This is a genomic window from Ruegeria sp. AB5, from assembly GCF_056542645.1.
In genome coordinates, this window is sequence record NZ_JBQGAE010000015.1 from 57672 (window position 1) to 115342 (window position 57671).

Below are 57671 nucleotides of genomic sequence, written 5' to 3' on the forward strand. Positions count from 1 at the left end.
GATCCCCCGAAGGGTCTGCGTTTGCTGTTATATCGTGGTCGATAAACTGCCCAAGGTATGTAAACACCGGGGGAATATTACTGTCTGCGTGCGGTGGGTCATTGTCGGCTTCGACCATGGAATCCGCCAGCGCGTCCAATTTGGCAATTGTTGTACTATCGGTCTGAGTTTCGGGCGAGTTGGGAAACATATATGCAAAGGGACCGCCTGGCGTTGTGCCATCCTGCGGCATGGCCATGGCCCCTGCGGGGACTGTTGCCGGCACGTTTGCCGTAGCTTGGGCATAGGATACGGCATCGGTACGCACCGACGGTGCCAGACCTGCCATTGCTCCGGGAGCAGCTTGTGTAGAAAGAATTATTTTTTGGCCGTGACCGAGAGTGAAAAGCATTTCAGATTACCTCGCTAAGCGGCGAAGCCATCCGATTGCTTCAAAGATTTCATCTCAAAATAGAAGCGGATATCTGCGACGAAATTACTTAAACCGAACGACTTCCTTGTATGAAAACAGACCGAGCTGGGTTCTTTCGGTCCGCATAAATACTAGCAGAATATCGGTAAAACTGAAAGCTGACAGGGAAAAATAGGCAGTTTCCCGCTTTGGAGCAGTCCATCCCATTTGAGTGGACTGTTTACAGATTTTGGTGCAAATGAAACCGGTTGTGCCCGCGTTTACTTAAATTGCCAACGGTGAAATGCCCCCAGCAAACGAAGCAAGGATCGGAGCGACCAGGGCAAACCCGGCACGCAGAACCTCGCCCGTGCCTTCCTTGAGGCCATGAGTGGTTTTCCAATCAGCGATATCAAACGTGTCTTCGGTTTTCGCGCACCCTCGTGCTTGCTCTGCCAGCCTTTTGACGCGGCTGTCGAGAACCAAAGCGACCGGAAGAAAGAAGCTGAGCATCAGCAGGCAGAAATATGTTCCTGTGAACAAAGCAGACGCCTTGACCAACGAACCGTAGGCAGCCTTTCCGCTGTCCGCAATCAAGGGCATGGGCCAATACATCCAGCTTGTGGCGAAGAACATGCCGAATGTCAGAATGAGGCTGGAAAGATACAACTGCTGGCGCATCTGGTGCATGTTGGCGGCCAGCTCTTCGGCCCTCTCTTCGATATCATTGCTGTCGCTGGAGGCAAGACACAGGATCATGCCGGCAATCAACGCCCCGACGGACAGCCCCGCAAGTGCGTTGACGATATCCAGCACCCGTTGGAACATTGAAAATACGGGACTTTCACCACAAGTGCCCAACAGCCAGGTTTCATTCGCGTTCAGGCAGCCCGGCAGCGACCCTTTAGCCAGAGCCGTTTCGAATACCGTTTTGCCGACCTGATAATATATCCGGGGCGTGGTGGATGATGCGAACTGCTGGATTGTCGGTGTCAGCGCCACCAAAAAGACGGCCATAGTCGTGACGATGGTGGCCACCCTGGTTTGCCTTTCCATCGGTCGGGCCAAACTGCGGGCCAGAACGGCAACTGCGAGAACGGCAAGTGCCGCAAAAAACCACGAGGCGGCCAGAAACCTGTACCGCCCGACAGCCTCAAGCCATGCGTTCTGATCGCTCAGGATCTCAATCGGGATATCCAGTTCTGATGCGATCAGGTGATCTTGGATCAGCTTGTGAATTCCGAAAATCAGAACGGGAAGTAAAACAATTGAAAAATATCGCAGTTTGACTCGACGGTTAGACATGTTCGACCTCGTAAATTGCCGAAAACCCCGCTGAAATCCTTAGCACATTTTCTGAATTCCGACACCGCACGCCGACCAGCCCCGCCGGAAAACGTAGTTTTCATAGTTCGGTCCGCCCGCGTCGCTCAGGCATCCGAAGTGCCTGGAATGAGTTGAGATCAGGCAGAATTCTTCTGAATTTTGATTTGTTGTGATAGGATTGGCTAAGTCTCAGGATCGCAATGTCTGACCAACGGATGGCTGATAACGGAGCCAACAATCAGGAAAATGCTTCTGAAAAGTCAGAAGCCCTCATTCTCTACACCCGCAGCGGAGGGAATGCCAAGCAGGCTGCCCCCGCCGAATCCAGCGGCGGAGGGTTTGGCGCCTGGTTTACCGAACTTTTTTCGTCGCTTATTAAGACTTCGGTCGCTTTTTTCTTGGCCTATCTGCTGGTTCAAAGCGTCGAACTTGATCTGAAACGAGCGCAGTTTACAGCGGACGCTGCCGACAAGCTGAAGACTTATATCATCGAACTTAACAGTGCTGAGTTCGAGAATGACGCGGAAAAGTCTAAGGCAACTGCGCTGGCGCTAGGAGGGTTCGGCAGTGTTGCTGCCTTTCCACTGGTCCAGTTCATTGATCACGGTAACGAGTTTCAGGTCAGTTGGGGAAAGCTGGGGCTGGAACAGGCTGGACTGATTACGAACGTCGAAACATGCGAGGTCATCGTTCGCGTGATTGATGACCCGACCGAAACTTTCAAGTGGGGAACGCGCAAGGCCATCTCCGAAATCGCCGGCAGCGTCGGCTGCCGAGATGCCGCCGCACCGTTGGAACGTCTGAGCGCGGATTTGACGGATGCAGGGGTGCCAGCCGATGCGCAGCCGGATTTTCAAAAGGCAATTAAGGCGGCATTGGCGCAAATCGAAAGAGCAAACCAAAGGGCGCAAAAATGGTGGATGTTCTGGTGACTCGCAAATTGGCGACAAAAAGCCTTTCGAAGATGTGCATGGCTGTTATGGCTGGCTTTGTTGCAGTTTTTCTTTTCGGTCAGGATGCGCATGCTGGGCTTCAGGGGTGCCCGGATGACACGGCAAGAAACGATAAGTTGCTGATTGGTTCGATGGATATGGTCAGCCCGATCAGTGAACGCAAAAGGCGCGCCTTGCTTGCGGCGTTCGAAATGCATTTTGTCAAGGCCGACGCGTCGCTTGGATCGCTTGCAAAAGTGATCTACTGCCCACAGCGTCAGTTGCGGGATCGAAACACCTATGATGCCGACGTTACAGGTGTTTTGAACGACGAGCGGGTACTGCTTGAGGTCGGTGCCAGAGTCAGCGGGGGTGACATCATCGTGGCCTATGTGGTCATTCCTCTGCGGCACTATGGGTTCCACAATGTCCAGCCGCCCCGCATGCAGGGCTATCACGAAGCGCTTTACGAGCAGGCCCAGATCGATGCGGGGCTGGATCAGCTGTTTAGGGGTAATGCCGAGTTGCGGCTGTTCTCTGCGCTGGCGCTGGGACTGCGGCATGAACGGGCAGCTGAGTCCACCGTGCAACTGCACGAACAAAAGACGATGCTGTTGCGATCTCGAGCGTTCTACTGCGATGCGATCGGAACACTTGAGGCGGCGCGACCAAGACCTGATTACCTTGGACTGGAGCCAGATGAATGGAAGGCTTTGGGCAATTTCGCCCGCGAAAGGACGGACCATGTCTATCAGCAGACGCTGAACAATTTTAGCGACCAGAGCACGCTTCCAATTCTTCAGGAAATCCGTAGAACCGACAATGAAGACAGCGGTATCTGCGTCGACCCGCTTCCGTCGCAAGCCGATGGAGGAGGTCAATAATGGATAAGGCAATCAAGTCGCCCACAACGCGTGCAGGGTTGGCCCTTTCCGTTGCCCTTATGTCTCTGGCGAGCATTGTGTCGGATATTCGACCCGTCCAAGCCGGCGGGTTTACCGCCTGTGAGCACCCATTCATCTTTGACGATTCCGCAGCCAACATCGTTCCACTGGAGTATCTAGCAACCTCGGCCGATGCGTCGTCTGGCGATGGGAACAGAATAGAAAAACTGCAGGAGACGGCGCGGCGGTTCAGCTGGCTTTTCAAACTGGATAGCTGGCATCAGCCCACCTATGGCAGCCTTGGGGTTGTCGCGCATATGTTCCTGGAAGGCGTGTGCGACCCGGACGAAGTTCTAGGCCGGTTACTTACCGGGGAGGCATCTCAGCCATTGCACAAGGGCCAGATCTTGGTGTTCCTGCAGGGCCGCATCTTTCTGGAAGAAGACCAGATTTTCGTTCAGTCCAGGCTCAGGGGATTTCGCCGTCTGACGGATCAATACGAAGCTGTGCAGCCGCTTTCTGATAACTTCGCCGATGAATACCTGCCAGCTCAGCTCGGCTTGCCTCGCTACCCGATGTCGATTTCGATACCTGCGCTGGACGTGACTTTCGCGCCGCGCGTAGTATCCGAGGAGTTGTTCAATCGCATCGACACGATATTTATCGAAGCCAGCAAGGTTTATAGGAGCCCTGATCTTGGGGCTAGTAGCGACGAGCTGCTGTTTGAACCCAGCCAACCCAGAGCATTCAGCGTTGAAATCGGGGTCCAGCCAGGTTGGATCAAAGTTGACGATATGTTCGGGGGACACCCCAGCCAAGGGTACATCCGCGTGAACCCCGGTGCCTCGCGCGTGTTCCACTCCAGCTTGCCCGAGCTTGATTTTCTGAATGGCGCGCTTGGATTTCTGCGATTGCAGCAAACCCGGATGTCCGATGAGTTTCCACCTGTGTCCGACGGGACAGTGCAATTGGCACAGGCCGCGTTTGAGCGCTATCTGAACAACGATTTGACCCTCAATGAACCTGAAATCAGAGCTCTGGCCCATGCGTTAGTAGGGTTTATTCAGGCCTCTGAAGAAGAAGATTGGATGGCCGCGCGTGTGTCGTTTCTTGAGGCGGCCGAACTGTCCCCGACCGACACCCACTACCGCAATGCGTTGGGCGTGACGGATGCCATTCTTTGCTGTTCGCAGGATGTTTCCTCTCCGTACCGCGATCCGGCAAGATGGTTCGCAGATGCCTTGTCGGTGAACCCGGAAAACGGAGAGTCGCTGAGCAATCTGCTTCATTTCCTAGAATATCTGAGCGAGACCGATCAAAAGCCGGAAGGGATCGATACCACCAATTTGCCTAAGGTGTTGGACGTGGTTCGAAGCGTTGCCGACCAAAACCCGGACCTTATGTCAAAAGGCCTGCGCTAAGGCCCAACCGTGAACCGAATTTGCACATGGAATTCGATTGCGCAGCTGGAATTTCCAGCCTGCCTGCAATCTATGCGAGAGATTTTGTCCTCTCTGTTTCTTAGAATGGCAATTTCTGCTATGTTCGCAGCATATTGTTGAAAAATTGTTGGGTGGTATTGAATGCGTGTTTACGAAGCGGTTGTTGCCGCGCTCGAAACTATTGAGGTAGACGCTGCCTATGGCGGTGCTGGCGAAAATGCAGCCGGTCTGATGCTTGCGCTTGACGCATCGGAAAAGATCAGGCCCGTAATTGCAAAAAACGAGCAGGGCGCGTCGTTCATGGCCTGCGGTCACGCGATGTTCGCCGGTAAACTGGGTGTGTGTTTCGCCACCGCTGGTCCAGGTGCCTTCAACCTTATTTCGGGCATGTGTGTGGCTTTGACCGACAGTTATCCCTTGTTGGCGATCAGCGGGTATTCGACGGTCGCGTGGCAGGGGCGGGGTGGTCTGAACGAAACCTCTGGTCTGGCCCGCACGCCGGATTCGCGGATGATGTTTCGTGCGGCCACAAAAAAAGACCCGCAGACGGATGAACCGGCAGATTTTCTTGTGACTGACCCGGATGATCTAATCGACACGCTGCAAAAGGCCATCGACATCGCCTATGAAGGTCGCCCTGGCCCGGTGCATGTTGCCATTGCAGAGGATATTACTGACCCCAAGATCAAAGTGTCCAATTTCAGACCTCTGCGCATGCCGCAGACTGATGTAAGCCCTGATCCGGCTTCGCTGGATCGGGTTGCGGGCGTACTGGAACAGGCGATCAAAGCCGACAAAACGGTTGTGATGCTTGCCGGGTTTGGCGCGATCCTGTCCGGAGCCAATGATGTTACCAAGGTTTTCATCGAACGGTTCCAGATCCCGCTGCTGACGACAATGGACGGAAAAGGGATAGTCGCAGAGGAAAACCCATTGGCCATTGGCCTATACTGCGATTCAGGGCACAAGGCGGCGTGGGACCTTTTCGACAATGCGGATGTGGTGCTGGCGGTCGGAAACTCCTTTGCCCAACATGCGACATTCGACTTTTTCGACGGATTGTTCGACGATAAGACCCTGATCCACCTCAACGTAGACGCGGGTGAATTTGACAAGTTCTACAAGGCAGATCACGTCGTTTTGGGGGACGCCAAGCAGAGTCTGCAAGGGCTCTTTGATCGTCTGGACGCCTCTATCGGCCCAGTACCGGAAAGGGATTACCGCCCCAAGGACTATGACGAGCGCTTCATCATTTCTCCGCAAAAGCAGCTGCATCCGGGCGAAATGGTTCAAAAGATATCGAAAATGCTGCCGCCGGGCGGGGTTGTTTTGGCAGACGCTGGGGCACATGCGGCCTGGGCCGGTTACTATCTGGAGCTGAAAGAAGGTCAGAATTTCCGAAAACCAGGAACCTATGGCCCCATGGGGATCGGGGTGTGCGGAGCGATAGGTGTAAAGTATGCGGAGATGCATCGCCCGGTCGTTGCTGCCGTTGGCGATGGTTCTTACCTGATGACCGGGTTCGAATTAATGACGGCCGTGCAATACAACATTCCAGTGGTCTGGGTCATTTTCAACGACAGCGAATTCAAGCTGATCAAGCTGTATCAGCTGTCTGCTTTCTTCAAAACAGGGCTCGTCGAATTCGACAATCCGGACTACGCCGCCTACGCCCGATCCTGTGGCGCAGATGGATATGTGGTCAATAAGCTCGACGAGTTCGAGAAGGCGTTTGCGGCGGCTCTGGCAAGCGGCAAACCGACCCTCATTGACGCGCGGATTACACGTCTGGCGCTGCCAAATTATTCACCCCATCCCGAAGGTGTGCTGGCCGCGATCTGGCAAGGCATTCGTTCAAGGTTCGGATTGTAGACAGGAGGCCACACCATGGACGGTAGCTCGGATTCCCTACGGAAATGGCGCGAAGTGTATGTTGGAGGCTCGCCCGAGGCAGAGTTGAAAGAGACCAAAAAGCTTGCCGAACTGATGATGGCGGCACAGCAGAAGTCTGCAAAGGCTGGCAAAGCGCCCAAGGTCGAGCGCGCCTTTCACAAAAAGGCAATCGCCGCATTTGAAGGCGCTGAATTGCGGTTTGTCGACGACCTGCCAGAGGATCTTGAGGTGGGGTTCGCGATACCCGGCAAACGGTATCCCGCGATGGTGCGGATTTCCAACGCATCGTCGCAAACCCAATCCGATGAAGAAAAAGACCTGCGTGGATTGGCAGTACGCGTTCGCGATGCTGACGGCGTTGACCACGACTTACTGGCCACGAATTTTCCTGTTCCCCACGCGCGTAATGCCCGCCAGTTCGTGGTCTTCGCACATGCGGTGTCCGGAGGGAGGTTGTCAAAGCTAGTGGGGTTGGTGCGCCTGTGCTTTGTTCTGGGCTTCTCTGAAACACGCCGGATGCTTGACAACGTGCGGACCGCACTCAGGGAATGTGACAGCGCAGCGTTGGAAAGCTACTGGAGCCGCGGGGCCATTGCCTGGGGAAACGAAGCGGTGCGGTACGTTTTCAAACCGGCACCGGATGCGCCGGGGGTGAAGGGTGCCCACTCTGGCGCGTCACGTCTGTCTTCAGAATACGCCACACGTCAGGCAGATGGTGATGTGGTGTTTGACCTGTTCGTTCAGCGGTTTGTTTCGGAGGATCAAACACCTATCGAAGACGCGGCGCATGAATGGGACGAACGGGTCAGCCCACCCGCAAAGGTGGCGGAATTGGTAATGCCTCAGCGTGATCTGTCGTCACCGCAGGCGCTAGCCGAGGCGCTGAAAATCGAGCAACTTGGGTTCAATCCGTGGAATACAGCGGAAGAATTCCGTCCTTTGGGAAACTTGAACCGCGCGCGCAAAGCCGCTTATGATGCATCCGCCTCGCACCGACAGGGCAAACGGTTCAAGGCCGCACCGCCTCCGATTCAGAATAGAATCTTCGGAACGGCCGCGCGATCCGTACTGCGCGCCGTTAACCGCAGGATTCCGTGGCACAAAATTCCGTTTCTTTTGGTTCAGCTGCTCAACCTCGACGCGCTCAGGTATGATCTGAGGCAAGAGAATCTCATTGACACCGATCCGGAAGAAACCGTGCCAAGCGTGCGCGCGGTACCGCCTGAACCTGCCCCCGAACATCGCGTTTACCGTACTCATGACGGCACATATAACGATCTGTCGGATCCGACGATGGGTGCGGCGGGCGCAACCTTTGGCAGAAACATGCCACCGCAGGCCCAGCCAGACGGCAGCCCCAACCCAATTGAGGTAGCCCGGAAACTGATGGACAGACAGGCCTTTATCCCTGCCAAAATCCTGAACATCCTGGCGGCCTCGTGGATTCAGTTTCAAGTCCATGACTGGGTATCGCACGAGCGGCGCAAACTGGGCGAAGATGATGACGTCGTTCCTCTCCCAGATGGCTACCCCGATTGGAAGAACCGCCCGGACGGAGAGCCGGAACGTAATATGCGCATCGCCGGAAATATCCCGAAAGAAGGGGCAGATGATCCGATCCTGTTTGCAAACGAGAACTCTCATTGGTGGGATGGCTCGCAGGTCTATGGCGTCAATTCCGAGGCCGCGAAAAAACTTCGTGACGGACCCAAGCTAAAGCTGACCAAAGACGGCTACCTGCCTTTGAATGTGAAGGGATTTGAGCTGACCGGCTTTAACGAAAGTTGGTGGCTGGGGCTGTCGACCCTGCACACGTTGTTTGCCCGAGAGCACAATGTTCTTTGTGACGAGTTGCAGCGCGAATACCCCAACATGGACGAAGAACGGGTGTATCAGACCGCCCGCCTCATCGTGTCGGCCCTGATCGCGAAGATCCACACGGTCGAATGGACACCAGCCATTCTTGGCACCGAAGCGCTGGATATTGGAATGAACACCAACTGGTACGGGCCGCCTAAGTCGTGGTTGACGCGCCTGGGCATCTGGTTGACTGACGTTCACGCGCTTAAAGGTATCCCGGAAACTGAGCCTGATCACCACACCGGGCGCTACGCCCTTACGGAAGAATTTGCGACGGTTTACCGAATGCATCCATTAATCCCGGACGATTACATTTTCTATGATTTTCAATCCGGCAAGGAAAAAGCCCGCCGTGGCTTTCTGGAGATTCAGGGCGAAGAGACTGACGAGCAATTGCGAGAGCTTGGCCTGCGCGATTGTCTTTATTCTCAGGGTATTGCCCATCCCGGTGCGATCACATTGCACAACTTTCCGAAATCCCTACAAAACCTCGAACGTTTTGATGAGCTGATCGATCTGTCGGTGGTGGATATTGTCCGCACCCGTGCTCGCCATGTTCCGCGATACAATGCGTTCCGCGAGGGCTTGCATATGCCGCCGGTGACCGACTGGGATGATCTAACAGCCAACCCCGAGACCAATAAAATTCTGAAGGATCTTTATGGCGACATCAACAAGGTTGATACGGTGATTGGCCTTTTGGGAGAGACCCCGCCTGACGGATTTGGATTCTCGGACACGGCGTTTCGTGTCTTTATTCTTATGGCATCACGCAGGTTGCAGTCCGACCGCTTTTTGACCACTGACTTCCGTCCGGAAATCTATACACCGCTCGGGATGGAGTGGGTGGCGAAAAACGGTATGAAGTCCGTTTTACTGCGGCATTTCCCCGAGTTTGCAACGGTTCTGCCAAAGACTGCGACGGCCTTTGCGCCATGGAACATGGTTGAGGGTAAATGAAATGACGCAGGACAAAGTTCAAAATGGGCTGAACGCCTTTCTGAATGCCCCGTTGGCGCAGACGTTGTGGGACCGCAGAACTAAGCGTGTCAGCCGCGGTTCGAATGTAGTCGCCGGTTCGCTCAGCTGGGAATCTCAGAATGAACGCTCGCCACTTTCACCGCTGCAAGAGGCGATCCTGATTGCCGCAACCGGCGTTACAGGCCTGACCATGCCTGACCGGCCGTTTTTCGACGACGAAAGCGGCGATCCGATCATGTCGAAGCCGAACCTTGTGATGGAGGGACGCACCGCTGGTAGCCCGGACAATGCACAAGGTACGCATTTCTTTATGATTAATGATAGTGGTACCTACTTTCTGCGCAGGCTTGAACCTCTTGAAGGTGGGACCGAAAGCTGGACGCCCGAGGTATTGGTCGAGCGTGCAGAACAGGCAAAAGTGCAAATTCTAGACCGGCGTGTCGACGTGCCCGAAGGGATGCGTGATTTTCCGGCTTACCTCGATTCGAACCGCTTTTTGTCAAACACTCCGGGTTCGACCATTTTCTTCCCGGTGGTGGATCTGTCGCACCAGTACATTAACGCGTTGATGTACATTCTGACGCAGCCTGACAAGGCGCGGCCGGTCATCGTGGATGATCGAAATTTTTATCGGCCCGCTGGTGTCAAAAAGTGGATCGACAAGGGGTTTCTGAACCCGGATATCAAGATTCCGTTGGGGGTCCTGGGCCAAATGCGCACACAGATCGAGGCTGACCTTCTGGTGCAAAACTTGTTTCTTGTGACCGAGGCTCTGGGTCTGGGCGGCTGGATTCATGCCGCGATATCTCCACCGGTTCTGATGGGCGATCCGAAGTTCAGCGACAGATTCGGTACGATGTTGGGGTTTGACTATGTCACACCCAAATGGCGGCTGATGGATCTGCTGCGCTGGCATACTTTACCGGTTGCGGCGATGAAGCATGTCCGTGCCCATGCGGTGGGATTGCGCCGTCACGGAGAGCATCTGATCAAGGGTAAATGTCCGCCTTATTACTCGTCTATGTCCGAGGCCGTTGATGCCGTTGTCGCAGGCAAGTTCGGTCCCGGCGGTATTTACAAGAACGACGCGCTGTTCAGCCAAATCTACAAGGGTGATTTTGGTGCCAAGTATCTGGAAGAAGCGGGTGAATACGAGCAGGACATCATCGAATGCGCCCGCGACATCTGTACGTACATTTACGAAACACACGGGCGATTCCCGGCCCATTGCGAAGCGGTTCACGCACCGGGCGTTTGGCTTCAGACGCATCGGGTCGAGAACGAATACTACGACGCCTACTTCCGAAACGGCCTGACATCCGCCCAACGAGCGCATGACTTGAATTGGCCGAGCTGACTTAGCAAACCAGACTTGAGTTTGGCTTGACGGGGGTGTTTTCCACCCATCTTGCTCATGAAAACAAATTGAGCCTGTCAGTCATCAAACAAAGTGGTCCGAATGAGCTGACGGCGTTTAGGACGGTCTGGCCAATCGATTGTGATTTTTTACCGCGCGACCGACATCGAGCAAGAGTTGCCGTTTCAATGTTCCTTTCTTGATTGTTTCCTTTCCAGCAGAATGCTGCCGCTGGGATCGAAATAGATATCGGTCGGTGATAGATTGCCGATACCTTCGTGGTGGCGACGATGATAGTAGTGGTAACTGAAGGCTCTGATCTCTTGCTCCAGTGCTCCAGGTAGGTAATACCTCTCCAAACCCACGCCCCTTAACTTTGATGTAAGTTTCGTCCATTCTCCACGAACGGTCGCATGGCCCATTGCGGTTACATGCGGCTTCAGCGATTGCACTAGCATACCTTTGTCACGGTCCTTTGGTTGCTGGTCGCTCGTCTAAAAAAGTTCAGAAAAATCAGCGCTAGATTGTGCCTTTAATTAATGACTTTATCGTTAGTTGCCGGACTTTGCCCTTTGTTCGCGAACGATGTTTCCGGTGGATAAGCTGGATTGCGGTCGCACGTTAATAGGGCAGGTGCCCCTATCGTCATTGCCGTTGGAAGAGGCGACCACTTCTCGGCAACCTGTGGATTTCCAGGCACTAAAGGCGCAAACCCTGAGGTTCCGTTTGTAACACGTCTGTGTCGGGGAATTGTCTGATGTCAGCGCCAATGGGACAGTCTAGGTCGATTTGATAAGAGAGGGTTTCTGGCTCATCGTAACTGCCAAGCAGCAGAGATGAGAAAGAAGCCCGGAACCAAGCAGAGCCACGGTGAGAAGGTCGTAAAAGACATTCGCCGTGCGACCCGCAAACAGTATTTCGCAGAAGAGAATACCAGGAGCGTGCTTTAACGCAGCATGGTACATCCTGACTTTTGTTGTCCGGGTTCTGCTGGTCTTACACGCGATGATGATTCGACTGATCCCCTATGCAATGGGTTGTCGATTAACCGCTGACCAGCGGCGACAAAGGCACGTATCGGTGAAAACAGGAAATAGACGTGCATCCGGAAGGATGCGAGTTCCCATCCGGACAGCTTCATACGATAGCCAGAACATACCCTGATGAAACGTGCCCACCTTGGTACTGTTGGTTAGGACGCACAGGTGGCTGCCGAATATATCGTTCCGTCGATCCAGCACGGTTCAACACGAATGCAGCAGCGAGTAGGTGCAGTCACTTCTATCCCTGAAGCTCCTCAACAAGAAAGTCGAGAAACACCCGGACCTTCGGCATCACGTAGCGTCGGGAGGGATAAACGGCGTAGAGTCCGGTTTCGTTCGGCGTCCAGCCGTCCAAGGCCGTGCACAGCCTTCCTGAGGCCAGATCTTCAGCGACATATAGACGAGGGACGAGACTGATACCAAACCCTGAGCACAACGCGTCTCGGATCGCGAGGCTGGAGGAGACCTTGTAACGACCGCGGACCGGGACCTTGATGGTTCGGCTGCCTTGTCCGAAGGTCCATTGGGTGGCGTGGTCCGAATGAGTGAATTGAATGCAATTGTGCTGTGCCAGATCCTCGGGCCGGGTTGGACGACCGTACTGTTCGAAATAGGACGGTGCCGCGCAGATGACGTGATCCATGATCATCAGCTTTCGCGCAATCAATCCCGAGTCTTCGAGATTGTCACTCCCACGCAGTGCGACATCAAATCCTTCTTCCACGAGGTTGACCCGCCGGTCGTCCAACCTCAGATCCAGCGTCAGATCGGGATAACGGGCAAGAAACTTCGGGATTTTTTCCGACAGGCTGACCAACGTTACTGTAACCGGCGCGCTGACCCGCAACATTCCCGAAGGCTTATCCTGTATAGCCTGCAAGGTCGCATCCGCCTCTTCCAGATCGTCGAGCAATTGGGCGACACGCTCGAAATACAACGTTCCGGCCTCTGTCAGGCTCATCCGTCGAGTTGTGCGATTGATAAGACGCGCCGAAAGATGCGCCTCCAACTCGCCAACATTCTTACTGATCGCAGCAGGAGACAAGTTCAGCTTGCGCGCCGCAGCTGCGAAACTGCCAAGCTCGACCACGGTTCGAAACACGGTAAGGGCGGTCATACGGTCCATAATTGTTTACTAACAGTGAAGTATGAGTTCATCAATAGGCGTATTCTCCACCTTCGTGCATCACTGTATCTCATGAGGCATCAAGCTGCGTAGGTGACTTTGGCCACGCATCCACGGCAGGACAGAACGTCCCAGTAGATGACTAGGAGCCCCGAAATGCAAACTCTCAGAACTGCCCACCATCCCATCGAACCGCTCTTCCTGGATCGCTGGTCCCCACGTTCCTATGACGCAGAACCCATTCCCAAAGCGGACCTTCTGACCATTCTCGAAGCAGGCCGTTGGGCACCCTCGGCATTCAATGTCCAGCCTTGGCGGTTTTTGTATGCCCATCGCACCGATGACCATTGGTCAGATTTCCTGTCGGTGCTGGACACAGAAAACCGGCAATGGGCCGGATCAGCTTCGGCTTTGATCTTTCTGATCTCGGACAAGGTGATGCCAGCCGATGAAGACCGGCCCGAGATGATCTCGAAATATAACAGCTTTGATTCTGGGTCTGCCTGGATGCAAATCGCGCTGCAGGCGACCGCGCTCGGATATGCCGCGCATGCCATGGCGGGCCTGGATTTCGAACACGCGACCAGAGTTCTGGGATTTCCAGACCGGTTCCGCCTAGAGGTGGGGATTACCATCGGTCGCGCGGCCGAGGCCAGTTGCCTACCCGACGATCTGCGTGCACGCGAGGCGCCGAGCAACCGGTACCCGCTTGAACAGATCTCTTACCCCGGACCCTTTCCGGCGCGCTTCACCGCACTTGCCGCAGAATAGGAGGTTCCTATGTCACGCCACCCAAACCCAACCGTCAAACCTCGGGAAGTCGGAGCCGATCTTCATGTCCACGGCTTGATGCTGTTGGCGACTTTCCTGGTCGCAACGTCATTTCCGGTGGTTGCAGCCATCACAGACAGTCTCGATAGTGTTGTGCTGACCTTTGTGCGGTTTGCCCTTGCGACCATTCTTTTTGCACCACTGGTGGGCTGGAGATACGGTATCGCCCGCCCCCGGCTGAGCGACCTGTTGCGCTACAGTCTGCTCAGTCTTTTGCTGGTCACGTTCTTCTGGTGTATGTTTGCGTCCCTGAGAATGACCACACCGCTGAACACCGCGGCAATCTTTTCGGTAAGCCCCGTCATTACCGCAGGCATCGCGGCGATCCTGTTGCGCGAACGGATGACGCGAAGCGCACGAATTGCGCTTCCCCTCGGCGCGATTGGCGCGATTTGGGTGGTATTCCGGGGCGATCCCACCGCACTTCTGGCTCTTCAAATTGGCATGGGTGATCTTTTGTTTCTTGCAGGCACCGTGGCGCTGGCCGGCTACACCACATTGGTCAAACTCCTGCACAACGGAGAGCCGATGGCCCGGATGACCTTCTGGATATTGGCCACCGGATCGATCTGGCTTTTGCTGGTGTCGTTGCCCAGCCTTGGTAGTGTGTCCTGGACCGCAATACCGATACGCACTTGGGCAGGCATCACCTATTTGTCCGTCTTTACCACCATAGTCACATTTTTCCTGTTTCAGTGGAGTACAACCCGGATCGGCCCGACCCGTGTGATGTCCTACACGTTCCTGAACCCGACTCTGGTGCTTGTGATCGGATTGTTTGCGGGAAACACCCTGCCGCCATTGGCAACCTGGCCTGGCATGGTGATGGCGATCGCAGCGACAGTCATTCTGCAATCGGACGTCACCCAATGGTTCGGGTATATGAGACGGGGCGTTTGGCCTGCCGCTACAAGTTAAGTCAATCAAGATCAACTGCTGTCTTGGGAAACGAAAGGATCGCGAAATGCCAAGTGTTCAAAATCGTCTTCTTGCCACGATCCAAAGGTCTGCCCGCCAGAGTGTGACCCGTCCTGACCACAAGAAACCAATACTCCCAAAATTTGGCTTCGTTGGGTTGGCGGGCCTGCTGATGGCCCCGATGGCTGCACAAGCGCATGTCCGTTGGTTTGTCGATCCCAACAGCCCTCAGGTCGCAACGTTCGAGCCCTATACTCTGTTCGACCCCGCTGTTTTGATCTGGATTGCGATTGCAGCCGTCCTGATTGGAACTGCGATCTTCCTCGACACCCGGTTACCGACGATTCCGGTCGCCAACACCAAAATTCGCCATGACGTCATGGAGCTGATGCGAATTCTCACCGGTGTATCCTTTCTGTTGACCGCGTATGACGGCGCGCTGGTCGCCCCTCACCTGCAGGCTCAGGGCGGGTTTGGGATGTTTTTGGTGTTCTTGCAGGCCGGAATCGGGATTCTCTTGCTCAGCAACCACTTCCTGCACCATGCCGCGATCCTGATGCTAATCCTGTTCATAGGTATGATGATCCAGTTCGGCATCATTCGGTCGTTCGAATATGTCAACGTCGTTGGTATCGCACTCTTCCTGCTTTTCAATTACTTTCCGACGGATGAATTGCGCGCAAAATTGAAGCCATACTCTGTAGACATGCTGCGGATTTTCACCGGGCTCTCACTAATTATGCTTGGCATTTTTGAGAAACTGCATGGTGCCGCGCTCGGCCAGGCATATCTCTCTGAGTATCAGTGGAATTTCATGCAACTGCTTGGCTTCGGCTGGTTCACTGACCGGCTCTTCGTTCTTTCTGCCGGGGTCATGGAAGTTGTATTCGGGGTTATCCTGGTGCTGGGCGTTGTCACCCGGTTGAACATTCTGGTTGTTGCCGGGCTGATGCTGCTCTCTAACGCCGTTTTTATCCTGCAAAACGAACAGGACGAGGCGCTGAAGGAATTGATCGGCCACCTGCCCATCATTGCCACCGCACTGATCCTGCTGCTGTTGGGATATGGGCAACGGCTGAAGATTACGGCGCGAAGATCAACCAAGATCGCAGCGGCCTGATCTACGGGTCGGGTCCGTCAGCCGCACATCTGTTTCGGAGGCTACGATGAAACTACCCAGAAAACTTGAAATCCAGTTGATGTACGTCCTCTATTGGACCCTCGGTTGCTTGTTTCTCGGTATACTGTTCGCACCTGCGGTTAGAACCTTTGACGCTGATCCATCTGTCGACGATGCGCATAGCCACGCCCATCTTCACAGCCAAGTCGAGGTTGATCCGGACAACGCACCGGCAGTGTCGATCAAAGTTGAGAAGGACGCGCTCGCCGGTTGGAATGTATACGTAGCTGTCGAGAATTTCCGTTTTGCACCTGAATTGGTCAACCAAGTCAACACACCGAACGAAGGACATGCCCATCTATACCTCAATGGACGCAAAATCACTCGACTCTATGGAACAGCGTTCCACATCGACGGGATGAAGCCGGGGGAAAACGTGGTTTCGGTCAGTTTAAACGCAAACGACCATTCTGATCTGGTGTTGGGTGGCGAGCCAATTCAAGCCGAAGCGTTGATCTTCGTCCGTGACGAATGAGCGACTCTGATGATGTAGACGCCCCCGCTGGTTTCGGTACGCCATTGTGGGTTTGCCAACAACCTGAACGGAGGCGTCTAAGTAAGAAACTAGCATGGTTGGCTTGGATCTGGCGAAGAGTGTATTCATATTCATGGTTCGGATGCAATTAGCCACGCGATTTTGCGCAACAGGCTACGTCGTAGTCAGGGATTCGAGTTTGTTTTAACCAACTGTTTCGTTGCGTGGTTGCGATGGTGGCATGCTCTAGCGCGCGCTACTGGGGCTTGGAGATTGGTCGCCAGGGCCACGAAATCAGGCTTATTCCACCAGCGTATGTGAAACCGTTTGTGAATCGACAGAAAAACGATACCTCTGATGCAGAGGCCATCTGTGAGGCTGCGAACCGCCCCACCATGCGTTTCGGCCCATTCGAAAGCGAGGAAACCCAGCGCGCAGCAATGGTATTCCAGGCCCGGGATCTTTTGGTTCGGCAACGCATGCAGCTGATTAATGCGCTTCGAGGTCACCTGGGAGAGCAGTGTCAAGTGGCTCCGCAGGGGCCCCGAAACACTCGCAAGCCGGTCGAGACAGTAGAAGATCGTGAGACCGTGACACCGGAAGCGGCGTAGAGTTGCCTGTATAGGATGATTGGAATGCTGATCCGGTTAAACAACCAGATACGAGAACCGGATGCGGAGATAGCTGCCTCGCCCCGAGCGATGGATCCTGTGTTTGTGGGTTTCCACGACTTGGCGTTTTTTGTTCGGTGTTATAACGGCATGAGTACCGCGCGCGGCAATTGGGGCTTGGCGTTTGCAAGTGTCATGGGCACCATCGGCAGTGACTGAACCAATGTCTTGATCGACTGGGATCTGGCCAAGCAACTCCGACAGCATGGGCGCGTCGAATTCGCCAACATGATCCGCAAGGGACAGCTTGGGCCTTTGAAAAACGGATTCCGTCAATTTGTAGAGCTCGCCGGAAAATTACTCGCAATCAAAGCGTTGGCATTGAACCACGCCAAAGTTTGCGACAGAACCGCGCCTTCGTGCTCGCGTACTTGATTAGTCAAGAGCCCGAAGTCTTCTAAGTAACGACGAAGTATCCCAGCGACCGCCACCAAGTTTCTGAACATCCTTGTAGAATTGATCGACCAGTGCAGTCACCGGAAGGCTTGCCCCGGTTTCATTTGCAGTATCAAGACAAATCCCCAGATCTTTGCGCATCCAGTCCACGGCAAACCCGTGGTCAAAATGGTCGTCCAGCATCGTCTCGTACCTGTTGGCCATCTGCCAGCTTCCGGCTGCGCCCTGGCTGATAACCTCGACAACCGCACGCCCGTCCAGACCCGCTTTCTCGGCGAAATGCAGAGCTTCGCTCAAACCCTGAACCAGACCGGCGATCGCAATCTGGTTGCTCATTTTCGTCATTTGACCTGCGCCACTTTCGCCAATCCGGCGGCAGATTTTCGAATAGACCTGCATGATCGGCTCGGCTGCATCGTATACAGACTGATCCCCGCCGCACATGATCGAAAGGACACCGTTTTCGGCCCCCGCCTGACCGCCCGAAATCGGCGCGTCCACAAAGCCCAAGCCCTGATCCTTCGCCGCCGCGTACAACTCCCGTGTGACTTTCGCCGAAACGGTCGTGTGGTCCACAAGCGTGGTGCTTTGCGACATCCCGGAGAACGCTCCGTCTGCACCGGTGCAAACGCTGCGCAGATCATCATCGTTTCCCACACAGGTCATGACAAATTCTGCCCCCTCGGCCACCTCGCGCGGGGTTGCCGCCATCGAGCCACCATGTTCGGCAACCCAGGCATCGGCTTTGGCTGCCGTCCGGTTGAAAACCGTTACGTCGTGGCCTGCGGCCTGCAAGTGGCCCGCCATCGGATAGCCCATCACCCCCAGGCCAAGAAAAGCAAGTTTAGCCATTAGTTAAATCCTCTACTACAAACGGTCTCGCGGTGTTTGACCCGCAAAAAAGGCGTCCAGATTGTCCAAAGCGCGAAAGCCCATCGCGTCTCGGGTTTTGGTTGTGGCGCTGCCGATATGCGGCAACATAAAGATGTTTTCATGCGCGGCGAATTTTGGGTTTCCACCCGGTTCGGTCTTGAAACAATCAAGCCCGGCGGCAGCCAGCTTTCCGCTTTCAATTGCGCCCAGCAAAGCGTCTTCGTCAACAAGCGCACCCCTCGCCGAATTCACGAGTATTGCGCCGTCAGGCAGCTTTGCCAGATTTTCGGCATCAATCAGGTTCATAGTATCCGGTGTTGCAGGACAATGCAGCGACAGGAATTCCGCGACCGTCAACAACGTGTCGATGCTGTCGTGGTATGTCGCGCCTTGCTCTTGTTCAGGCGGCAGGCGGGTGCGGTTGAAATAGTGAACCTCCATATCAAAACCGCGCGCCTTTTCTGCGAACGCGCGGCCCACACGGCCCATACCGACAATCCCAAGCCGAGCGCCGGTGAGCTGTTTGCCGACCATGAAAGACGGGCTCCAGCTGTCCCAGGCTCCGGTGCGCATCAGGCGGTCCCCTCGGACCGCATGCCGCGCGGCACCCAGCATCAGCAACATCGCAAGCTCGGCCGTGGCGTCCGACAGGACGTCGGGCGTGTTTGTCACAACAATCCCCTTCGCCGCCAGCGCCGAAAGGTCACAATGATCTATACCCACTGAATGGTTCGCCACGATCTTCAACCGTGGATCAAGCTTTGAGACGACCTCGGCCGAGAAATGTTCCGAGTGACACGGCATCATCGCGTCGACCTTCGCGCTCATGGCGATGATCTCGTCCGCCGTGCCTGGCGTGTCGGACTCGTTCAGGATCACGTCATAGCCTTGCCGCGCGCGCGCAATCGTGGCATCGGACACCCGGCGCGGTAGCCAGAGAACGGGTCTATCGCTCATGGAGTCAGTCCTTTTTGATCGCGTCTTCCCAGAAATTGTACAGCGCAAGGGCTATGACGAAGACCGCAATACACAAGAATGGAAATCCGCCCCAGAACCCGGCGAAACCGGTGGAGATACTGTGGGCAAGGCCGAGAACGAACACCATCATCAGGCCGATGCCGATGAGGCCCATGAGAATATTTGTCAGTCGTGACATAGGATTACTCTCCCTTTTATTCTTGCGTTCTGAGGGTTCTTTGAACCCATGAAGCTGTCCGAAGAAGCCGGTCGTCTTCTTCGATCGCGCCGATCAGCTGGACACCAATGGGCAAGTCGTTCCGTCCCACCAACAATGGCAGCGTGAGGCAGGGTAAACCCGCCAGCGTCCAGGTGAGGCAGAAAACGGAATCTCCGGTGTGGCCCGCGCTTAGCGGAACGGCTTCGCCGGTTGCTGCCGGGGCCAGGATTGCGTCGAATTCATTGAAATATTCGGCAAAGAAGCCCTGAGCGGACGCCATGACGGACAAGGCGTCTTCATATTGGGCTTCGCTGATATCTCCTCCACGGGTTATTGCGGATTGCATCTCGGGGCTGAGTTCCGGCCAATGCGCGTTCGAGATTTCGGCCATGTTCTGGCGAATCTCAAAGTCATAGATCGTTTTGTGAACGGTGATCAGATCGGCCAGTTGCGGCGATACTGAAAAACGCTCGACCCGGCCGCCAAGCCCCTCAATAACGGCGTTCAGCCCCTCAAGCGCATCTTCATCAAGGCGGTCGTTGAACGGAAAATCGAGCCAGGCAATGCTCGGTTCAACAGGAACAACTGCCTGCGCGCCGGACAGCATATCCGCTCGCGGCCGGGCAAAGCTGGCGGGATCGCGCTGGTCATACCCGGTCACCACATCTGTCAACAAAGCGATATCTTCCAGCGTGTTTGCGAACCCCCCAACGTGGTCCAAAGAAACCGAGGTCCTGAAAACCCCGTGCCGCGAGATCATTCCCCGGGTGGGTTTGAAACCATAGACGCCGCAGTATGAGGCCGGGCGGATGACCGAGCCACCAGTCTGTGTGCCGATGGCCAGAGGCACATGTCTTGCCGCAACAGCCGCAGCCGATCCGCTGGACGACCCCCCCGGTGTTCTGGTCGCGTCGAAAGGGTTGGTGGTGTCGGTCGGATGCATGAAGGCAAGCTCGGTCGTCTTGGTCTTGCCCATGATGACGGCGCCGGCCTCGCGCAGGCATTCAACCAGCCTTGCATCTGCCTCCGGCTGTCGACCCGAAAAGATCGGTGTGCCCCGCTGTGTGGGCATGTCTTTTGTGTCGACAATGTCCTTCAGCCCAATGGGAACCCCATGCAAGGGGCCTGTCGCCCGTCCTGCCTTGCGAATGCGATCCAGCTCACGCGCCTGATCCAGCGCTACGCCTGCATCCAGATAAGCCCAGGCGCGGATGGTGCCGTCAGTCTCTTCGATGCGTTTGAGACAGTCCTCAACCAGCGCTTCGGACAAGATACGCCCGTCCCGAATGCCCTCGGCGGATTGAACCGCCGAGAACAATGACAGATCGTGCTTGGTCATGGCACCCAGACCCCGAACAGATAGTCAGGAAGCCACAGCGCGATCCCCGGGAACTGGTACATCAGCACCATGCAGAGGATCACGATGGCCAGATAGGGCATCAGACCTCGGAAGATCTCCATCAGCTGGATCTGGTTCTTGAGGACCCCCTTCAAATAGTAGGCCGACATGGCCATCGGCGGTGTCAGGAAAGAGGTCTGCAAGTTCAGAGCCACCAGCATCGCGAAGAAATACGGGTTGACGCCAAACGTCTCGAGCATGGGCAGGAAGATCGGCACGAAGATGATCAGAATCTCGGACCATTCTAGCGGCCAGCCCAGCAGGAAAATGATCAACTGCGCAAGCACCAGGAACTGCCAGGGCTGAAGGTTCATACCAACAACCCAATGCTCAATCACGTCATGCCCGCCGAGATACGAAAAGATCGACGCAAAGGTCCACGAGCCCACGAACAACCAGCACACCATCGCGGTGGCCTTGGCCGTGAGGAAGACGCTTTGCTTGACCTTGTCCCAGGTGAGCGACCGGTAAAGCACCGCCAAAACAAGCCCGCCCAACGCGCCCATCGCGGCCGCTTCGGCCGGCGTTGCAAGGCCACCGAGAATAGAACCAAGCACCAGCAGGATCAAAACAGTCAACGGCACGAACGAGATCAGGAGATCCATATAGATCTGCCGTTTTGGCGGAACATCATCACCTTGCGGCTTGGGGGCCAGCGACGGGTTCAGCCAGACGCGCACCATGACGTAGACAATGTAGAGACCCGCCAGCATGAGGCCGGGAAAGACCGCGGCTGCATAAAGGCGCAGCGGGGAAAGCTCGGCTATGGCGGCGTAGACGATCAACATGATAGACGGTGGGATCAGGATGCCCAACGTGCCACCCGCACAAATCACGCCCGAGGCAAAACTGCGCTGATACCCAGCGTTGGCCATTGCCGGATAGGCCAGCAATCCCATCAGGGTGACAACTGCGCCCACAATCCCAGACGCCGTCGAGAATACCGCGCAGGTCAGCAGCGCCGCAATCGCCAGCGATCCGGGCAGGTTGCGGGCCGCCATGTAGAGCGAAAAGAACAGCCGGTCGACGATATTCGCCCTTTCGACCACGTAGCCCATGAACAGGAACAAGGGGATGGCAACAAGCGTGTCATTCTCCATCACCGAATAGGTGTTCTGGTTCAGCAGGTAGAAGATGTTGTTGTTGAAGATGTCCGCAATGCTCTCGGGCGCGGACTGGTAATAGGCATAGTACCCGAACGCGACGCCCATGGCGAGCAGCGTGAACGCAATCGGAAAGCCCAGCAGCACCAGCACAATAAAGAGGCTGAGCATCAGGATGGCGACTTGTGGATCAGTCATCGCTGCGACCTCCTTGCTTGGTGCCTGTTGTCTGAATCCGGTCGACGGTTGATTCCATCAGCATGTCTTCGGTCTCGCGCACGTCATCCAGACGGTCGAGCCAGACGCCATTTCGCATCGCCAACCAGCATCTTGCCATCTCGGCAAGTCCTTGCAGCATCAGCAAAACGCCGGCGACCGGGATCAGGGTTTTGAAGAAATATATCTGAATTCTGGCGGGGCTGTTCCAGCTGACTTCTTCATACCGCCAGCTGTCCTTGGCGATTTCCCAGCCGTACCAGAACAGGGCAAACATGCCGGGAAAGAAAAAGATAATATACAGAACGAAATCGACCCGCGCCTGCCAGCGGACCGAGAACAGGCGGTACAGCACGTCTCCGCGCACATGCGCGTCTTGCGCCAGCGCATAGGCCCCGGCCATCAAGAACAGGGCGCCATACATCTGAACCATCATATCGAACGCCCAGACGGTCGGCTTGTTCAGCACGTACCGGACGAACACTTCATAGGACACCGAAAGTGTCAGTATTAGGATGCACCAACCGAAGGCTTTGCCGACCCATTGGCTTAGCCCTTCGATGGCGTGGATTGTCTTGATCAAGGTCAGTTCCTCGCCTGTTCCGCCCGCAGTTCAGAAAGCCGCGCACCGGCGCGACCTTCCGTTTTCAAAGAGTTGTCAGGCCTCAGCCGAAGTAGTGCTTATACGCCAGCTTGTAGTCCGGCTGGTTGAGGTTGAGGTAGTTCATGACAGTCTTCGCATAGGCCTTCTGGCTGTCGACGACCTTGGCAAAGAACGGATCTTCGTTCGAGATCCTTTCGACCACAACATCCCAAGCCTCGAGCTGGGCCTGCATAACGCTGTCCGGCGTGCGATACACATTGACACCCTGCTCTTCAGCCAGTGTTACCAGATCATCGGCGTAGCGCTTGGTGTTGTTCCAGTAGAAATTCGAGTTCTCGGCCTCGGACGCGTATTTCAGGATCGCCTGAAGCTCGGGCGCAAGCGCGTTGAACTTGTCTTTGTTGAACGTGACCTCGAAGAACTCCTGGCTCTGGTGGAACGATGCCAGATGATAGTGTTTGGACACATCTTGCATCCCAAAGTCGCGATCGGATGTCGGGTTGTTGAATTCCGCCGCATCAATCAGGCCCGATTTCATCGCGGGCTGAATCTCGCCGCCTGGCAGCTGCACAACGGACATGCCCATCTCAAGCAGAACATCTGCCGCAAGACCAACTGTACGGTACTTCAGACCGTTCATCTGATCCGAGCTTGTGATTTCCTCCTTGAACCAACCCAGCGGCTGCGCGGGCATTGGCGAGTTGAAGAACGAAACAACGTTGAGGCCCAGGATGCCCATCAACTCATCGAACAGTTCCTGACCACCGCCATAGTTCACCCAGCCCAGAACTTCTTGACTGGACCAGCCAAAGCAGGGACCGGTGCCAAATAGTGACGCAGATTTGGATTTAGAGTACCAATAAGCCGGAACGTAGTGCGCCGCGTCCAGAACGCCGCGGTGAACCGCGTCCTGCATCTGGCTGGTTTTCACGACCGAGTTTACAGGCAGTAGTTCGATCGTCAGTTTGCCACCGGACATTTCATTTACGCGGTCGACATATGATTGCGCGTTTTCAAGAAAGATGCCGCCGCCCCAGGCCGCCTGCATCTTCAGGGTTGTTCCTTCCTGCGCATGAACTGCCGGAGCAGCAAGCGCGCCAGCACCTACAACAGCGGAGCCACGCAGAAAACTTCTGCGGTTCAAAGATTTTGTCATGTTTCCTCCCTAGACTGGGCCGCCGCCGATATCCCTTTGGCATTGGCACCAAACCCGCCCTCCAGCGGATAAAATCTACGATAAGCCAGATTCGCGAATTTTCAAAATATTTTGAAAACTCTTTCACTCTGGGCGGCAAAAGACACGTAACACCATGTTTTATATAAACTTAATATTTTCATTTTTTTGCGCCTGCGAACAAGCTAGAATCTTTGCACTAAATGCTAGACGACAATTGCGCCAAAAATGAACGAACCAAAGACTGCTGTCCGCCGAGGACGACCACGCCTGAAAGCGAATGAGGACAAGCCCGCAGGTTCACTTGTCGGGGCGCTTGATCGTGGGGTGCGCGTCCTGATCGCTGTCGCGGATGCGCGAGGCGCAACACTTGTGGACATCGCAAGAACCACCGGAATTCCGACGGCGACAGCGCACCGGCTTCTGACCACGCTTCAGCAACGAGGCATGGTCGTCAACGATGCGGAACAGGGCAAATGGCGCATCGGACCTCAGGCCTATCGGATCGGCAGTACGTTTGAAGAAGCGTCGAATTTGCTGGAGGTCGCACCAGCTGCGATGCGTAAGTTGTCAAAGGCAACTGGTGAGACCGTAAATCTCGCAATCGAAGAGGGCGGGCAATTGCTCTACCTTATTCAGGTGGAATCCGAAAACCCGATCCGAGCTTCGATCAAAAATGGAACTGCCGCTTATTTTCACACATCAGGTGTCGGTAAGGCCATAATGGCGTTTATGGACGAGGCCACGCTTGAAAAGCTGCTGGCCCCTCTCACACTGGTTCGGCAGACGCCCAATTCGATTACGGACAAACAAGCGCTTAAAGACGAATTGCTCAAGTCCAGACAACGTGGATGGGCAATAGACGATGAAGAGCGATTTCCCGGCCTGCGCTGTATCGCTGCGCCTGTCTTTGACTCGCTGGAAAATGTCGTAGCGGGGGTTTCGGTCTCTGGACCCATTGCCAGATTTCCTGACAACAAGCTTGAAACCTTGGCCGCTTCGGTCGTTGAAACCGCGGCAAGTGTATCAGAAAAGCTACGGAATTCATCATCAGGAGATTAATACGTTAATCTTTCGGTACGTTAGAAACTCATAGCGTCATTTGTACGGTCCTCAATAGGACACTGCGCTCCGTTTCTTTTTTGTGAAATGGTATTTCGAAAAATCGTCGCGGAAGGCCAAAAAAACCGTTGTGTCGCAGATTTTGGGTTTGGATTGACGAGCGTGCAAATTTTGACGTTTGTTGTCCGCGTATTGTTTTCCAAAAGGTTTCAGTATGATTTCCTTGAAAGGCTGCCACTACCCCAAAGGTGCCGATTTGTACGCTGTGTACTTCTTTCTGCGGTACACGGTTTCCTATCGTGATTTGGAAGATATCATGGCTGAACGTGGTGTACGAATTGACCACATCACATTGAATAGGAAGGTCGTGAAATACTCACTGCTGGTGCACAATCAATAAAACGTCCAACTCAGAATTCCTGGCGCATGGACGAAACCTATCTCCGTATGCGCGGCTAGTGGGCGTATCTATTTCAAGCAGTCGACAAAGCGGGTAACACCTTTGATTTCATGCTGTCCGAGCGACGAAATCGTCCAGCAGCGATCAGGTTCTTTGCCCAAGCACGATCGTTAAACTGGATCTCAAACAAAATCGTCTTAGAAAGAGCGGCGCCAATGCAGCGGGCATTCGAGAAGTGAACAGAGTCCTGAAGCGGTTCGGTTGGCCAACCATAGTACACACGATCAGGTCCAAAAAACCTGAACAACATGATCACAGATTTATCAAACGACGCGTGCGGCACATTTGTGGGTTCAAGTCGTTCAGACCGGCTTCGGCCACGCTTAATGGGATCGAGGTCGCCAACATGATCCGGAAAAAACAATTCTCTAGTGGTACGGCTTCCGGCTTTCGGATGTTTGCTGAGGTCGCAAGACAACTGCGTTTAGCACAACACTGGCCCTCGTCGTTCGAAAAGTTTGCGGCACAAGCATTTTCATTCAAAAGCTGCTCTCGTTGTAAAGCGGAACTTCGGCAAGTTTATTGGCCTAGGGTAAACAACCTAGTATGAGCCACAAAAAACGTCTCAACTTGACACCTTTAGATGCCTCACTTCACCGGGCCCGGTACTTAGCAAGCTCGCTCCAGCACAATTCAAGCGCATCCGACGTGTTCTGCGACTTACGCGCCGCGCAAATGTTCCACGCAAGGTTCTGTTTCATCGACACGGGTTTGACTTTCTTTGCACGGACCAGCTCTGCGAATGTGTCCGGCATCCCTCCCACGATGAAGTCAGGCTCTGCCAACAATCCCGTCAAGAGGTTGTAGTCGTCGCATTCGATATGCGGCTGGGCATTAACCTTTTCGACAGCTCCGGCATCGCCACCAAGTGACTTTATCAAAGTGGCTTTCCAGTGTTTGTGAAGATGCGGTGATGCAAAGGGAAATTCGAATATGCCTGCCATGGTTTGCGGGCCGCGCTGGTGAATCTCATGATCTCGATGCGCCAAGAACTGGATGGGTTGTTTCTCCATCACCATGATCTCGACATCTTCGGCTTCAGGTGTGTAGGTCAGATCACCAAGGAATACATCGAAATCCCCTGCCTGCAATAAATCGAGCGGGCGCGCGTAGGCGCTCACTAGAATTCGGAAGCGTAGGTTAGGCATTGTTCTTCGGACGGCTCGCAAGACGGGCAGGATCAGGGTCCTCGTGGTGAGCGGCCCGCAACCGATCAGCAAAGTGCCCGGCCCGGTTTCGCGCAATCCAGAAACACGGGTCGCATAGCGGTCCAGGTCTTCACGCAACGCCTGGGCGATTGGCAAAAACTCCTGCCCCGCGCGTGTCAACGTGCTGCTGTTTCGGCTGCGATGGAACAAAACAAGTCCCGTGTGGTCCTCAGCCTGCCCGACATAGCGGGACAACGACGCGTTGGAGACACCCATCGCACGGGCTGCGTTTTGGAAACTGCCGGTTTCAGCCAATGCGAGAAAGGCGGTCAAAGCGTTTTCGTTCATCATGTGGTCAAGTTCATTTCAGGTTTCGTGGTTTAGTTTTCACAATATGAAATCATGGTAAAGCTCTGTTGCGGCGAGAAAGTCTCAATCGCTATCCCTGATGGATCCTTCGAAATCGTCTTCCACGTCCACAGAGGTAACAATGTTCATTCTTCGATCCATTGCGGTTTCCGCCACGCTGGCCACAGCTTCGGTCTGTGCCCTGCCGGTTTTGGCCGAAACCGACCAGCCCAATATTCTTGTCATCATGGCCGATGATGTTGGTTGGGCCAGCCTTGGCAGCTATCATCAGGGCGTGAAGAGCATCAAAACCCCCAATCTTGATCAACTGGCTGCCGACGGTATGCGTTTGACGGATTACTATGCTCAGCCAAGCTGCACTGCTGGGCGATCAGCATTTATCACCGGACAATTCCCGGTTCGAACCGGAATGCACACAGTCGGCTTGCCCGGAGATCCTGAAAAGGGGCTGAATGAAAATGACCCGACGCTGGCCAATATGCTAAAGTCTCTGGGCTATACAACCGGGCAGTTCGGCAAGAACCATCTGGGCGATATGAACAAATTCCTGCCGACGGTGAAGGGGTTTGATGAATATTGGGGCTGGCTCTATCATCTGAACGCGATGGAATACACATCCGACCCGGACTGGCCAAAAGATCAGAAATTCAACGACACGTTTGGCCCTCGGAACATCATTCACGCCTATGCCACGGATACAGTCGATGAAACTGTGGACCCACGCTGGGGTCTGGTCGGCAAGCAACGCATCATTGACGATGGTCCGGCTCCACCCGAGCGGCAAAAGACGCTGGACGACGAGGTGACAGCCCACACGCTGGACTTCATCAACCGCGCGGTCGATAGCGATACACCGTTCTTTGTCTGGATGGCCCCGGCGCGCGCGCATGTCTGGACCCATCTGAGCCCCGAATACGAAGCCATGTTGGGTGACGGGCGCGGTTTGCAGGATGTGGTCATGAAAGAGCTTGATGACAACGTGGGCAAAGTCATGGCTCGGTTGGACGAACTGGGCGTCTCAGACAACACTATTGTTGTCTTCACCTCGGATAATGGCCCCGAAACCATGACTTGGCCCGACGGGGGAACAACGCCATTCCATGGCGAAAAGGGGACAACCTGGGAAGGTGGTTTCCGCGTCCCCGCCATCATTCGTTGGCCCGGAAAAGTCCCAGCCGGAACCGTGAGCAATGGTATCTTTGCCGGTCTTGACTGGATGCCCACCCTTGTTGCCGCCGCTGGTGGCCCGGACGATCTGCCCGGATCCTTGCTCCAAGGCTACGAGGGCTATCAGGTGCATCTGGATGGGTTTAACCAAATGTCGTTTTTAACTGGTGACAGCGACAGCAACCGGGATGAGATTATCTACTACGAAGGTCCGGACTTGCAAGCGGTACGTCATGGTGACTGGAAAGCGCACTTCACGATACAAACCGAAGGTTGGGCGGGGCCCAAAGAAGAATTGAACGCACCCCTGCTGTTCAACCTGCGCCGCGATCCCTACGAAAAAGCGGCCGAGGAATCGGGGATGTATACACGGTGGATGGGCAACAAGATGTGGGCATTTGGTCCTGCTGCCAAAATCGTCCAAAATCACTTGTCTACGTTCAAGGAATATCCTCCACGGGGATCAGACATAACCAACCAGGGCCATGTCGAAGAGCAAATTTCGACCGAAGGCGGGATGTCGCAGTAGAAATCAAGACTCGGGAGGCATCAATCGTTGCCTCCCGATCCATACAAGAATTTGCGGGAAACACCTGCTTGAGAGGTTCCGATTTTTCATTCAACTTGTCATTTGGACGTGGCGCAGCATCAGTCAATTTGGCCTCTCTGCTGCCACCAGAGAAAACGCAGCAACCGAAGACCCAAGCCTCAATTACCCATGGAGGACGGCCCATGGGACATTCACCGCCTACCCGAGATGTTGCGCCAGCAGCCCACGTACATGCCCTTCGCCATTAGTATTGGTTATCCAACTGAAACTTGGAATCAAACATCCGTGCCCGTAATCCAGTGCGACCCGTTTCAGCTCGGTAGAACAGAGCACTCCTGAGTAACCTGCCAGCCGCCGATTGGATGATCGCTGACCGCGTTTTCGATGCCGACTGGTTTCGAGAGGCGTTGAAAGACGAAGGGATACGGACCCGCATCCTAGGCAGGAAGTCTCGCGAAAAGCCGGTGCGATACGACAAGCGCAGGTACAAAAGACGCAATCGTATCGAGATCATGTTCGGCCGGTAGAAGGATTGGCACCGAGGAACAACCCGCTACGATAGATGCCCGAAAGTGTTCCGATCAGTCATCGCACTCGTAGCCGCCGTCACCTTCCGGCTCTGAAACTCAATGAGTCTGGAACCTAGATCTGGTTGAGCGAGCAGAAACACTGAGCCCTCAGGACGTTTTCACTCATCTTTGGCTGATGGGCACACATTTTGCCCATTTTTGTCGTGAAGATTACGATAGTGCAGAACACACGGTTCGCCTTGCATTGGCGTTGGTGCCCGAGAACCAAACCTATAGAACGCAGTTGGTGGTGACTCTGCACCTTTCTGGTCGCATTGAGGAGAGAGGCAAAGCATTAGACGCATATCATGCCGTTGCTCCGGACGTTCGAGCAAGTGATGCAAGAAGGATTTCCGGTCGAGACCGCGAGCAAGTGGAGCGCTTTGTATAAGGCTTGATTGATGCAGGTGTGCCAAACTGAATTCTTGAAAGGCGTTTTTCAGAATTTCCAATGTTCAACTTGTGCTCACAATTGCCATTCTTTACAACCAGTTTGATAGACCGGAGGCAGCCCGAAGTGGACGTTATACTGGCGTCTATTTGCCGGCAATTTGAGGATAAAGTCGGCATCTGAATTTTGCGTCAAATTTTTGGCAAGTATCGATCCAACAAAGCATCGACCAACCCTTTCTGAAGTTGGTAGCCAGTTGCTTCGTTCACACGCAAAATGTCTTCAAGAATAATAAGTTGCTCCATGCCCGTCGACATGGACAATCGCTTCGCCAGGTCTTCAATTTCCTTCGGCTCCATCAATGGGTGAACTGGTGCCAGTGCTTCCGAAAAAGCCGCCACTCTTCTGGCGCCACGCATTTTGACCGTTCCATCCTCAATTGATGCCTTGAGTGATTCAGCCAGAAACTGCCGGAAGTGCACCTCATGAGCCCGCGAAAGATCTAGGTAGTAACGTGCGACGACATGTACACGGCTCCTGACGTTAGTCAGTCCCTCGAGAAGTTCTGACGTTGGAGTAACTTCAAGATCGAGCGTCGCTTCCAAAGCTAAGACACTTGGGGCAGAAAAGTAACGATAGATCGTCGCACGGCTGGTTTTGGCGCGTTCAGCGACTTTTGCCAGAGTGACTTCCTTGCCTTCCGACATCAGGTCACGTGCAGCCGAAAGAAGTGCTTCTCGCGTTCGGTTGATTTGATTTGTACGAGGCGCCAATTTCAAACCTTTATGTTACACTTGTCTCATAAGTAGATATATGTATCATAAAGGCAGTGTTTTTGAAGTAAAGGGAGTCGCCGTAATGACTGAACCTCGCCCGCGAATTTACCATCTTCTTGGGAACCTTTTGACCTTTCACGCCTTTCCCAATGAGACAGGAGATCGTTGCACAATCGTTGAGATAAAGACGGCGCCGGGAGCCGGTGCCCCGCCAAATCATCATGCTGGCGAGGATGAGAGCTTCTATGTGCTCGATGGTGAATTCGAGTTCTTTTTGAATGGGGAGACAGTCAACGTCAAAGGTGGTGACTTCGTCAAAGTTCCGGACGGCGCAGTGCATGCCTTTATATGTACCGGGGAACGACCTGGCAGGTTACTTTGCATAAACGCCCCAGGCGCGATGCACGACACATTCTTTACTGAAGCTGGGGAAGCAATGCCTGACGGTACGACAGATATTCCGGCGCCAGATGGACCGCCAGACATTCCGGCGATCATGGCAGTAGCAGGTCGAGTAGGAATGACGATCTTGGCGCCCGCGGATGCTCACAGCTAACGAACGCGCTTACAAAACTTCGGCCTGCGAAATAGAGGCTTTTGAACAAAGAACCTGCCGCACACCCTACTAGGCAATGCTGTTTGTCAGCCCGAAGCGGGCCTTCAACAGCGAGATTTGAAAAATCTGGGATGCACAACAAAGCCGCCATTTAGGAGTCTCTATTGGCAATAGATCAGATTTCATTGTGGCTCAGCGGATCCGCCCGGGTTCACACCATACCGTCATCGCCTGAAGCGCATGGAACACTACCTGCAAAGAAACACTGTGACTTCTATCGTATGCCCTCTAAACTCCGGTCTTGTGTGTTTCTTTAGTTTGCGTGGGGGCACGAACGCAGGTGGGTGGAAAGAAGGCATCACGAGAGACTGCTGATTCAGCGTCGTCATCTTCGCAACGAGCGGGGCTCAGCGCGGATGATCAGCAGGCTCGGTTCGAAGCAACCGCGCGGATCATGCAAGCTATCTCTGAGGCCAAGGACGATGTGCAGCCGGTCTGCGACCTGATCGTATCACTGGCAAAAGATCTCTGTGATGCCGTTTTTGCCGGCCTGGTTCTCGGGCAAAAAGGCGATGCCCTTCAGCAACTGGTTGCCAGCGTCAATCTGCACCCGGATATTCAACAGCTCTGGTTCGACGGCAAATACACAATGGAGCCAGGCAATTCCATCGTAACTGACACCATTCTCAGCGGTGAGACCAGACGCGTTGTCGACATGGGCGACACCGATTTCCATAAATCGGGAGATGAGCGCTTTAAGCTCATTGTCGACACGCATGGGTGCCGGAGCAATCTGTTTGTCCCTTTAAAGGTGGGTGGCAGCGCTATTGGGTGCCTGATGCTGGCACGGAACGAAGTGAGGCCATACACCGACGATCAGGTGCAACTGGTTGAAACTTTCGCCGCGCAGGCGGTCATCGCGATAGAAAATGTCCGTCAGTTCAGTGAGTTGCAGGCCCAGTTGGCTCGCGAAGGTGCCACGCGTGACGTTTTGGAAACGATCACTCGGTCTCGGGATGATGAAGCACCGGTATTTCAGACGATCTTGGAAAATACGGCCCGGCTTTGCGAAACGGACGTGGCTACACTGAGCCTAGTAAATGAGGCGGGAACTCATCTGGAATATGCGGCCCATTTTGGCGATCAATTGGCCACATATAAAGTCGGCGTGGATCGTTGGTCTTTGGACTCAAATTTACAGATTGCCGAAGCAGTGCGGGAAGCGCGGGTCATTCACAATGTCGATTTGCGCCAGACAGACCACTACATCAACGGAGATCGTTGGCGCCGCCAATTGGTTGATGAAGAAGGTGTCCGCTCGTTTCTGACGGTTCCTTTGATGTCAGCGGACGGTGATCCCGTAGGCGTCATTGGGATTTACCGTCGTGAAGTGCGGCCCTTTACAGACAGTGAGATTTCTTTGGTCAAGGGCTTTGCGGCGCAGGCTGTGATCGCAATCGACAACACCCGTCAAATGAAAGAGCTGCACACCCAGTTAGAACGCCAAGCGGCGACGCAGGAAGTTCTGAGTGTTATCAGCAAAAGCCGAGACAATGATGCGCGGGTCTTTAACGCAGTGCTTCAGCAGGCCACAAAGATATGTGGCGCAGATCAGGCTGCTCTGGTTTTGGTCAATGATGCAGGGACCCAAGGGCGGTTGGCCGCGAATTGGGGGCATCAGAAAACTCAATTTGATATCGGGGAAGAATGGCCTGTGGACGGTTCTGTAACCGTGGCCACAGCGATCAGAACTGGCAAGGTTCTTTGCATCGACGATTTGGTTGAAACGGATTTTTTTCGTTCGGGCGACCCAACAGCGATCATGATGGTCGAAGTTGAAGGTATTCGATCACGCGTAACAGTCCCTTTGCTACAAGGCGACCGGGCGATTGGTGCGATCGCGGTCAGCCGCCGCGAAGTCCGCCCGTTTTCTGACTCCGACGTGCAACTCATCGAAGAGTTCGCCAAACATGCGGTCATAGCGATAGAAAACACGCGTCAGTTTCGCGAAGTTCAGGAACGGCTTGAGCGGGAAAAAGCCTCCCGAGAAATCCTAGAAGTCATCAGCCGCAGTCGTGACGACGAAGGACCTGTTTTCCAAAGCATTCTCGAAAACTCCAGCCGTTTGTGCAATGCCCCGCTCGCCTTCTTGTGTATCGCAGATCATGAACGCGGGCTCGCCACAATCCCCGCCAATATTGGCGCAAGAACCGATTTTGACGAAGCGCTTAAAGGTTTTGTGGAGCCGTTAACGCGCACTGAGTTGATCGCTATCAGGCCAATGATCGATGGCCAAGTCATCCGCCAGGACGATATCGCGGATGACCCGCTTTACGTCAGGGACCGCGATCCAAAACGGGTTCAGATGGTTGAGATTGAAGGGGCCCGCTCGGTTCTAGCGGTTCCGTTGATGAAAAACGGAACCGGTCTAGGGGTGATTGTTCTCTATCGTCGTGAAGTCGCGCCTTTCTCAGACGACGACGTGGCACTGATCCAAACCTTCGCAGCTCAAGCCGTGATCGCAATGGAAAACGTCCGCCAGTTTCGGGAAGTGCAGGATCGGACAGCCGAAGTTACGCAAGCATTGGAATACCAAACCTCTACATCCGAAGTGCTGCGGGTTATTTCGGCGTCACCCAACGAGCTGGCACCCGTTCTCGACGCTATCCTCAAAGAAGCGTCGCGTATCTGCGAATTGCAGGATGCTTATGTTGCGATGCTGAACCCCGACGATCAGCTATTCCATGTGCTTTCGACGCTCACGCAGGACACGGCCTTTTCGGAATATGTCAAATCTCACCCTATTTCGCCTAGTCAGAGCGGAGTAAGCGGGCGTGCCATTTTGTCAAAACGCACAATCTATATCGAGGATGTCGAAGCGGATGCGTCCTATACATGGATGGAAGAAAGCGGGGTCGGTGAATACAGATCCTTGCTGGGAGTTCCGCTGCTAAAAAGCAACGAGGTCGTGGGTGTAATTTCTTTAGGTTCACCCGAGGTTTCGGGGTTTTCCACAAAGCAGATTCAACTACTCGAAACATTCGCCGATCAAGCCACTATCGCCATTACGAATGCGAACCTTTTCCACGAAGTCGAGGAACGGACGGCCGAAGTAGAACAATCACTTGAATACCAGACTGCCACTTCTGACGTGTTGTCGGTTATTTCCCGGTCTCCGAACGAGCTTGAGCCGGTGCTGGAAGAAATCTTGCGGGTTGCAAGCCGGATTTGTGAACCAAAATACGCTGCAATTTCGATCCTCAACCCAGAGGATAATCTCTACCACACTGATATTACGCTGGAATTTGACAGTGATTTCATGAGGTTCATAAAGAATAACCCTGTGCCAGCAGGTCATGGAAGCGGTATTGGCCAAACAGCAGCACGAGGAGAAACAGTTTATTACAAGGATACCGAAGCTGAAGAATACGAATGGAAAGAGGCGGCTCGCATCGGAAAATACCGTTCGCTGTTAGGTGTCCCGCTGATCAAAGGCAAAGTCGTCGTCGGCGTGATAGTTCTCTGCCACGACAAAGTCTCACCGTTCAATTCAAAGCAAATCTCGTTGTTGGAGACTTTTGCGGCTCAGGCTGTGATTGCGATCAACAACACTCAGTTGTTCGAAGAAGTCAAAGCACGCACAGCAGAGGTTGAAGAGGCACTCGATTATCAAACTGCCACATCTGAAGTTCTGGGAGTGATCTCCCGCTCGCCAAATGAACTCGATCCAGTACTCAAAGCTATTTTGCAAGTTGCAGTTCGCATCTGCAAACCCGAGGCGTCTTATGTCGCGCTACTAAATGAAGAAACCGGAATTTATGACATAGCTGCGACTCACAATTCCGGTGCCGCTCACTACGACGTAATAACCCGACAAGTGCTTGTTCCAGACAAGGGTACAACCACGGGACGCGCCGCACTAACAGGCAAAACAGTGTACATCGAAGATTTTGAACACGACCCAGATTATGCATGGAAAGAAGAAGCACTGGGTGCCGGATTTCGTTCAGCTTTAGGGGTTCCGCTTGTAAAGGATGGGGTCACGCTCGGCGTCATTTCACTTGCTCATTCGAAAATTGGGGCGTTCTCAGACAAGCAGATAGCTTTGGTTGAAACGTTCGCCTCGCAAGCGGTAATAGCTCTTGGAAACGCGCATCTTTTTGACGAGGTGACAGCCCGAACCGCGGAAGTTGAGGAATCGTTAGAGTACCAAAAAGCCACAAGCGAGGTACTCGAAGTTATTTCCCGATCTCCGGACGCATTGGAGCCTGTACTGGAAGCATTGCTGGCCGTTTCGTCCCGCATTTGCCGCCTACAGGATGCCTTCGTGGCGCTTAAGACACCCGAAGATGGGAAGTACCATTATTTTGCCGGACACAATGTGCCCGACAGTTTTGCAGAGTTTTTAAAGGCGCATCCATTTGAACCAGGGGAATCAACGGCAACTGCAAGGGCGCTTCTTCATGGACGCGCCGACTACGTGGAGGATACACAGGCGGATCCAAACTACGACCCGGTTCTAAGATCTCACAATGAAGGTTACAGATCTGTTCTTTCCGTACCACTGATACGTGACGGTGATACAATCGGTGCAATCAGCATGGGCAGCCGAAATGTCGCGACTTTTGACCAGAAACAAATCAAGCAATTGGAGACCTTCGCGTCGCAGGCGATTATCGCAATTCAGAACTCGCAGCTCTTCAACGATACGCAGACCGCCCTCGCGCGCCAAACCGCAAGCGCGGACGTCCTAAGAGTAATCTCTGAATCTCCAACCGATACCAAACCGGTTTTCGAGAAGATTGTCGCGCTGGCGACAACCCTCATAGATTGCGACCTGTCGATTGCTATTCAGGCGAACAAGACCGAACTTTGGCAAATCGCCGCCGCGACACCTGATGGTGTCGAAGAAATCACATGGAACGAGCGCCTGCCAATTGATCCCGAAGACAATCTGCCCTCAAAGGCAATCAAGAGCGGCAAGACCTTGCATTTGCCCGAATGGCGGTACGATGAGCTACCCCCACGCGATCAAGAGATCATCCGCAGGAAAGGGTTCAAGTCTTCGCTGACAGTGCCTCTGATGCGCGGGGCGGAATGTTTCGGTGCCTTGGTATTCATCCGAAAAACTGCCAAAGTTTTTAGCGAAGATGAAGTCGCCATTGCCGAGTCCTTCGCCGATCAGGCCATCATCGCGCTGGAAAATGTTCGCCTGTTTAATGAAACTCAGGCTTCCCTAGCACGTCAGACTGCGAGTGCGGACATTCTACGGGTGATCAGCCAATCTCCTGACGACATCAAGCCAGTCTTCGAGGCAATCGCAGAAGCAGGTGTGCGGTTGGTTTCCTCTGATATGGTTGCAGCTATGACCGCTCAAGGTAACACGTTCGAGGTGCTTGCGCGGGTGAGTGCAGACGGTGTTGCCACCCTTGAAGGGAACCAGAGTTTCCCTATCGACCCGGATCCAATGTCCAGCTTTCCCGCTCAGGTTCTTCATGAGAAGAAGATGCTCCATCTTCCGGATTGGGATACACTCGAACTCTCACCGTTCGAACAGATTACGTATGATCGGCACGGCGTTCGCGCCGCTCTGTTGCTCCCGCTGATGAAAGGCTCTGTGTGTCTGGGTGTGTTGGTGTACGCTCGGAAAACGGCCGGTGCTTTCACCAAAGATGAGATCGACCTCGCTTACTCGTTTGCAGACCAGGCGGTAATTGCAATCGAAAATGTGCGCCTATTCCGCGAGGCCGAAGAGGCGCGAAAGGTTGCTGAAGAAGCAAACGAAGCAAAAAGTGCTTTCCTGGCGACGATGTCCCACGAAATTCGCACGCCAATGAATGCAGTAATCGGGATGAGCGGGCTGTTGATGGACACAGAGTTGGATGCAGAACAAAGTGACTATGCCAATACGATCCGCGATAGCGGCGATGCGCTTTTGGGAATCATCAACGAGATCCTCGACTTCTCGAAAATTGAGGCCGGACAGATGGGTATCGAAACCCATCCGTTTGACCTGCGCGAGTGCGTAGAAAGCGCGCTCGATTTAATCAGCGGCAAGGCTGCCGAGAAACAACTCGATTTGGCCTATGAGTTCGATGACGCGCTACCGCTGGCGATTAGCGCCGATCTAACGAGATTGCGGCAGATTCTGCTAAACCTTCTTTCCAACGCAGTGAAGTTTACCGAAAGCGGCGAAGTAGTTCTGTCTGTTGAGCAATCTGCCAAGGTACAGGGAATGCTCGAACTGACGTTCAAAGTTCGAGACACCGGAATCGGCCTGTCCAAAAAAGGCATGAGTCGACTATTTCAGTCTTTCAGTCAGGCAGATAGTTCAACGACCAGGAAATATGGCGGCACTGGTCTGGGTCTTGCGATCTCGAAACGCCTCGCCGAACTTATGGGCGGAACCATGTGGGCTGAAAGCGATGGCGAGGGGAGCGGTTCCACTTTTATTTTCAAGATCCAGGCAAAACCTGCAAAGCCGGTTAAGTCGTCTTCTCGCAATCTTGTCGGCGTTCAGCCTGAACTCGAAGGCAAACGAATTTTGATGGTAGACGACAATGCCACCAATCGTAAAATCCTATCTCTTCAAACCGAGAAATGGGGCACGCAGACCACGACGTGTGAATCTCCGCTAGAGGCGCTGAGCATAATTGAAGAAGGCGTCGAGTTCGATTTGGCCGTTCTAGACATGCATATGCCCGAAATGGATGGAGAAGAGCTTGCCAAGAAGGTTTGCGCCAAGAAGCCGGGTTTGCCAATCATCCTTTTCAGTTCACTTGGCCCGCGAGACATAGACCTAGAAGATGGGCTCTTCGCCGCCAACCTTGCCAAACCTCTGCGCCAATCCCACCTGTTCGATACTCTGGTTACATTGTTCGCGACCGAAAAGGTACGCGTAAAGCCGTCCAAACCACAGGACAAACCTCAAACAGACCCGGATATGGCGACGCGACATCCGCTGCGCATTTTGCTGGCTGAGGATAATTTGGTGAACCAGAAACTTGCACTCCGACTGCTAGAGCAGATGGGTTACCGCGCGGATTTGGCCAGCAATGGTGCTGAGGCGGTCGAAAGCGTAAACCGGCAAACATACGATGTCGTTTTCATGGATGTGCAAATGCCCGAGATGGATGGGCTTGAAGCGTCTCGCCGCATCAACAAAGCGCATTCGGAAGGAAGTCGTCCTCACATTATCGCGATGACCGCGAACGCAATGCAGGGGGACCGTGAGATGTGTCTGGATGCAGGGATGGACGACTACATCACCAAACCAATCCGCGTACCTGTCCTAATTGAAGCCCTGTTAAATTCCCCAAGAATAAGAAGGTGATCCATGACAGACAGCCCAATTAATCATGAAATCTTCATGGAGCTAAAAGACGCCACAGGCGAAGACTTTGCAGCCGAGCTTGTAAACACCTTTCTCGACGAAGCGCCCAGTATGATAGGCGAATTGAAAGCGGCCGCGGGCGAGGCCGATGCCGACCGATACCGGCGTGCTGCGCATTCCATCAAGTCAAACGCCAACACATTTGGTGCGACGGCTCTTGCCGAACTGGCCAGGAAAGTTGAACTCGGAGAATTGCCCGAGGGGGGAGACCTAAAAGATGCGACGGCGTTGGAGACAGCCCTCACCACTGCGGCTGCGGCTTTACGGAGTCTGATTGATGACTGACGCCCCTGGCCATTTGCTCATCGTCGACGACAACAAGGTGAACCGCTTGCTTTTGTCGCGCAGCGTAGAGCTCTTGGGTCACCAAGTATCGGTCGCGGAAAACGGCCGGGTTGCTATGGAGATGTTGTCTAACCAGGCGTTTGACTTGCTTCTACTGGATATCGAAATGCCGGAAATGGACGGCTTTCAAGTTCTGGAGGCCGTCAAATCCGACACCGACCTGCGCGATCTGCCGGTGATTGTGACGTCATCCGTTGAGGGTCTGGACAATGTCGTGCGGTGCATTGAATTGGGCGCTGAAGACTACCTGCCAAAACCAGTCAACAAGACACTTCTCGGAGCGCGCGTCTCCAGCGGTCTTGAAAAGAAAAGGCTCAGGGACGAACAGAAACGACTGCTAGAGCGCTTTGCAACAACGGAGGTTGCACAAGACCTGCAAGAGTCTGGCTTTGCGATAGGTGGCAAGCGTGCCAACGCTTCGGTCCTCTTCTGTGATATTCGCGGCTTCACGACCCTATCGGAGAATCTCGCTCCCGAGGAAACAATCGACCTGCTCAACACCTTCTACACGTTGATGTTCGAGGCTGTTGCCAGCAATGGCGGAATTGTCAGCCTGATGTTGGGAGACGGTTTGATGGCTCTTTTCGGAGTTCCACAGCCGATGTCCAATTCCGCGCAAAGTGCAGTGGCGGCAGGGCATGAAATGCACAACATGATTGAGTTGTTAAATCTCGAACGGCGTTCAGAAGGGAAAAGTGACCTAAAGATCGGTATCGGAATAGCGACTGGAGAAGTCGTCGCTGGCTATGCCGGAACGGACAGCCGGGCAACGTACACGTGTATTGGATCCACCGTAAACCTTGCCGCTCGCCTGGAGGCGGAAACACAGAAAACCGGAAGCCGGATTTTGATTGATCAAGAAACCCTCGATCTGTTGGAAGGGGCTAATGTGTTGGAGACACTTGGTAGCACTAGGATCAAAGGATTTACCGATCCGTTCGACATTCACGTGCTATAATCATTCATGCAACGTTGTAAGCGCATCTACGTCGGATGTAGGTGCGCCCGTGGTTTTGTTTTTCGCCCGATGATTTACATACTTGGTCCAGCAATTGGGGACTAGATAAAGCTAGACTTTGCAAGTCCGTTTTCTGCGCAGTGCCGAAATTCAAATCTGACCAGGTTGCACGGGCTGCAAGCGGTGAATGAATCCGCGAAGCGGTCAATCCGTCAGACCATACCGAACAGATGCTTTGGGTTCTAGGCTTATTGAGTTTTAGTGCCAGAGGATGACGGTGGCTGCGAGTGCGATGGCTCACAGGAACACTTTCGGTCATCTATCGTAGCGGGTTGCTCCTCGGCGCCAATCCTTCAACCGATCGAGCATGATCTCGATATGGTTGCGTTTTTTGTACCTGGGCTTGTCGTATCGTACCGGCTTTTGCAGTTTTTCGAGAACCTTGAGCCGAGTCTCATCGGTATGGAGGCCTTTGGATCAGGCCATCACTGGGCGCACCGATTTCAGAAACTTGGCCATGAAATCAGACTTATGCCAGCAATGTATGTGAAGGCCTACGTTAAACGTGGAAAGTCTGATGCCATCGATGCAGAGGCCACCTGTGAAGCGGTCATGTGCCGCACGATGCGCTTTGTCGCAATCAAAACCGAAAAGCAGCAGGGCGGTTTGTTCCTCTATCGTGCCCGTGACCTAGTCGTGGGGCATACCATCTCAAAAATGCCTTGCTATGCAGGAGCCATCCACACAAGACATTTGTCGAAATTCTGAGAACCGCGGTTCCCCTCAATGCTATCTAGATTTTTTGTCCGTAGGGGAAGCATGAGTTTACCGTTCGTTTTGGTCTCGATTGAGTAGTATATACTTGATGAGATGTTTTCTAGAGAGTAGCTGCCCTCCAAAAGTCCCGAGGTCGCCTACGTTTGGCAACTCAGCACCGCGTTGAACGATTGACATGCATTCGCAGTTGGTATGCTATCCTCAATCACAACGTTCACAGAAATTTGCGACACAGTATCGTGAATTCGATGCAGCTAAACGGCTGTAAATTGGGAGAAAATAATGAACAAACAAATACTCGCGCTTGCGCTGTTGATGACAACGACGTCGTTGGCCAATGCAGAAACCCTGCGTTGGGCGCGCTCGGGGGATGCGTTGACGCTTGACCCGCACTCGCAAAACGAAGGGCCCACGCATACCGTGCGCCACCAGATGTATGAACCTCTGATTATCCGCGACACCTCCGGCGCGTTTGAACCCGCGCTGGCCACCGATTGGGCTCCGAGCGAGAGTGATCCGAATGTGTGGGTGTTCAATCTTCGTCAGGATGTGAAGTTCCACGACGGCGCCGATTTCACTGCAGAAGACGTGGTGTTCAGCATCAATCGCGCTAAACAGCCGAACTCGGATATGAAAGAGCTGATCAATTCTATCGTCGAGGTGCGCGCGGTTGACGACCACACTGTCGAGATCGTGACTGATGGTCCGAACCCGATCCTGCCGGCGAACCTGACGGATCTGTTCATCATGGACAAAGGCTGGACCGAAGCGAACAACGCAGTTGACGTACAGGATTTTGAAGGTGGTGAAATTACTTTTGCGACCACCAATGTGAATGGCACGGGTCCTTACAAACTTGTCAGCCGTGAGCCAGACGTGAAAACCGTGATGGAGCGGAACGAGGATTATTGGGGTCGTGATCAGTTCCCGATGGCGATCAGCGAAATCATCTATACACCTATCCAGAACGATGCGACGCGCGTTGCTGCGATGCTGTCTGGCGAAGTAAACTTCCTTCAGGATATGCCGGTGCAGGATCTGGACCGGGTGAATGGCGTGGATGGGCTGGTCGTCAAACAAGCGCCGCAGAACCGGGTGATCTTCTTTGGCATGAACCAGGGTGGGGACGATATCGAAGCAGATAACGTCGATGGCAAGAACCCCCTTGCGGATGTGCGTGTACGTCAGGCCATGTCCAAGGCGATCAACCGCGATGCCATTAAGCAGGTGGTCATGCGCGGTCAGTCGCAACCTGCTGGAATGATCGCGCCGCCCTTTGTTAACGGCTGGACCGCCGATATGGACGCCGAGAGCGGCACGGATGTTGAAGGCGCAAAAGCCCTGTTGGCAGAGGCAGGCTATCCCGAAGGTTTCTCGATCCGTCTGGACTGCCCCAATGACCGCTACATCAACGATGAAGGTATTTGTCAGGCCGCTGTCGGGATGCTGGGTCAGATCGGCATTACAGTAAATCTGGATGCCAAACCGAAGGCGCAGCATTTCCCGCTGATCACGGACGGAAAGACCGATTTTTACATGCTCGGCTGGGGCGTGCCGACTTATGACTCGGAGTACATCTTTAACTTCCTGGTTCATGGCCGCGAAAGCGACATTGGTACATGGAACGGCACTGGTTATGACGACGATGAACTGGACGCCAAAATCAAGTCGTTGGCGTCGAACACAGATCTTATCGCGCGCAATGAAGATATCGCTGCGATCTGGCGTGTGGTGCAGGACGAACAGCTGTATATCCCGATCCACCACCAGGTGTTGAACTGGGGCATGGCAGAAAACCTGGACATCAACGTAGATCCCGAAGATCAGCCAATGGTCAAACATTTCGGCCTGAACTAAGAAACGTGGCGGGCCTCGCGTCCTGAGGCCCGCCACCAAAAAAGTGGGAGCTATCATGAAACGTTTGACCACTGTCGCGCTTTTGGGAGCGCTTGCCTTCCCTGTCGCAGCCGAAGAGTTCACGTTTGCCGTCACAACAGACCCGCAAACGATGGATCCTCACGCGGTCAACTCCGCCCCTGTGCTTGGTTTTCTGAACAATGTCTACGAAGGGCTTGTTCGGCGGGGTAAGGATATGACCATCGAACCGGCACTGGCGACCAGTTGGGAAACCATAGGGGACGGCGCAGGCTGGCGGTTCAAACTGCGCGAGGGGGTAACATTTCATGACGGTTCCGAATTTAATGCGGATGACGTGATTTTTTCGTATCAACGCGCCTCGGACGAGATTTCGGACACCCGCAGCTGGTTTGCACCGGTCAGCGAGGTGGTGAAGGTCAACGACTATACCGTCGATGTCATGACGACTGCTCCCAACCCGATCTTTCCGGACAGTATCGCCAATTGGATGATCATGGATAGCGGTTGGGCCGAGGCAAACGACGCAGCACTTCCCGACAAAGAGGCTGGCAACTACGCGACCCTGAACACCAATGGCACCGGTGCCTTCCGCATCACCGCACGAGAGCCGGGCTTGCGCACTGTTCTGGAACCCTTTGAGCGCTGGTGGGGCGAGGCAGAACACAACCTGACTCGCGCCGAACTGGTTCCGATCCAGAACCCGGCGACAGCTCTGGCGGCACTCTTGTCCGGTGACGTGGACTTCATCAATCCGGTGCCCATTCAAGATGTCGCACGGTTGCAAGGCAATCCAGATGTTAAGGTCATTCAGGGCATCGAAGCGCGTGTTATCATGTTGGGTTTTGACCATCAGGAAGGTGCAAACGATGCCGGGCAAGGTGGGTCCGACATCTTCAGCGACGCGCGCGTACGCGAGGCGGTTGCCAAGGCGGTGAATGCACCTGCCATTCTGCAAACCATCATGCGTGGGAACGCCGAAGTGGCAAGCCAGTTGGTCAGTCCGGCGATGCGCGGGTATTCCGCCGCGAACGCAGTCCCTTATGCCTATGATCCTGAAGGTGCGAAAGCGCTGCTGGCCGAGGCCGGTGCCGAGGGGTCCGAGGTCAGCTTTAAGTGCTCTAACAATCGGTATCTGAACGATGAATCCGTTTGTCAGGCGATCACCGCCATGCTGTCCCAAATTGGATTGAATGTGACGCTCGACGCGATGCCGGTGCAGAACTACTGGCCGGAACTACGGGCCGACAATTTTGACATGTACCTGTTAGGCTGGTCGCCAGGTACCTTTGATGCCGAACATCCCGTGCGCTTTCTTGCCTCTACACCGAACGAAGAAAAGAAGCTGGGTTCGTGGAATTTCGGCGGCTACTCCAACGCGCGCGTGGACGAACTGCTGCCGATGATTCAATCCGAGATTGATGAGCCTAAACGGCAGGCGATGCTGGATGAGGTCGCGGGTATCCTGCAAGACGAAGTGGCCTATGTGCCGCTCTATGTCCAGCCACTGGTCTGGGGTGCGCGCAGCAATATCGAGCTGACACAACGGCCGGACAATTTTTTCCTTCTACGCTGGGTCACGGTCAATTAAATGCTGTCATACATTATCAGGCGAGTAGCCCAGTCGGCGCTGGTTCTGTTCGTCGTGGGTTTAGTCGCCTTTTCCATGTTCCGCTTTGTTGGCGACCCTATCGACAACATGCTGGGGCAGGAGCGGACCATGGAAGACGTGGAACGTCTGCGCGCTCAGCTGGGCCTCGATCAGCCATTTCCAGTGCAATATGTAAAATTCTTGCAGGAAGCAGCGCAGGGAAATTTCGGCGTCAGTTTCCGCCAAGGCAGGCCGGTTGCGGAAATCCTGGCCGAACGCGCCCCGGCCACGTTGGAATTGGCACTGGTTTCAGCCATTTTTGCCATTGTTTTGGGCATTGCCCTGGGTGTGTTCACAGCGATCCGACGAGACGGATTTGCGGCGAACTTCATCATGTCCGCCTCTTTGATCGGTGTGTCCCTGCCCACCTTCCTGATCGGCATCTTGCTCATCTACATTTTCTCGGTCGAGCTTGGATGGCTGCCCAGCTTCGGACGCGGAGAGGTTGTGGATCTGGGCTGGTGGAACACCGGGTTACTGACCAGCAGCGGTCTCAAAGCCTTGATTCTACCTGCGATTACGCTGGGCCTCTACCAGATGACCCTGATCATGCGGCTGGTTCGGTCCGAGATGCTGGAAGTGCTCCGACAAGACTATATCCGCTTTGCCCGCGCCCGCGGTCTGAGTGACAGGACCATCAACTTTCGCCACGCGCTGAAGAACACGATGGTTCCTGTTATTACGATTATCGGCCTGCAACTCGGGGCGATCATCGCCTTCGCGATCATCACCGAGACAGTGTTTCAGTGGCCAGGCCTTGGCCTTCTGTTCATCAACGCAATCCAGTTTGTGGATATTCCTGTCATGGCAGCTTACCTGATGATGATCTCGGTCATCTTCGTTACCATCAACCTCGCGGTCGACATCCTCTATGCCTTCATCGACCCGCGCCTGAGGGTCAGCGCATGAGCCATCTGAAACGCATTCTGGACAGCGACCAGTTCTACGCCTTCCGCCGTTCGTCTGTGGCCATGGTGTCGGCGACAGTTGCTTTGATCCTTATCCTCGCCACCTTATTTGCGCCACTGATTGCGCCGACAAACCCGTTCGATCCGTCGAGCCTCAATCTGATGAACGGCTTCACGCCGCCAATGGAGCCCAATGCTTTTACTGGAGAGAGCTTCCTGATGGGTACTGACGATCAGGGGCGTGATGTGTTCTCGACAATCCTCTACGGAATGCGGATCTCACTTTTCGTTGGGGTGGCAGCTGTTCTTTTCGCGATGGTTCTGGGAATCATTCTGGGCCTGTTGTCGGGGTATTTCGGCGGCTGGACCGAAACGATCATCATGCGCACCGCCGATGTGCAGCTGACCTTCCCATCAATCCTTCTGGCCATGCTGATCTTTGGTATCGCCAAGGGTGTCACACCCGTTGAGTATCGCGACCAGATGGCGATCTGGGTGCTAATCCTTGCTATAGGCCTGTCCGACTGGGTGCAGTTCGCGCGGGTAGTCAGGGGCGCGACTCTGGTAGAGAAAAACAAGGATTACGTCGCCGCCGCGCGTATTATCGGACAAAGCCCATTGACGATAATGCTGCGGCACATCCTGCCCAATGTCCTGTCACCGGTGCTGGTGATCGCAACTATCTCATTGGCGCTGGCGATCATTGCCGAGGCAACACTCAGCTTTCTGGGCGTTGGTGCACCGCCAACGCAACCCTCGCTGGGTACGTTGATCCGGATCGGGCAGGGCTTTTTGTTCTCGGGCGAGTGGTGGATCCTGTTCTTTCCGGCCTGCACCCTGCTGGCGCTGGCGTTGAGTGTGAACCTGTTGGGCGACTGGCTGCGCGATGTTCTGAACCCGAGGCTGAAATGACTGACCCCGTTCTTTCGATCCGCAACCTTACAGTGGAAATCCCTACCCGCCACGGCATTTTCAAACCGGTGGAGCATGTGACCTACGACCTGCATCCCGGTGAAATCCGGGGAGTCGTGGGCGAAAGTGGCGCTGGCAAATCCATGACGGGCAACGCCGTGATCGGCCTGCTGGACCCTCCGGCGCATGTGTCCGAAGGCGAGGTTTGGCTAAACGGTCGCAGGATCGACGCGCTTGATGCCGAGGACAAGCGCAGAATCCGGGGCAAAGAGATCGGGATGATCTTTCAGGATCCACTGACTTCGCTCAATCCGCTATTTACAGTGGGTCAGCAATTGGTGGAAACGATCCAACTGCACCTGGGCCTGTCTGCGTCAGAGGCCAGAAAGCGCGCCATTGCACTGCTGGATCGCGTCTCCATCCCAGACCCTGCGGATCGGTTCGATCAGTATCCCCATCAGTTTTCCGGCGGAATGCGACAGCGGGTCGTGATCGCCTTGGCCCTGTGCACCGAACCCAGCGTCCTGATCGCGGATGAACCCACAACGGCCTTGGACGTGTCCGTGCAGGCGCAGGTGCTGGACCTGATCAAGGAACTGGCAAAGGAGCGTCAGGTAGGCGTAATCCTCGTAACGCACGACATGGGCGTTATCGCCGATACCACCGATACGGTCACAGTCATGTATTCGGGCCATGTGGTCGAAAGCGGCACCACCGACCAGATACTCAGCGCGCCCACACATGACTACACCAAATCCCTGATTGCCGCCGTGCCACGACCTCACACCAAAGTGGATCGCTTTCCGGTGGTCAGCTATGGTGAGCGAGAAAGAACCTTCAAGATCGATGATCTGGCCGCACATTGGGACAAAACCGATCTGTCAAAATCCGGCAAGCTGCTTGAAGTCGAGAACATCACTAAGACCTTCTTGCAGAAGGGTGGGCTGCTACCGTCACAACGCAAGTACTTTACGGCCGTTGATCAGGTCAGTTTCGACATTCGCGACGGCGAGGTTTTTGGCCTCGTCGGTGAAAGCGGCTCGGGTAAATCCACCGTCGCGCGGATGATTGGTACTCTGTATCCAGTGGACAATGGCCGCGTGATCTTTGACGGACAAGATGTGACGGCCATGGGGGCAGACGCCCTGCAAACCTATCGCCGCCAGATTCAAATGATCTTTCAGGATCCCTTTTCCAGCCTTAATCCACGCATGAGAGTCGGGGACCTTGTGGCCGAGCCAATCCATCACCATAAAATCCTGACCAAGTCCGCTATCGAACCGCGTGTGCGCGAATTGCTTGATTGGGTGGGGCTCGCCAAGGATGCTTGGCGTAAGTATCCACATGAATTTTCCGGTGGGCAACGCCAGCGCATTTGTATTGCCCGCGCCCTTGCGACTCAGCCCCGGTTTTTGATTTGCGATGAACCGACCAGCGCCCTGGATGTGTCCATTCAGGCGCAAATCCTGAACATCCTCAAAGACCTGCAGGACCACCTCGGCCTGACTATGCTCTTTATCAGTCACGATCTCCCGGTCGTGCGTCAGATGTGTGATCGGGTGGGCGTGATGCGCCAAGGAAAGCTGGTTGAGGTTCAGGAGACGGACTCGTTGTTCACAGCCCCAGAGCACCCGTACACACGGGAACTCTTGGATTTGATGCCCCGGCTACAGCAATTGGCGTAGACCTATCGACTTGATCTTGCATCGGTTTTTACAGAAGAAGTTGAATTGAGAGGTACAGAGGCGAGCGATCGGCGGTAGTATGAACACGGACACCGTCTTGATACGCTTTCGTTGCAAAGAATCAGGTCGATTCTGTACATTCAATTTCGACCCAGGTTCAGATTGCCAACCTGGAGTATTGACCAAACGGAGGGATTCTGCTCGTGATTTGACCTTCGAGATTCATGTTCGAAACGTCAATTCCGCACGACGTGGCCACTTCTGAAGCAAGGGCTTTCGTACTCGACTTACCGAACCCTATTTTGCAACCCTTGATCGTGCTGTCTCAGCGAATGACCGCTTGGCGCGCTTTGTGATCGCCAATAACAGCAAGGGAGGAAACCGGTGCTTTGTTGCGGCAGCAGAAATTCATAGGCTCTAAGGTTCGAAGATTGGAATTCAGAGTAACGCTCAGCCGTCAATCCACCGGCTCTGTCGAAGGATACTTGTAAACTCTTCAACAAGAGCAGGAAATTGAGTTCTGGATCTGGTCAAAAGCGATACACGGCGAATGTCATTCAGTCCCGCAATTGGTCGAAATGCCAAGTTCTCGGGAAAAATGCGGGCAACAGACTCAGGCAAAATGGTAACCCACTCACCGGCCCGCACCATTGCTAACAGTGAGTGGGTGTTGTGAACCGTTACTCGCGCTGCTGTCATTGCCGCTTTGACCTCAGGTGCTTCGATGAGTTCGCACAAGCTGTTGCGGATGAAAGATGCATTGAATACCTGCTCCATGGTTGGTGGCGTCGGCCGCGACGCAAGGTCATGAGAGACACCACAAATTAATCCGAACGTGTCGTCAAAGAGTGGTGAACATTCAATGCCGTTCAGTGTTGGGACACCTGACACGATGCCAATGTCCGCATGATCTTGAAGCAATGCATCAATGACCATTCCTGTGTCCATGTCACGCAACTCGACGCGGAGCGATGAATGGCGTTCCGTCACTTCCTTGATGGCATCAGGAAGGGCCAGCCCAGACGCCGAGGGAATCGAAGCAACTCTCAATAGACCCTGCGGTGCATTGGCCGCAGTTTGTATGGCATCAATCGTTCCGTCGAACTGCCGAAGCTGCTGTTGCGCCAGCCGAAACACTTCCTGTCCCAGGGGCGTCAGACGGTTCTTGCGTTCATTCTCAAATAGACGCTGGCCCAGATGCTCTTCGAGCTGCTTCAGGGTCATCGATAATGCAGATTGAGTGCGTCCCATTCTGATGGCTGCGTCCGCTAGGTTTCCGGTTTGGGCAACAGTGCTGAAACAGCGAAGCATTTCTATCTTGATCACGTTTCAATCTTTCTGAAATTTGGTTCAATACTTTAAGTTTGACTGATATCGCTTCGAAGTCCACCCTGACTTATCAATTTCAGCGAATTGGGCACGGGCATGTCGAACACGAAACTCAATCTTATTGCAGGCGAGTGGCTCGCAGGCGAAAGCGATATTGAAAACCACAACCCTTCGGATCTGAGCGATCTTGTCGGCCTGTTTGCTCAGGCGAGCAGCGACCAGCTTGACAAGACATTGGATCAAGCCCGTCGGGCCCAAGCCGAATGGGCTGCATACGGCCTTGAACGCAAACAGGCTGTATTAATGGCCATTGGCAACGAGTTGATGGCGCGTTCCGAAGAACTGGGAACGTTGCTTAGTCGCGAAGAAGGTAAACCACTGGCCGAGGGCAAAGGCGAAGTCTTTCGCGCAGGGCAATTCTTTTCGTTCTACGCCGCAGAGTGTCTTCGCCAGACTGGCGAAAATGCGGACAGCGTAAGAGCGGGCGTAGAGATAGACGTGCGGCGAGAGCCGGTTGGCGTTGTTGCTGTGATTTCGCCGTGGAACTTCCCGACGGCCACAGCGTCGTGGAAAATTGCGCCTGCACTCTGCTACGGAAACGCGGTCGTCTGGAAACCAGCCAATGTGACTCCTGCTTCGGCGGTGGCCCTGACTGAGATCATTGCACGACAGGATATCCCCAAGGGTCTGTTCTCATTGGTCATGGGCTCGGGCCGCTCGGTTGGGCAGCGGCTCGTAGAAAGCCCGATCGTAGATGCCATTTCGTTCACCGGCTCGGTGCCGGTTGGCAAGGGCATTGGGGCTGCAGCGATTCAGAACCTCACCAAAGTACAGATGGAAATGGGGTCTAAGAATGCGCTTGCGGTGATGGAAGACGGTGATTTGGATCTCGCGGCGTCTGTGGCGCTTGGTGGCGCTTTTGGCGGAACCGGGCAGAAATGCACCGCCTCATCTCGCTTGATCGTACACTCAGCAGTTCATGATGCGTTCGTTGAAAAACTCGTCGCAGGGGCGCAGGCGATGAAAGTTGGCCATGCACTGGAGGAAGGAACCCAGATGGGACCGGTCGTCAGCGAACAACAGTTGCGCGAAAACCTTTCTTATGTGGACTTGGGAAAATCCGAAGGAGCGGAACTGGCGTGTGGCGGCGAAAGGCTCGAGATGCAGAGTGAAGGGTACTATATGTCGCCCGGTATTTTTCTAAATACTAACAACAACATGCGCATCAATCGCGAGGAAATGTTTGCACCTCTTGCGGCGGTCATCAAAGTCGACAGCTATGACGAAGCTTTGGCAACGGTAAACGATACGAATTTCGGTTTGTCCTCCGGGATTGTCACCCGCAATCTTGCCCGCGCGACGCATTTCCGCCGAAACGCGCGTACCGGCGTCGTAACAGTGAACTTGCCCACAGCAGGCACCGACTACCATGTTCCATTTGGCGGCAGAGGGGACAGTTCATATGGACCGAGGGAACAGGGCAAGGCTGCGGCAGAGTTCTACACAACCGTAAAAACCGCATATGTCAACGCGGGCGAGCCTCTCTGATGCTGATCGACGGCCTTCAATACGCCAACTGGTCGGAAAAGATCTTCCGACAGCTGCGCGAAGGCGGTGTCGATGCCGTTCACGTGACCATCGCCTATCACGAAAACTTTCGCGAAACGGTTCTGAATTTTGAGAAATGGAACCGTTGGTTCGAAGCATATCCCGATCTGATCATGAAAGGTCTAAGGGCAAGCGACATCGACGTCGCCCGCGAAACCGGCCGCACTGCGATATTCTTCGGGTTCCAAAACCCAAGCCCCATAGAAGATGACATCGGCCTGATCGAGATTGTGCACACGCTTGGGGCACGGTTCATGCAGTTGACATATAACAATCAATCGTTGCTTGCGACCGGATGTTACGAGGCGGAAGATACCGGCATCACCCGCATGGGTCGACAGGTAATCAAGGAAATGAACCGTGTCGGTTTGGTTGTGGATATGAGCCATTCGGCCGACCGTTCAACTATCGAAGCTGCCGAGATTTCCGAGCGTCCAATTGCCATCACTCATGCCAATCCGCACAGCTGGGCCCCGGCTCTTCGTAACAAAAGAGATGATGTAATCCAGGCCGTGACGCGGAGCGGCGGAATGCTGGGCTTTTCGGTGTATCCGCACCATTTGAAGGACAAGGGCGACTGCACGCTTAAAAGCTTTTGCGAGATGATTGCCCGGACTGCCGACAAGTTCGGCGTGGATCATCTTGGTGTCGGAACGGACCTTTGCCAGGATCAGCCCGACAGCATCGTCGAATGGATGCGGGTTGGCCGCTGGTCCAAGGAAGTTGACTACGGCGAAGGATCTGCGGCCAATCCGGGATTCCCGGACATGCCAATCTGGTTTCGCGACAATCGGGATTTCGGAAATATCCGGACCGGCTTGCGTCAAACAGGTATGAACGAAGAAGAAGTCGCCGGAGTTATGGGACGGAATTGGTACCGTTTCTTCAGCGAGAACTTTGGACCTCCGCAAAGTGATGTCTGAAGCGACGCATATCACACGTCGGGATCCTTCAAGGGTTATGCGGCTGAAAAGACTGGGGTCCTTGCACCAGTGTCGGCTAAGTTTCATGCGCATTCTGACTCGTCGCCTCGCCAATGAGGCTTGGTCGTTTACACGCCCAATATTTGATATCGACGAAAAGGGCGTTGGAACAGCAGTTTATACCGCGACTGGCCCTGATCGCTCCTATTCACTTGTGGCCTTTGCCCATGATCTGCCGGACGAACTTCGATCTGATCGCGTAATTGCAGAAGCATGGGACGCCACCTTTGCCCTGTTTGATGGAGTGCCGACGCAGCAGGATATCGAGCGACTGTCCCAAAACGTTCCGCTTCAGGAAGCCGGAAGGATCACCGAAAGCGAATTGTCTCTGTCGCGCGCCAACCGTTCGGTTCGCCTTTGGGCACATGTTGTTGATGCCCTCGCCTCTGGCAAGCAACCCAATCAGAAACTGATCGATGGCGTGGGATATCTGATGCGGACGACCGCCGTATATGGGTCCGGAAAATTCGGAGCCGCAGATCGTGAAGATATCGCCGACCGGCCCGAATTGGGTGCACCATTTCAGGTTGAGATGCTCTCTGTCTTCCTGACCCGCACATTTGTTCGCGATCTCGTTCAGCACATGGCGAAGGTGAAGGGAGGCGATGATGCTGTTGAACTTGACCCATCAATTGCACGCCGTTTGGGGATAGGCAACTCGACGGGCCTTGGGATGGCTCCGTTCATCGTCAACCATCCGGTGCTGTTCAATAACTGGATCATGGCACGTGAAGAGGCGATTTCACGCGTTCGATCGGTTCGGACCGCGTCGCGTGACGAAATCGAAGTTTTCTTAGATCGACTGGCGCGAAGCGAAGTATCTATTGCGCATTGGACATCGAAACATCCAGTTCAGATCGACAAACTGGACGATCTTTCAACTGACCTGAAAGCTTTGTGCAATTACGCTGAGCGCACAGATTTCGCCCTGCCGAACGCATGGGATCGGCTTTTTGTCTGGGCTGAGCGGACGCTGAGCCTTGAAGGGCAAGAGCTCGTCGCCTCATTGATGCTCGAACCCTACAGCAATCTCGTGGACGGGCTTGCCGATTGCATGGCAGACAGCAACACTGCGGCATTCCGGATTGACGGGTCAATGAAAGTCGCCGAAGTCCGCGCTCTTTTAAAGCGCAGTTTTGGCTGGTCATTGGATCTCAACTGGGATGAGAAACCACACTGCGCGCGTGCCTGGTATGTCTCCGAAGAAAAGTTGGAACCGAGGCTTGGAGAGCGTTTTGATGAGCCGATCGGTCCATATGAGGTGCCTCTTGCTCCGGCCCGTGATGCGGCTTTGGCCTTTGATGCACTGGAAAACTGGGACGCCGACACTCCGATTTACGAGTTCCTTCTGAGGCACCCAGAGCACCGACATTCGGTAAGGCGTGCTCAAATCAGCCGCTTCGCGCCTTACGGGGAAATCCGCGACAATACGATCAGCGCCGAAGTCATGCCCATCGACATGTTGCGCGCCAAGCTTTCGTTCTTTGGTGCCACACATTTCGATCCAAGGTCAGATCGATGGGTTCGGATTTGCATGTATGCTGGTGCGCCCTATCCCGAAGAGGTCAACGCAGAGAATGCCGACGACTGGGTGTACCCGGAGCTAGTCGGATGAACGTTTCTTTGAACGAAATCGACGCGACGGCAAAAAAAGCCGCAAGGGGTGCAGGCTATCCTTGGGGGCTGGCGGAAGAGGCGGGAAAAGCGACACGCTGGCTTTGCCGACACAACATTGACGGGTGCGCTGCGCTTGCCAATTTGCTGGATGAAATGGACGGCAGAGATATTGCGTCAATTTCTCCAAGCATCGAAGGCCAGAATTGGGCCGCAGCAGGAACGGTCGTTTGCCCGTTAGTCGCAGGAGCGGCGATATCTGATCGCGCACAGGGTTTTGGCAGTCATGGCATCGAGCTGCGAAATGTCGTCAGCCCGATCTTGCTCGCACCTTTCATAGCCTCGATTGCCCAACAACTGAGCGCCACAATAAGGTTAACTGCTGAAACAGCCGAATTGCACGCTGATGGTCAGCGGGTCAGCATCATAGGTGAATTCCCTTCGTTGTCGCACCAAGCAACAGCGACGATTGGCGGCGAACTCCTCAAACCCAATGACCTTTGTCGCCGCGCAATCCCGGACCGGACGACGTGGAAGCGGCTTAATTCCTTTGCACGGCGAACTTACGCGCCCGCAACGGATGAGTCCCGTCTTATGGGCGCTGGCGCTGGATTGTCCGACAATGACTGAAGCGAAAGAAACGATGCAAACAACAACTTTGACTCTTGCCGAAATCGAAGATCTCAGTTTTCGCGCTCTGGTTGCTGCGGGTACGTCCGAGTCAAATGCCCGTCCCCTGGCTATTGCCACAGCCGCGACCGAAGCCGACGGCATATCCAGCCACGGGCTGGCGTACATCCCGATTTATTGTGAGCACGTTCAGTGCGGCAAGGTCGATGGGCAAGCGCTTCCCGTACTAGGCAAACCAGCGCCGTCCGTCCTTACAGTCGATGCCGCCACTGGATTTGCCCACCCGGCAATCGAACTGGGATTTGACGGTCTGGTGCCGCTCGCAAAGGCTCAAGGAATCGCAGCGCTGGCCATCCGAAACAGCTATAACTGTGGCGTTCTTGGATATCATACGGCGCGGCTGGCGCGCGCAGGCCTCGTCGGACTTGGCTTCACAAATGCGCCGGCCTCGATCGCGCCGTCCGGAGGGGCAACGCCGGTCATAGGCACCAATCCGTTCTCGATCGCGGTTCCGGGTCAGGACGGTGAACCAGCCTTCCTGATTGACCAAAGCGCAAGCACAATCGCCAAAAGCGAAGTAATGAAGCACGCACGGGAAGGAAAACCTATTCCGGTAGGCTGGGCCCTGGACGCCGAAGGCAATCCAACGACTGACCCGGAAGTAGGTCTGAAAGGCTCGATGGCGCCTTCCGGTGGTTACAAGGGTGTCGGCTCGGCGCTGATGGTTGAAACTATGGCCGCGGCGCTGACCGGTGCAACGCTTGGTATCGATGCATCACCATTTTCGGGAACCATTGGCGGACCTCCTAGGACAGGTCAGTTCTTCATCGCCATCGATCCTACATCCACGGCTGGTGAATGCTTTGCAGCCTTGATCGCAAGGCTAGTAGATGCCGTTCACGTGCAGGAAAATGCACGGCTTCCGGGAGACGGAAGACAGAAAAATCGCATCAAGGCACGGGTCGAGGGAGTGAAAGTCAGCACGGCAATACTCGAAAGGATCGAGAAGTTCACCGGGTGACGGATAGGCCAGGTTGGCCGCTAGGCCCGGTAGAAGCGGCGGTAGTGCACAGTTTTTGTACAGCGCGACCGCTAGCACTTGAATACTCAGCTTTCAGGGAGGAAGCGCATGTCTATGAAACCACCGTTCACTGCGGTCGAAGTTAAAAGGGCCGCATCCGGCTTTTATGAGGGGCACAGCGTAGAAATTGCTTTGCTATCGAAGGGCATCATGGTCGCACTGGTCATATGGGCTTTGATGTTCCCGGCGAATGCCAACGGAGTCTTGGGGAGCCTGAACTGGAGCCTGCTGGAAGACTTCAACGCATTTTACATCGTTATCGTCGGCTTTTTCGCGTTTTTCCTTTTTGTCATTGCGGCACTACCGCAGACCGGAAAACGCGTTATGGGAAGGCCGGGAGAGGGAACAGAGTTCTCGAACTTCTCTTGGTTTTCTATGATGTTTGGCGCCGGTCTCGGCGTTGGCCTCATGGTATTCGCAACCGCGGAACCGCTTGGTCTGTGGGGGTCCAACCCTGTGGTCGTAGCAGGCGAAGTGGCCGGTAACTCCGAGGACGCCCTGCAATCGGCCTATCGCTATACGTTTGCCCACTATGGCTTTCACGCCTGGGCAATCTATGTGGTGACCGGTCTATCCCTGGCATACTATGCTTACACACGGGATATGCCGCTAACGATCCGTTCGGCACTCACGCCGCTTTTCGGACGACTTATGAATGGCTTCCTGGGTCATGTCGTTGACGTCCTAGGCGTCGTCGCGACCATTCTCGGCGTATCCGTGACGATCGGGTTTGGCGTTTCTCAGTTCATTGACGGGATGTATGCCATCACCGGCATGGACTGGATGATGGACCTCAGCGGGGAGGCACCAGCACCAGGTACGGTCGGTCTGATCGCGGGGCTTCTCGTGATCATGGGATTGTCGATCATCTCAGCGGTTTCAGGCGTTGGTCGCGGGGTCAAATACCTCTCGAACCTCAATCTGGTACTGTCGCTGATCCTACTGTTTACCTTTGTCGTATTCGGTTCGTTTCTGTTTGCGATGACCACCTACGCAACTGCGTTTGTCGATTACATAATAAACTTCGTATCGTTGAGTTTCGGTGCTTATGGGCCGCAGGCCCCTGTGGACTTTGACGCCGCTTTGCCGGCAGAAGCTGCACCATTTGCCGATGCCCTCCGCGCAGGTGCAACCAACGCATGGGGTTCATTCGATAGTTTCCGTTCAGGGCTCGAAGGCGACGCCGCCAACCTGCCGGAAGAGGTTCTTCAAGCTGCATACGCAGCCGGTGAACCAGGGCGCCAGTTTGGATGGCAAGCGGGCTGGACAACGTTCTACTGGGCATGGTGGATCGCGTTTTCTCCATTTGTCGGACTGTTCCTGGCGCGCATCTCCCGCGGACGAACGGTGCGCGAGTTCATCGTAGGCTGTCTGTTTGCACCTGCACTCGTCTGCTTCGCGTGGATGACGATCTTGGGCGGTACAGCCATTGACCTGGAACTGACGGGAGGCGCTGATGGAGCGATCATAGGAGCCTCGAATACAGCAAAACTGTTTGTGACATTGGGTGAAATGCTGTCCGGAAGCTTCTTGTCGGCCATTACGATCATGTGCGTTGTTTTGATCATGACGTTTTTGGTCACATCTGCCGACTCGGGGATTCTGGTGATGAACACCATCATGTCCGGCGGAGATCAAAATATCGGCAACAAGCACAAGATTGTCTGGGGCGTCATCCTCACGGCTGTCATCGGCACACTTCTGATCGCTGGCAAATCCGGCGGAGGGGCAGACCCGATGGAGGCACTTAGAAGTGCCATGATCATCGGAGCCTTACCCTTCACGATGGTGATGGGCCTGATGTGCATTTCGCTGGCCAAGGCTCTATATCGTGACGGTGTTCGCGAGAAAGGCGCAGCTGCTGCTGAACCGGCAGAATAAACTTGTGGCGAGCGGTGCAATGCTCCGCTCGCCACAACTCCGGTATTCGGATATGCAATTCTCAAGTATTTTCTAGCCAAGCACATCCAGCGAATGTCCACTGTGCGGCTGCACCGCAGCATCTCGATACCATGTTGAGAGACCGTTCGTATCAAGCCCAAAGTCCGATTTCTGCTGCTTCGGGGTTATTTGTGTAAGGTGCAGCATCCGGAACTAGGGATCGAAACGGACATTCATTGCGTGTTGAACAAAAGGCTGCTTCGGGCTCGCTCAGAACCTTTGCTGAAAAGCGTCTAGAGGGCGGCGAGGCGGGACAAAGCTGCCTTCAAAGGCTAAACTTCACGGCGTGCAGCCAATCACGTAAATCCAGTATGCTATTGCAAAAGCCGGATTTGTCGGGTGATCAGAAGATAAATGAATGCAGGTGCTATTCATTGAACAATCAGTTCGTTTTGAAAGCGTATTCTTGATTAGTGCCGCGTATCTCAGCATGATCCAAAGATGTCGGTTGAAATGGACAAATGGTTATACGATCTCGACCTGAGTCAGTACGCAGATGTTTTTGCGGAAAACGATATTGATGCGCGTGTTTTGCCACTACTGTCTGGCGACGACTTAAAAGAGCTCGGGGTAAGCCTTGGTCACCGAAAAATCATCCTCGCTGCAATTCGCGAGCTAGTCGGCCAACAATACGCAACGCCATCTCCACAAGCAGCTCGCGAAATAGCGCTAACCTCTGAC

43 protein-coding genes and 6 pseudogenes (2 of these 49 cut by a window edge) are annotated in these 57671 nt (G+C 54.3%); 33 read left to right on the forward strand and 16 right to left on the reverse strand.

The features are described 5' to 3' along the window. On the reverse strand, nt 1–328 hold the beginning of the coding sequence (locus ACR0L4_RS19455; protein WP_480514714.1) for a peroxidase family protein. It extends 1415 nt beyond the left edge of the window; the window shows 328 of its 1743 coding nt (coding positions 1–328); it begins with the start codon at nt 326–328; its stop codon lies off the left edge, out of view. A 348-nt stretch (nt 329–676) separates the two neighbouring features. Beyond that, a complete protein-coding gene (locus ACR0L4_RS19460) occupies nt 677–1696 on the reverse strand; it encodes a hypothetical protein (protein WP_480514715.1) in 1020 nt (339 codons plus the stop codon). Between the two features lie 236 nt (nt 1697–1932). On the opposite strand from ACR0L4_RS19460, the gene ACR0L4_RS19465 reads away from it, so the two are divergent. The 6 genes from ACR0L4_RS19465 to ACR0L4_RS19490 all read left to right on the forward strand — a co-directional run bounded on the left by ACR0L4_RS19465 (nt 1933) and on the right by ACR0L4_RS19490 (nt 11066). Continuing rightward, nucleotides 1933–2649: a hypothetical protein gene (locus ACR0L4_RS19465; RefSeq protein ID WP_480514716.1), complete on the forward strand. Its 717-nt coding sequence runs from the start codon at nt 1933–1935 to the stop codon at nt 2647–2649. A gap of 38 nt (nt 2650–2687) precedes the next feature. Continuing rightward, nucleotides 2688–3533, forward strand: coding sequence for a hypothetical protein (locus ACR0L4_RS19470; RefSeq protein ID WP_480514717.1), 846 nt, complete (start codon nt 2688–2690; stop codon nt 3531–3533). Next, nucleotides 3533–4954, forward strand: coding sequence for a hypothetical protein (locus tag ACR0L4_RS19475; RefSeq protein WP_480514718.1), 1422 nt, complete (start codon nt 3533–3535; stop codon nt 4952–4954). Before ACR0L4_RS19470 ends, ACR0L4_RS19475 begins: the two co-directional genes overlap by 1 nt. Before the next feature lie 162 nt (nt 4955–5116). Then, nucleotides 5117–6847, forward strand: a complete 1731-nt coding sequence (locus ACR0L4_RS19480) for a thiamine pyrophosphate-binding protein (protein ID WP_480514719.1) — start codon at nt 5117–5119, stop codon at nt 6845–6847. Between the two features lie 15 nt (nt 6848–6862). Beyond that, nucleotides 6863–9688 carry a peroxidase family protein gene (locus tag ACR0L4_RS19485; protein ID WP_480514720.1) on the forward strand — a complete coding sequence of 942 codons (2826 nt, stop codon included), beginning with the start codon at nt 6863–6865 and terminating at the stop codon, nt 9686–9688. Between the two features lies 1 nt (nt 9689). Then, nucleotides 9690–11066, forward strand: coding sequence for a hypothetical protein (locus tag ACR0L4_RS19490; RefSeq protein WP_480514721.1), 1377 nt, complete (start codon nt 9690–9692; stop codon nt 11064–11066). A gap of 363 nt (nt 11067–11429) precedes the next feature. On the opposite strand, the pseudogene ACR0L4_RS19495 reads toward ACR0L4_RS19490, so the two are convergent. Together ACR0L4_RS19495 and ACR0L4_RS19500 are read right to left on the reverse strand one after the other, a co-directional pair. Beyond that, nucleotides 11430–11531 (reverse strand): annotated as a pseudogene (locus ACR0L4_RS19495) (IS6 family transposase); the annotation flags it as partial. An 816-nt stretch (nt 11532–12347) separates the two neighbouring features. Further along, the gene (locus ACR0L4_RS19500) at nt 12348–13235 is read right to left on the reverse strand and encodes a LysR family transcriptional regulator (RefSeq protein WP_480514722.1); all 888 of its coding nucleotides are present in this window, start codon (nt 13233–13235) and stop codon (nt 12348–12350) included. A gap of 156 nt (nt 13236–13391) precedes the next feature. On the opposite strand from ACR0L4_RS19500, the gene ACR0L4_RS19505 reads away from it, so the two are divergent. The 5 genes from ACR0L4_RS19505 (at nt 13392) to ACR0L4_RS19525 (ending at nt 17250) form a co-directional block, all read left to right on the forward strand. Then, the gene (locus tag ACR0L4_RS19505; RefSeq protein ID WP_480514723.1) at nt 13392–14006 is read left to right on the forward strand and encodes a nitroreductase family protein; all 615 of its coding nucleotides are present in this window, start codon (nt 13392–13394) and stop codon (nt 14004–14006) included. A gap of 9 nt (nt 14007–14015) precedes the next feature. Further along, a complete protein-coding gene (locus tag ACR0L4_RS19510) occupies nt 14016–14984 on the forward strand; it encodes a DMT family transporter (RefSeq protein WP_480514724.1) in 969 nt (322 codons plus the stop codon). 46 nt (nt 14985–15030) lie between these two features. Continuing rightward, nucleotides 15031–16104 carry a hypothetical protein gene (locus ACR0L4_RS19515; protein WP_480514725.1) on the forward strand — a complete coding sequence of 358 codons (1074 nt, stop codon included), beginning with the start codon at nt 15031–15033 and terminating at the stop codon, nt 16102–16104. Nucleotides 16105–16150: 46 nt separating this feature from the next. Then, a complete protein-coding gene (locus ACR0L4_RS19520) occupies nt 16151–16639 on the forward strand; it encodes a hypothetical protein (RefSeq protein ID WP_170752881.1) in 489 nt (162 codons plus the stop codon). 233 nt (nt 16640–16872) lie between these two features. Then, nucleotides 16873–17250, forward strand: coding sequence for an IS110 family transposase (locus tag ACR0L4_RS19525; protein WP_480514746.1), 378 nt, complete (start codon nt 16873–16875; stop codon nt 17248–17250). 44 nt (nt 17251–17294) lie between these two features. Here ACR0L4_RS19525 and ACR0L4_RS19530 read toward each other — a convergent pair. After that, nucleotides 17295–17526, reverse strand: a pseudogene (locus ACR0L4_RS19530) (IS5/IS1182 family transposase); the annotation flags it as partial. Between ACR0L4_RS19530 and ACR0L4_RS19535 the strand changes: the two are divergent. After that, complete coding sequence (locus ACR0L4_RS19535) at nt 17479–17685, forward strand: hypothetical protein (RefSeq protein ID WP_480514747.1); 207 nt, start codon at nt 17479–17481, stop codon at nt 17683–17685. The pseudogene ACR0L4_RS19530 and the gene ACR0L4_RS19535 sit on opposite strands and share 48 nt — an antisense overlap. On the opposite strand, the gene ACR0L4_RS19540 is transcribed toward ACR0L4_RS19535, so the two are convergent. From ACR0L4_RS19540 to ACR0L4_RS19570, 7 genes are all read right to left on the reverse strand, one after another. Next, entirely contained in the window at nt 17686–18558 is an 873-nt protein-coding gene (locus ACR0L4_RS19540; RefSeq protein WP_170752875.1) for an NAD(P)-dependent oxidoreductase, read from the reverse strand. Between the two features lie 15 nt (nt 18559–18573). Continuing rightward, complete coding sequence (locus ACR0L4_RS19545; protein WP_480514726.1) at nt 18574–19536, reverse strand: 2-hydroxyacid dehydrogenase; 963 nt, start codon at nt 19534–19536, stop codon at nt 18574–18576. Between the two features lie 4 nt (nt 19537–19540). Continuing rightward, the gene (locus tag ACR0L4_RS19550) at nt 19541–19735 is read right to left on the reverse strand and encodes a hypothetical protein (RefSeq protein WP_480514727.1); all 195 of its coding nucleotides are present in this window, start codon (nt 19733–19735) and stop codon (nt 19541–19543) included. A gap of 16 nt (nt 19736–19751) precedes the next feature. Beyond that, on the reverse strand, nt 19752–21095 hold the full coding sequence (locus ACR0L4_RS19555) for an amidase (RefSeq protein ID WP_480514728.1): 1344 nt from the start codon (nt 21093–21095) through the stop codon (nt 19752–19754). After that, complete coding sequence (locus ACR0L4_RS19560) at nt 21092–22456, reverse strand: TRAP transporter large permease subunit (protein WP_170752869.1); 1365 nt, start codon at nt 22454–22456, stop codon at nt 21092–21094. The genes ACR0L4_RS19555 and ACR0L4_RS19560 overlap by 4 nt, the downstream gene beginning before the upstream one ends. Further along, nucleotides 22449–23057, reverse strand: coding sequence for a TRAP transporter small permease subunit (locus ACR0L4_RS19565; protein WP_170461795.1), 609 nt, complete (start codon nt 23055–23057; stop codon nt 22449–22451). The genes ACR0L4_RS19560 and ACR0L4_RS19565 overlap by 8 nt, the downstream gene beginning before the upstream one ends. 82 nt (nt 23058–23139) lie before the next feature. Next, on the reverse strand, nt 23140–24234 hold the full coding sequence (locus ACR0L4_RS19570) for a TRAP transporter substrate-binding protein (protein ID WP_170752867.1): 1095 nt from the start codon (nt 24232–24234) through the stop codon (nt 23140–23142). 246 nt (nt 24235–24480) lie between these two features. Between ACR0L4_RS19570 and ACR0L4_RS19575 the strand changes: the two genes are divergently transcribed. Next, nucleotides 24481–25314 (forward strand): IclR family transcriptional regulator, encoded by an 834-nt coding sequence (locus ACR0L4_RS19575; RefSeq protein ID WP_480514729.1) that lies wholly within the window; start codon nt 24481–24483, stop codon nt 25312–25314. 214 nt (nt 25315–25528) lie between these two features. After that, nucleotides 25529–26186 (forward strand): annotated as a pseudogene (locus tag ACR0L4_RS19580) (IS6 family transposase); the annotation flags it as partial. A 181-nt stretch (nt 26187–26367) separates the two neighbouring features. Here ACR0L4_RS19580 and ACR0L4_RS19585 read toward each other — a convergent pair. After that, complete coding sequence (locus ACR0L4_RS19585; protein WP_480514730.1) at nt 26368–27273, reverse strand: LysR family transcriptional regulator; 906 nt, start codon at nt 27271–27273, stop codon at nt 26368–26370. A 139-nt stretch (nt 27274–27412) separates the two neighbouring features. On the opposite strand from ACR0L4_RS19585, the gene ACR0L4_RS19590 reads away from it, so the two are divergent. After that, entirely contained in the window at nt 27413–28987 is a 1575-nt protein-coding gene (locus tag ACR0L4_RS19590; protein WP_480514731.1) for an arylsulfatase, read from the forward strand. 350 nt (nt 28988–29337) lie between these two features. Then, nucleotides 29338–29631: pseudogene (locus ACR0L4_RS19595) on the forward strand (transposase); the annotation flags it as partial. A gap of 528 nt (nt 29632–30159) precedes the next feature. On the opposite strand, the gene ACR0L4_RS19600 reads toward ACR0L4_RS19595, so the two are convergent. Continuing rightward, nucleotides 30160–30747, reverse strand: coding sequence for a TetR/AcrR family transcriptional regulator (locus ACR0L4_RS19600; protein WP_480514732.1), 588 nt, complete (start codon nt 30745–30747; stop codon nt 30160–30162). A 79-nt stretch (nt 30748–30826) separates the two neighbouring features. Here ACR0L4_RS19600 and ACR0L4_RS19605 point away from each other — a divergent pair, with 79 nt between their 5' ends. From ACR0L4_RS19605 to ACR0L4_RS19620, 4 genes are all read left to right on the forward strand, one after another. Next, nucleotides 30827–31300 (forward strand): cupin domain-containing protein, encoded by a 474-nt coding sequence (locus ACR0L4_RS19605; protein WP_480514733.1) that lies wholly within the window; start codon nt 30827–30829, stop codon nt 31298–31300. A 340-nt stretch (nt 31301–31640) separates the two neighbouring features. Continuing rightward, on the forward strand, nt 31641–38633 hold the full coding sequence (locus ACR0L4_RS19610; RefSeq protein ID WP_480514734.1) for a GAF domain-containing protein: 6993 nt from the start codon (nt 31641–31643) through the stop codon (nt 38631–38633). Nucleotides 38634–38636: 3 nt separating this feature from the next. Next, nucleotides 38637–38978: an Hpt domain-containing protein gene (locus ACR0L4_RS19615; RefSeq protein ID WP_170752852.1), complete on the forward strand. Its 342-nt coding sequence runs from the start codon at nt 38637–38639 to the stop codon at nt 38976–38978. Further along, nucleotides 38971–39996 carry an adenylate/guanylate cyclase domain-containing response regulator gene (locus tag ACR0L4_RS19620; RefSeq protein ID WP_170752850.1) on the forward strand — a complete coding sequence of 342 codons (1026 nt, stop codon included), beginning with the start codon at nt 38971–38973 and terminating at the stop codon, nt 39994–39996. Before ACR0L4_RS19615 ends, ACR0L4_RS19620 begins: the two co-directional genes overlap by 8 nt. A 315-nt stretch (nt 39997–40311) precedes the next feature. Here the strand turns inward: ACR0L4_RS19620 and ACR0L4_RS19625 are convergent. Then, nucleotides 40312–40419: pseudogene (locus ACR0L4_RS19625) on the reverse strand (IS5/IS1182 family transposase); the annotation flags it as partial. On the opposite strand from ACR0L4_RS19625, the pseudogene ACR0L4_RS19630 reads away from it, so the two are divergent. The 6 genes and pseudogenes from ACR0L4_RS19630 to ACR0L4_RS19655 all read left to right on the forward strand — a co-directional run. Then, a pseudogene (locus tag ACR0L4_RS19630) lies at nt 40414–40695 on the forward strand (IS110 family transposase); the annotation flags it as partial. The pseudogenes ACR0L4_RS19625 and ACR0L4_RS19630 overlap by 6 nt on opposite strands. A 360-nt stretch (nt 40696–41055) precedes the next feature. Continuing rightward, a complete protein-coding gene (locus tag ACR0L4_RS19635; protein ID WP_170752846.1) occupies nt 41056–42630 on the forward strand; it encodes an ABC transporter substrate-binding protein in 1575 nt (524 codons plus the stop codon). A gap of 55 nt (nt 42631–42685) precedes the next feature. Further along, entirely contained in the window at nt 42686–44239 is a 1554-nt protein-coding gene (locus ACR0L4_RS19640; protein ID WP_480514735.1) for an ABC transporter substrate-binding protein, read from the forward strand. Then, the gene (locus ACR0L4_RS19645; RefSeq protein WP_480514736.1) at nt 44240–45208 is read left to right on the forward strand and encodes an ABC transporter permease; all 969 of its coding nucleotides are present in this window, start codon (nt 44240–44242) and stop codon (nt 45206–45208) included. It begins immediately after the preceding gene. Beyond that, entirely contained in the window at nt 45205–46119 is a 915-nt protein-coding gene (locus tag ACR0L4_RS19650) for an ABC transporter permease (protein ID WP_170752840.1), read from the forward strand. The genes ACR0L4_RS19645 and ACR0L4_RS19650 overlap by 4 nt, the downstream gene beginning before the upstream one ends. Then, the gene (locus tag ACR0L4_RS19655; RefSeq protein ID WP_480514737.1) at nt 46116–47804 is read left to right on the forward strand and encodes an ABC transporter ATP-binding protein; all 1689 of its coding nucleotides are present in this window, start codon (nt 46116–46118) and stop codon (nt 47802–47804) included. The genes ACR0L4_RS19650 and ACR0L4_RS19655 overlap by 4 nt, the downstream gene beginning before the upstream one ends. A 450-nt stretch (nt 47805–48254) precedes the next feature. Here the strand turns inward: ACR0L4_RS19655 and ACR0L4_RS19660 are convergent, their stop codons facing one another. Further along, the gene (locus ACR0L4_RS19660; RefSeq protein ID WP_480514738.1) at nt 48255–49130 is read right to left on the reverse strand and encodes a LysR family transcriptional regulator; all 876 of its coding nucleotides are present in this window, start codon (nt 49128–49130) and stop codon (nt 48255–48257) included. A 99-nt stretch (nt 49131–49229) separates the two neighbouring features. On the opposite strand from ACR0L4_RS19660, the gene ACR0L4_RS19665 reads away from it, so the two are divergent. From ACR0L4_RS19665 to ACR0L4_RS19695, 7 genes are all read left to right on the forward strand, one after another. Beyond that, nucleotides 49230–50681, forward strand: coding sequence for an aldehyde dehydrogenase family protein (locus ACR0L4_RS19665; RefSeq protein ID WP_480514739.1), 1452 nt, complete (start codon nt 49230–49232; stop codon nt 50679–50681). Continuing rightward, on the forward strand, nt 50681–51664 hold the full coding sequence (locus ACR0L4_RS19670) for a membrane dipeptidase (protein ID WP_480514740.1): 984 nt from the start codon (nt 50681–50683) through the stop codon (nt 51662–51664). Before ACR0L4_RS19665 ends, ACR0L4_RS19670 begins: the two co-directional genes overlap by 1 nt. Next, nucleotides 51657–53339, forward strand: a complete 1683-nt coding sequence (locus tag ACR0L4_RS19675) for a hypothetical protein (RefSeq protein WP_480514741.1) — start codon at nt 51657–51659, stop codon at nt 53337–53339. The genes ACR0L4_RS19670 and ACR0L4_RS19675 overlap by 8 nt, the downstream gene beginning before the upstream one ends. Then, nucleotides 53336–53968 (forward strand): DUF3726 domain-containing protein, encoded by a 633-nt coding sequence (locus tag ACR0L4_RS19680; protein ID WP_480514742.1) that lies wholly within the window; start codon nt 53336–53338, stop codon nt 53966–53968. The genes ACR0L4_RS19675 and ACR0L4_RS19680 overlap by 4 nt, the downstream gene beginning before the upstream one ends. Next, nucleotides 53961–54989 carry an Ldh family oxidoreductase gene (locus ACR0L4_RS19685; protein ID WP_480514743.1) on the forward strand — a complete coding sequence of 343 codons (1029 nt, stop codon included), beginning with the start codon at nt 53961–53963 and terminating at the stop codon, nt 54987–54989. Before ACR0L4_RS19680 ends, ACR0L4_RS19685 begins: the two co-directional genes overlap by 8 nt. Nucleotides 54990–55097: 108 nt before the next feature. Then, on the forward strand, nt 55098–56930 hold the full coding sequence (locus tag ACR0L4_RS19690; protein WP_170752825.1) for a BCCT family transporter: 1833 nt from the start codon (nt 55098–55100) through the stop codon (nt 56928–56930). Nucleotides 56931–57431: 501 nt separating this feature from the next. After that, nucleotides 57432–57671: the 5' portion of an adenylate/guanylate cyclase domain-containing protein gene (locus ACR0L4_RS19695; RefSeq protein ID WP_480514744.1), read on the forward strand. It continues 3342 nt past the right edge of the window; 240 of the gene's 3582 nt are visible here — the first part of the coding sequence; it begins with the start codon at nt 57432–57434; its stop codon lies off the right edge, out of view.

What these genes read in the sequence shown, in the direction of transcription:
- ACR0L4_RS19460 (WP_480514715.1), bottom strand. Translation starts at nt 1,696, where the DNA reads ATGTCTAACCGTCGAGTCAAACTGCGATATTTTTCAATTGTTTTACTT.
- ACR0L4_RS19465 (WP_480514716.1), top strand. Translation starts at nt 1,933, where the DNA reads ATGGCTGATAACGGAGCCAACAATCAGGAAAATGCTTCTGAAAAGTCA.
- ACR0L4_RS19470 (WP_480514717.1), top strand. Translation starts at nt 2,688, where the DNA reads ATGGCTGTTATGGCTGGCTTTGTTGCAGTTTTTCTTTTCGGTCAGGAT.
- ACR0L4_RS19475 (WP_480514718.1), top strand. Translation starts at nt 3,533, where the DNA reads ATGGATAAGGCAATCAAGTCGCCCACAACGCGTGCAGGGTTGGCCCTT.
- ACR0L4_RS19480 (WP_480514719.1), top strand. Translation starts at nt 5,117, where the DNA reads ATGCGTGTTTACGAAGCGGTTGTTGCCGCGCTCGAAACTATTGAGGTA.
- ACR0L4_RS19485 (WP_480514720.1), top strand. Translation starts at nt 6,863, where the DNA reads ATGGACGGTAGCTCGGATTCCCTACGGAAATGGCGCGAAGTGTATGTT.
- ACR0L4_RS19490 (WP_480514721.1), top strand. Translation starts at nt 9,690, where the DNA reads ATGACGCAGGACAAAGTTCAAAATGGGCTGAACGCCTTTCTGAATGCC.
- ACR0L4_RS19500 (WP_480514722.1), bottom strand. Translation starts at nt 13,235, where the DNA reads ATGGACCGTATGACCGCCCTTACCGTGTTTCGAACCGTGGTCGAGCTT.
- ACR0L4_RS19505 (WP_480514723.1), top strand. Translation starts at nt 13,392, where the DNA reads ATGCAAACTCTCAGAACTGCCCACCATCCCATCGAACCGCTCTTCCTG.
- ACR0L4_RS19510 (WP_480514724.1), top strand. Translation starts at nt 14,016, where the DNA reads ATGTCACGCCACCCAAACCCAACCGTCAAACCTCGGGAAGTCGGAGCC.
- ACR0L4_RS19515 (WP_480514725.1), top strand. Translation starts at nt 15,031, where the DNA reads ATGCCAAGTGTTCAAAATCGTCTTCTTGCCACGATCCAAAGGTCTGCC.
- ACR0L4_RS19520 (WP_170752881.1), top strand. Translation starts at nt 16,151, where the DNA reads ATGAAACTACCCAGAAAACTTGAAATCCAGTTGATGTACGTCCTCTAT.
- ACR0L4_RS19525 (WP_480514746.1), top strand. Translation starts at nt 16,873, where the DNA reads ATGGTGGCATGCTCTAGCGCGCGCTACTGGGGCTTGGAGATTGGTCGC.
- ACR0L4_RS19540 (WP_170752875.1), bottom strand. Translation starts at nt 18,558, where the DNA reads ATGGCTAAACTTGCTTTTCTTGGCCTGGGGGTGATGGGCTATCCGATG.
- ACR0L4_RS19545 (WP_480514726.1), bottom strand. Translation starts at nt 19,536, where the DNA reads ATGAGCGATAGACCCGTTCTCTGGCTACCGCGCCGGGTGTCCGATGCC.
- ACR0L4_RS19550 (WP_480514727.1), bottom strand. Translation starts at nt 19,735, where the DNA reads ATGTCACGACTGACAAATATTCTCATGGGCCTCATCGGCATCGGCCTG.
- ACR0L4_RS19555 (WP_480514728.1), bottom strand. Translation starts at nt 21,095, where the DNA reads ATGACCAAGCACGATCTGTCATTGTTCTCGGCGGTTCAATCCGCCGAG.
- ACR0L4_RS19560 (WP_170752869.1), bottom strand. Translation starts at nt 22,456, where the DNA reads ATGACTGATCCACAAGTCGCCATCCTGATGCTCAGCCTCTTTATTGTG.
- ACR0L4_RS19570 (WP_170752867.1), bottom strand. Translation starts at nt 24,234, where the DNA reads ATGACAAAATCTTTGAACCGCAGAAGTTTTCTGCGTGGCTCCGCTGTT.
- ACR0L4_RS19575 (WP_480514729.1), top strand. Translation starts at nt 24,481, where the DNA reads ATGAACGAACCAAAGACTGCTGTCCGCCGAGGACGACCACGCCTGAAA.
- ACR0L4_RS19585 (WP_480514730.1), bottom strand. Translation starts at nt 27,273, where the DNA reads ATGATGAACGAAAACGCTTTGACCGCCTTTCTCGCATTGGCTGAAACC.
- ACR0L4_RS19590 (WP_480514731.1), top strand. Translation starts at nt 27,413, where the DNA reads ATGTTCATTCTTCGATCCATTGCGGTTTCCGCCACGCTGGCCACAGCT.
- ACR0L4_RS19605 (WP_480514733.1), top strand. Translation starts at nt 30,827, where the DNA reads ATGACTGAACCTCGCCCGCGAATTTACCATCTTCTTGGGAACCTTTTG.
- ACR0L4_RS19615 (WP_170752852.1), top strand. Translation starts at nt 38,637, where the DNA reads ATGACAGACAGCCCAATTAATCATGAAATCTTCATGGAGCTAAAAGAC.
- ACR0L4_RS19620 (WP_170752850.1), top strand. Translation starts at nt 38,971, where the DNA reads ATGACTGACGCCCCTGGCCATTTGCTCATCGTCGACGACAACAAGGTG.
- ACR0L4_RS19635 (WP_170752846.1), top strand. Translation starts at nt 41,056, where the DNA reads ATGAACAAACAAATACTCGCGCTTGCGCTGTTGATGACAACGACGTCG.
- ACR0L4_RS19640 (WP_480514735.1), top strand. Translation starts at nt 42,686, where the DNA reads ATGAAACGTTTGACCACTGTCGCGCTTTTGGGAGCGCTTGCCTTCCCT.
- ACR0L4_RS19645 (WP_480514736.1), top strand. Translation starts at nt 44,240, where the DNA reads ATGCTGTCATACATTATCAGGCGAGTAGCCCAGTCGGCGCTGGTTCTG.
- ACR0L4_RS19650 (WP_170752840.1), top strand. Translation starts at nt 45,205, where the DNA reads ATGAGCCATCTGAAACGCATTCTGGACAGCGACCAGTTCTACGCCTTC.
- ACR0L4_RS19655 (WP_480514737.1), top strand. Translation starts at nt 46,116, where the DNA reads ATGACTGACCCCGTTCTTTCGATCCGCAACCTTACAGTGGAAATCCCT.
- ACR0L4_RS19665 (WP_480514739.1), top strand. Translation starts at nt 49,230, where the DNA reads ATGTCGAACACGAAACTCAATCTTATTGCAGGCGAGTGGCTCGCAGGC.
- ACR0L4_RS19670 (WP_480514740.1), top strand. Translation starts at nt 50,681, where the DNA reads ATGCTGATCGACGGCCTTCAATACGCCAACTGGTCGGAAAAGATCTTC.
- ACR0L4_RS19675 (WP_480514741.1), top strand. Translation starts at nt 51,657, where the DNA reads ATGTCTGAAGCGACGCATATCACACGTCGGGATCCTTCAAGGGTTATG.
- ACR0L4_RS19680 (WP_480514742.1), top strand. Translation starts at nt 53,336, where the DNA reads ATGAACGTTTCTTTGAACGAAATCGACGCGACGGCAAAAAAAGCCGCA.
- ACR0L4_RS19685 (WP_480514743.1), top strand. Translation starts at nt 53,961, where the DNA reads ATGACTGAAGCGAAAGAAACGATGCAAACAACAACTTTGACTCTTGCC.
- ACR0L4_RS19690 (WP_170752825.1), top strand. Translation starts at nt 55,098, where the DNA reads ATGTCTATGAAACCACCGTTCACTGCGGTCGAAGTTAAAAGGGCCGCA.